The sequence below is a fragment of the Streptomyces sp. NPDC048461 genome, from assembly GCF_055587105.1.
This window is the reverse complement of the sequence record NZ_JBVJGW010000036.1, coordinates 1-55,462: the sequence shown is the minus strand read 5'-3', so window position 1 is coordinate 55,462 and position 55,462 is coordinate 1. Positions and strand designations below refer to the sequence as shown.

Here is a 55,462-nt window from a genome sequence, read left to right as displayed (position 1 = left end):
GCGTTCCCCCAGGTCATGGCCGCAATCCGCGTCGCGAGGCCGCAAGGAAGGCCCCGAACCCGCCCCGTCGTCGTGCTGGCCGACAAGGCCTATTCGTCCCGCGCGATCCGCGAACACCTGCGCCGCCGCAGGATCCGGGCCGTGATCCCGCAGCCTGCCGACCAGATCGCCAACCGCAGGCGACTCGGCAGAAAAGGCGGCCGTCAGCCGGCCTTCGACCGCGAGGTCTACAAGCAGCGGAACACCGTCGAACGCTGCATCAACAAGCTCAAGCAGTGGCGCGGCTTGGCCACTCGATACGACAAGACCGCGACCACCTACCAGGCGGCCCTCCACCTCGCGGCCATCCACATCTGGGCCGCGAGGTGATCGCTAAGAAACGGCCTAGATGTGTTGTCCCGGGACGTTGGTGACACGCGTGCTGGGTTCTTGAAATGGGTGAGGGCCTCCGGGTTCGGTGTGGATTGCGACATCTCCACCGAAGACAGGAGGCCCTCGTGGTCCACCGTAACGCCCCGCTGACCGAGACCGGACGACTCCGCCTGGCCCGCTGTGTCGTGGACGACGGCTGGCCCGTGCGGCGGGCCGCGGAACGCTTCCAGGTCAGCCACACCACCGCCGCCCGCTGGGCTTCCCGCTACCGCACCCTGGGCATCGCCGGAATGAGTGACCGGACCAGCCGCCCCCACCACCAGCCGGGCAGGACCCCGGCCGCAGTGGAGGACCACGTCCTGCGACTACGGCGCGAGCACCGCATCGGGCCTCTGCGGCTCGCCGCCCGCTGCGGCATCGCCCCCTCCACCGCCCACCGCATCCTGACCCGCCACGGCCTGCCGCCCCTGGCCGCACTGGACCGGGCCACCGGCGAACCGGTACGCCGCTATGAACGGGCCCGGCCGGGCGAACTCGTCCACATCGACGTGAAGAAACTGGGCCGGATTCCCGACGGCGGCGGCCACAAAGTCCTCGGACGGGCGGCCGGCAGCCCGAACAAGGACCGCCGCAACGGTGCCGGCTGGGCCTACCTCCACACCGCCCTCGACGACCACACCCGCCTCGCCTACACCGAAGACCTCCCCGACGAGACCGCCCCCACCTGCGCCGCCTTCCTGCGGCGGGCCACCGCCTGGTTCGCCGAACGAGGCATCACCGTCGAACGCGTCCTGACCGACAACGCCTGGGCCTACAGCAAGAACACCTGGCGCCAGACCTGCCGTGACCTGGGCATCAGCCCACGATGGACCAGGCCCTGGCGCCCGCAGACCAACGGCAAGGTCGAACGCTTCCACCGCACCCTCCTCGACGAGTGGGCCTACCACCAGCCCTACCTCAGACCGGCAACGCCAGGAAGCCTTCACCCACTGGATCGACTGGTACAACTACCACCGACCCCACACCGGCATCCACGGCCAAACACCCGCCAGCCGCGTCACCAACCTGTCCGAACAACACACCTAGATCCAGTTGGCCATGCCGTGCCAGCCGGCCTCCGGGGCCTGGCGCAGCTCCTCCCAGCGGCCGTGCAGGAAGCCGCCCTGCTCCCAGGAGGTGGTCCACGCGGCGTGCAGCCGGGCGAGGTTGGTGCCGGGGTCCTTGTCCGGGGCGATGGTCGGCGGCTGGGCCGCCTGGTCGAGCAGTTCGGGGTGTTCGGGTGCTGCTGGCCGTTGACGTTCTTGTCGACGGGTCGGGCGCTCCCCTGATCGGGGCCGTGTGACGGGTGGTGGTGTGCAGACCGGACGGCCTGGCCCGCATCCGACCGCGAGGGGTTCGGGTGTGAGGCAGGTGGTCCGGAGCGGGGCGGTCAGAGGCCGCGGGCGTGGGCGAGGTCGGCGGCCTGGTCGAGCATCCGCATCGGCACCCGGCCGCTGGAGAAACCGTCGTTGAAGGACGGCACGGAGTCGATTCCGGTGAACTTGCGGCGGATCGCGTCCAGGAGTACGGCGGCAGCGCTGTCTTCAAGGCCGCTGTCGCTGCGGGCTTGGGCGTGGATTGCGCCGTACAGGCAGCGGGCACCGTCCTCGTCGACCAGGGCGCCGGAGCACCAGCCGCCGGTGAGCAGCCGGTGATGCGCGCGCTGAAGGAGCGCCGCGACCGGGGTCGGGTACGGAGTCGGGGGCTGGAGCGTCGGGGTGAGCGGGAGGGTGACGACGTCGCCCAGGTCGACCGGCTCGGTGGGGATGTGCGCGGTGTTGACCTCGTAGGCGACGGCGGCTTCCTCCAGCCGGATGGTCATCGCCGCGTCTGTGGCGGCCATGCGGGCCTCCAGCGACAGTTCGGCTGGCGGCGCGATGGTGCGGGCCGGTATGGGCGGGGCGTGGGTGGGGTGGGGCATCGGGGCTCCTCGGAAGGCGTCGGAGGTGCAGGGGCGGCGGCCGTCGACGCCGGCGGCCGGGCGGTGTCAGAAGGTGGAGATCCAGCCGGTGACGCCGCTGATCGCGTTGGTGATGAAGGGCGCGGCACCGGTGGAGGCGAGGAAGAAGCCGAAGGCGGCGCAGGCCAGGGCGTGCCAGAGGCGTACGGAGCCGCCTCGGATGAGGACGACCACGACGGTGGCGAGCAGGACGGCGACGGAGATCGATACGGCCACGAGCGGTGTGTCCTTCCAGGTGTGAGCAGGGCCCGGCCGGGATGCGGCCGGGCCCTGCGGGATGTGTGGGGTGGGGTCAGACGCCGGAGAGGTTCTTGATGGCCTCCAGCGCCTGGCGGGGGGAGGTGACCGCGTCGCGGCGCGCGGCGGGCTTCCCGCCACCGCGCGGCTTGCCGCCGCCCCTCTTCGGCTTGTCCTCCCCATCCTCGTCATCGGGCTCGGGCCCGAACTCGCCGGGCCGGGGCGGCTCGGTCCAGTCGAACCACAGGTCCCTCGCCTCGAGCTCGCGGATCTCGTAGGCGGTGAGGCTGGCGACGATGTCGGGGAAGTAGTCGTCGAGGCTGTTCTTGAAGTCCATGAACAGCGTGCGCAGGACCTCAGGTTGCTTGGCTTCGACGATCCACCCGGCGCCGCCGGTGTTGGAGTCGGCGGGCGGCTCGGGCTCGCCGGCCATCACCCGCTCGATCCGGCCCGCTTCAGCAGGGGAGAAGGAGCGGGGGAGCGGCTCGGGGGTGTTGTCGGAGGAGATGCCGAGGGTCTTGAACATCTCGGCGACCTTCTTCGGCGCGACCTTCAGGACGACGGGGATGCAGTTCTCGCGTAGGTTCTCGCACAGCAGCTGCGTGAATCCGTCCTGCACGTAGATGGACTGGCCGGCCACCTTGAGGCCGATGCCGTACTTGCGGCCTTTGACCGACACCTTCTCGGCGAGGTCCATGATCTCCGCGCCGTAGTCGCCGTTGCGGGCGGCGGAGAGGAACTCATCGAGGTAGGCGGACAGCATCCGGTAGGGGCAGCCCGGCAGTTTGGGGTCCCAGTCGTAGACCCGTCCGTCGTCCCACGGCGTCTCGCCGCGGATCTCCATCAGCGCGTCCAGGGTGCGCAGGAGCCGGAGCATGTAGAGCGCGCCGACGCCGTAGCGGTCGGTGTACTCGCCTAGCTTGGCGGCCTTCTCGTCCCGGGCTTCCGCCGCCAGCCAGACCACCGCGCCGAACAGGGCGTCGCCGGCGACGTGCAGGCCCATGAGCTGGGTCTTGCCGCCGCCTGACGGGGCGACGAACAGGCCGTGGGCGGCGCCCCGGTCGGTGTAGACGCGGTTGCGGGCGGGCTGGCCGTTGCCGAGGTAGCCGGTCACCCACCGGCCGTCCTTGTCCGGGGTGAGCAGTTCGTTGGTCGCGGGGAAGATCTGGGCGAGCGGGCTGGAGTCCCAAAGGGAGACCAGGACCTGGTTGCCGTCGACGGTGACGAACAGCCGGCCTTCGTCGTACTTGGTCTTCAGTGCGGCGGCCAGGGTGTGCTGGTTGACGCGCGGCTCGCCCATTTCGTCGGGGACCTGGGCGATGTAGTGGGTGACCTTCCGCTCGTGGTCTCGGATCTTCTTGATGAACTGCGAGCCGGGCAGGGGCCCACCGGCGATGCGGTCGACCCACCACTCGTGGGTGGTAGGGGCCTTGCGGCGGCGCTCGGTCAGGTCGGGGGTGACGTGGACTTCCTTCCAGCCGGGTCCGCCCTCACGCCCGTACTGCCGGACCACGTCCTCGATCCGGACGTCGGCGACCTCGACACCGAACGCGGCGGCGACCGCTTCCTGGGTGAGGCTGGAGATCGGCCGTCCTGCCTCGGAGGCGCGCAGCAGCAGGGACAGGTCGTTGGGCATGCCCGCGTGCGGGGTGGCCGTGACGACGATGGTGCGGCCGGGCAGGCCGTGGGCCTCCCACAGCCAGCGGACCTGGCGGGTGAAGGCGTCGGCGCCGTCGTCAGGCTGCGCGAGGGACGGGTCGGGGGCGGCCTGCATCTGCGATACGGGGGCCGGGGCGGCGAGTGCGGGACGGTGACGGCGGCGGGTGTGCCGGGAGAAGGGCATCACCAGCAGGCCGGCCGTCGCCCAGCCGGCGGCGAGGATGCCGTCCAGGCACCACGGGCCCCAGCCGATCGTGTTTTGCGCAGCAATGTCGACGGCGGCCGCGAGGACCAGCGGCGACCAGCGCAGGATCTTACGTCCCGCACCGGGCTGGTCGCTCTTGACTGCCAGGAGCCAGCCGCCGACGCCAGCCGCGCCCGCCAGCTGCACGACCGTGTTGACGGGGCTGTTGGCGAAGAGGTTCGGGGCCGCGGCGAGGACCGGGGCGGTCAGGGTGTAGAGAGTGCGCTCCAGGGCGACGCTGCGCGGCACGGACACGGGGTTTCTCCTCCGGGATTGGCGATGGGCGGCCTCTCCGTCGTGGAGGGGCCGCCCATCAGGGTTTCGGTGAGCTGGTCAGTGGGCGAAGAAGCCCGGCTTGGGGGTGCGTTCCTTGCGGCTGGAGCGGATGTCGTCCAGGCCCTCGTACAGCCGCGCGTGCGAACACCGAGCGTTGTGGGCGAGAGAGGACACCTCTGCGGCGCACTCGCCCAACTTGCGGGCCTCGACGGCGGCGCCGCCCAGAGCCACGGATACCTGACTCGTCATCTCGATGAACTTGCGGTCGAGTTCAGCGTTCGCGATGTCCACGGCCAGGCCCTCAGCGCGGGTGGCGTTGGCACGCATGCTGCGCTGCAGCGTTTCAAGGTCGACGGCTGCCGCGTCGACTGCCTGGGCAAGCGCCTTGAGCTTCTGCTGGACAGTTTTGTAGCGGTTGTCACCGGCCGCCGGCACGACCACGCCACTGGGGCGGGGCACGAGGTTGCTGCTCATTGACGGATTTCCTTCCTAATCGTGGTGGGCAGCTGCCGAAGCGTGGGCAAGGCCCGCCTCGTCCATGGCCCTGACGTCCTCGCCGTAGGTGCGGGCGACAGCGACGGCGACGAGCTTGGCGGCCTCGGAGGCGATCTCGCACTCCGTCGCGCATCGCTCGGCTTGCGCCTTCATACGGTCCGCGCCATCGGCGAGCTCAGTGATCAGTTCAGTGACCGTGTAGGTCACGGCGTACATGAGGACTAGGTCATCAGCCATGTCCCGCAGAGCGTCCGCAACCTTGCCTACGGCGGCGGCGAGCTGCTCGGCGGCTTCTTTGTCGAGGCCGGCGGTGACTGCGATGTTCGCCATCTCCATCAGGTACTCGGCGAAGGTGATGTCCGTGCGGTGTTGCGCAACCAAGCTGCCCTGCGTGGACGGCCTGCTGGCCTGTGCGCTGCTCACGCTGCTCCCTTCCGTGCTGGTGGGTCGGCTGGTGCCGGGACGTTCGGTGCGCGGCTCCGGGGCGGGCGGCAGGCTCTTGACTCCGGACGTCACTGCGGCCGGGCCGTCGAGGACGATGTCCGCGTCGACGATGGCGTCCCCGGCATCGGCTTCGGGGGGGCGTGGCGGGCGGCTGGGGTGATCGGGCCACTCCACCGTCGGCGTGGGCGGCGGCCCGAATCGGCCCTCCGAGGTCCGCCGTCCGCGTCGGCCTTCACGGCCAGGACGACCGGCACCCCGGGTTCGGCCCCGCCGTCCGGTCCGGTCTGAGCCGTCGGAACGGCGCCGGACCCGACGGAACCGGCGGCGCTTTTTCGAGCCGTCAGACGGCTCGTCACCCGGCTTGGACTCCTTGCCGGATGCATCGCGTGCCGGGTCAGCCTTTCCGTCGCCAGGGGCGCCGTCGGTGCTGTTCTTGGGGTCCTTCTTGGTCTTGTTGTCGGCGTCCGTGCCGGTGCCCTTGTCGTCGGCGCCTTTCGCCTTGTCGTCTTTGGTTTTGTCGTCCTTGGTCTTGTCCTTGGTCAGGTTCACCTTCTCCGTGCCTGCCGTCTTGGCGTCAGCGGCGGCCTTCGCGTCGGTGCGGCGCTTGTCCCAGCGGCGCTGTGTTTCCTCGCCGATGGCCTTGCCCAGCGTGGTGCGGCCCGTATCGGCCGACGCCGCGGCTTCCCGTTTCGCCTTCCGTGCCGCCTTCTTCGCCCGGCGGTCCTGCCATTCCTGCTGCCGGTTGGCGCGCGCCTGGTCCCGGTTCTTGCTCCGGTCGGCGACGCCGGCGGTGTGGCCGGCGCTGCGGCGTTCCTGGCGTTCGGCCTGTCGGGTGGAGGCGCGATCGGCGCGGCGGCGGGCCCGCTCCGCATGTGTGTTGGACGCCGGACTGTGGTGTTGGCCCCGGCCGCTGTCGCTTTTGTGGCTGCCGCTCCTGCCGGAGCCTCCAGAACCGCTGTGGGAGCCCTTCGACCCCCCGCCCGACCCGGCGTGGCCCGAACCGGGAGAACGGCCACCAGAGGACCGGTCAGGGCCTTTCGCGCCACCCTTGCCACTCCCGGGCGCCCCGGCCCCCGAACGCCCGGCGCCTCCCCCGGAGTTCGAGCCGCGCGACCCAGGCCCCTTCAAACCGGGCCCCTTCAACGCTGGCCCCGAGCTGTTTCGGGACCCGCCGCCACCGCTGCTGCCCCCGCCGCCCGGGGACCCGCCACCACCGCCGGCCTTCGAGCGCCCCTTGTCCGCTCCGAGCCCGGAGCTGCGGGACTTCATACGGTCGGCGTCCGCCTTTCCGCGTGCCGCCGCCTTGTCGCCCTTCGCTTTCATCATCGCGGTATGGACCTTTCCGTTCCGCTCCATCATCGCGACTTCCTGCGCCGTGCGACCCTCCAGCAGCGCGGCCTTCCGCGCTATTTCAGCCTCACGGAAAGGCGCTTCACTTTCATGATTGGCCCGCGTCATTTCAAGGCGGAGTTCCAACCAGTCACCGAGACGATCGGCGAGAGAACGAGGCTGAACGTATTCCCCTACCTCATATTCACCTTCCTCTTCCGCGCAGTGCGGCGGGGCGAATCCGTCCGAGCGTAATGCCGTGGCCGGGTCTGGCGCGGCCGGAATTGCCGGAAGTTCCATCGTGGTTTCTTCCGGGGACTCCGGCGGCGCGGCGGGAATGTCTTCGGGCGGCGGAATGGTGTCGGCGAAGTCGGGGATCGGCGGCGGAGCGTACGAGGGTTCACCGCTCCAGGGGCCACGGAGCAGAATCCCGTTCGGGTCGTCCACGTCGGACACGATGCACCTCCTTCCAGAGGGCTTGACAGCGGGTGGGGTCTCGTGTGCACGCGTGTGCACGTGCACGTGTGCACGCATTACGCGAGACGAAGGCCCCGCCAGAGTCCGGCGGGGCCTTCGTTGATGGGGTGTTCAGCGGCGCGGGTCGTGGTGCTCCAGCACCTGGTCCGCGTACTGCATGAGGTGGTTCCAGAGTCTCGGATCGCCCTCGGCCCGCTTGTCGATCGCGAGCTTGAAGAGGCGGCAGACGCTCGTGAAACCGCGGATGACGTCGGCTCGGCCGGCCCTGACGTCCTGGGTGATTCGGGTTCGGGTCACGCGGAGCCAGAATTCCATCCGGCCCAGCTCGCCGCGACTTTCGATTGCCCTGCGCTCTTCGCCCTGCAGCCAGCTATTGCGCCCCCGAATGGAGCGTTCCGTGCTGCTGAGGGGGCGCGTCACGCCGACTCCCTGTTACCCATGTCGTAAATCGACGTGGGGCCACCAAAGCCGGAATTCCGGATGGGCGCACTCTGCTGAGGCGGATTCTGCGGGGCGGCCTGGAGCGGCGGGGCGTTCTTGCGCTGCTTTTCCAGCTCCTTTTCCTTCCTTTTCTTGGCGGTATTCGAGACCGCCTCGTCGTGGGCGCGGCGCTTGAATGCGCTCTTCTCCAGTCCCTTGGTGACGCCCTCGACGTGCTTGAGCACGTCCTTGAGGGCCCTTTCGACGGGTTGCGCGCGCATCCAGGCGTCGAACCAGCGGTCGCCCTGGACGTGGGTGTCGCGGCAGTGGACGCGGGTCTCCAGGGCCAGGGCCTCCAGGTTCCTGCCGATGTCCAGCAGGACCCGCTGAACGTCGGCCAGGTACCGGGCGGTCGCCTCCGGGTTCTTCGCCACATCGCGCAGGGGTGCGTGATTCGGGTCGTTGCTGTGCATGCGGAAGACCTCCTGGTTTCGGGGTGGGGAGGAGATGTTCTTGGTCCCCGAGGCTGTAAGCGGGGTGGGGTGGTGGTGCTCGGGTGGTGCCTGGCCCGCTGTCCCCGCGGGGCGGGGTGCGGGCGAGCGGCCTGCCGGCCGTGGCCGTCACCGGACCGCGCTTAGGTGGGCGAGCGCGGTCCGGGGGCGACCATGTGCGGCAGGGCGGTCCGGTCAGCGGTCCGTGTGCTGCTTGAGGGCGACGGCGATCTGTCCTGCGCGGTCCGTGGCGATGGTGCCGCCCTCGGTCCGGACCGCTTTGGCGATGTTGGTCCGGTTCAGCGGCTCGTTCGCGGTCCGGAGCCGGTCCAGTGCGGTCCGCTCCAGGTCCGTAAGCGTGATGACTGTGAGGTCCGGACCGCCGTCCTCGCTACGGTCCGGACCGTCGACCTCGTCCGGTGCTTCCTGGTTGGCCGGTCCGGTGCGGTCCGGCTCCTGCGGTCCGGGGTCGGCGTCGGCGGTGCGGACCGTCACCCCGCGCGCGGCCGATGCGCCCTGGGCGGCGGGCACGGTCCGGGGACCCCGGTCCGGACCGTGGCCGGTCAGCAGGTCAGCGCCCTGCGGTCTGGCCGGACCGGCCTCCAGCGCGGGCGGCGGTCCGCCGGTCCGGTCCGTGGCTCCAGCGGTCCGGACCGGACCATGGACCGTGTGACGCTCAGCCGGACCGGACCGGACCGGATACCCGCCAGGCTGGACCGGGCGGACCTGAACCAGGCTTTCCATCGGTCCGGGCCGGTCCGTTCGGGTCAGGGTGAGGACCGTGGGGATGGCCGCCGGACCGTGATCGTCGGCCCGGACTCGGGGGACAACGACCCGGTGCAGAGCCAGACCGGTCCGGGACACTTCTCGGTCCGCGAGCTCCGCAGCCGCTGCAGTCCAGGCCCGATCCAGCGTGGTCAGGCGCGGGTCGGTGATCGCGAGGGACCAGGCGGTGAAAGAGTGGACCGGGTAGCGGAACCAGCGAACCGCCCCGATCGACGGGCGGGCCTTGGCGACCCTGCCGTCCTCACGGAGCTTGCGGCGGTGAATCAGGGAGGCGTACAGCTCCCACAGCACCATCCCCACGATGCTCATGGCGGCGAACGCCACCGCCTTCGGGGTGAAGTGCCAGTAGGTGATCTGCTCCGTCCAGATCTCCGCTTTCGCGTCCCAGACCCGGCTGCCGGGCACCGGCTCACCGGAGGCGTGCCAGAAGTTCATGGCCGCGGCGCCCAGAGCGAAGATCCACGTGCTGACGCGGTAGAGGGTTCCGGCGTCGCCGCCCTGGCGGGCCTGGTGGTACATCCAGCCCACGAACGCCGTCGACAGCTCCCACGCGGCGGCGAACAAGATCGTAAAGGGGACGACCCAGCCGAGGATGTCCTCGGCAAACCCGGCCTGGCCCGTCCAGGCGACGGCCATCGGAGCGGTGATCGGACCGATCACCATCAGGCGCTCCGCGTTGACCTTCACGAACTGCTTCACGCGGTCGGTCACGGCCGGCTTCCCGGCGCGGTCCGCGGCCCGCCGCTCCCGGGCCTTCGTCCTGCGGGCCTCCTTCGCATCCCTGCGCTCCTCACCAGCCTGGCGCTTGAGGCGCTTGCGCTCCAGGGCCTGCTCGGTGCGGTCAGTGGCGCGCTTCATCCGGGCAGCAGCGTCGGCCACCAAGTCATCGGCGGCCTTCAACGTGACCTGCGCGTCCGCTTCCCGCAGCCTCGCCTGAGCCAGCGCCTGCCCGGCCTCCTCAAGGTCCGCGTCCCGCTTGGTACGGGCGCCCGCCAGGATGCGGTCAGCCTCCTCACGGGCGGTGCGGGTCAGCCGCTCGGCGTCCTCGGCCGCCGTCGCCCGCAGCCGTCCAATGTCCTCCTTGGCCAGCGTCCGAGCACGAGCCGCATCCACACGGGACGCCTCCCGCTCGCGGGCAGCGTCCTCACGCAGCTCGGCAGTCTCCTTCTCCGCCCCGGCCTTCACCTTCGCGGCCTGGGCGTCCGCGCGCTCACGCAGCCGGTCGGCCTCGCCCCGCGCCTGCTCCAAAAGCTGTTCGGCATCGGCGGTGGAGCGGGTCCGGGTCTCCGTCGCGGTGCGCTCCGCGCCGGCCACCAACTCGGTGCGGGCGCTCTCCGCGTCAGCAAGGGCCTTCGCGGCCAGGGTACGGACCTGCTCCGCTTCTACGGCTGCTGCGGAGGCAGTCTCCTCCGCCTGCCAGCGGGCACCGGCGAGCAGCTGCTCGGCAGCCGTATTGGCGGCGGCAAGGACCTGGTCGGCCTCGCCGGCCGCCGTCGCCGTGACGGCGTCGGCCTCGCGGCACGCGTCGGCGAGCAGCTGCTCCGCCGCCTGTTCGGCGGCGACCCTGAGCTGGTCGACATCGGCAGCCGCCGTGGTCGCGGCCGCCGCACGGACCTGGCCGGCGTCCATTGCGGCGACGGCCAAGAGGCGGACGTGCTCCGCGATGGCGGCCTCGGTGATCGAGGCCGCCTCGGTGCGCGCGCCGTCCAGCAGCTCGGTGGCGAGCACCAGGCCGTCGGCGAGGATCCGCGCGACGTCGTCGGCGGCCTGGTCCCGGAGGTCGGCGGCGCGGTCGGCAGCGTCGGCCACGACCGGGTCTGCCTCCTCGAACATCAACGGCACCGTCTCCTCGGGAGCGGCGGCCTGGGCGGGGATGGAGGCCGGCGTCGTCGTCGCCTTGGCGCGCCCGGCGCCTCGGGGCTTCGTGGTCGTCGCGGGCTGGCGCCGACGGCGGGTGGCGGGCTTGGTGGCCACGGGGTGTCCTCTCTTCCGGGCGCCTCCGTTCAAGAGGTCACCGTGGATCTACGGCGGTGGGTAGGGTCGTGGCCAGGCCCTCCGGGACCCCGGCAGCTCTAATGCCGGGGACTCGGAGGGCCGTTGTCCTGGGGCGATCAGCGCCGGGCAGGCAGCGTGCTGCTGTCCTGCGCGAGGTGCTGGCGCACCCAGGCGACGGCGGCCGGGGTCATCGCCCCGGTGTCCGGCTCGCTCAGCGGCGCGGTGTCGATGTCGCGCATCGCGTCGGCCGCCAAAAGCAGCCGCAAGTAGTCGGGGTCGATCCCGGCACGGGCGCGGTTACCGCTCAGCTCCAACAGGTCGTAGAGGAGCTTGCCGCTGTGGACGTTCGTCCAGGACCGCACCACCCGGCCGACGAACGTGTGGCCGGGCAGACCGAGCCAGAAGCGTTCGACGTCGCGGAATAGGACCAGGTCGCCCTTGCGGTAGCGAATCTTCGGCTGAACGCTCTGCGTCTGCGACTGCTGTGCCATGGGTTCTCCTCGTATCGCGTTCACCAGCGCGCGGCTGGCGGATCCGGCCTGTTCCGCTCCCAGTCACCGCCCGTCCCGGCCACCGGGGTGCGGCGGTCGGTGCGGGCGGATCAGGCAGCCGTCAGGCCGTGACCGCGGCGAGGGGGCGGCGCGGGGCGATGATCTGGCCGTCGGGCAGCAGCTCGCCGGTGTCGTCGAAGAGCAGCAGGCCGTTGCACAACAGGCTCCAGCCCTGCTCCGGGTGGGCCGCTACGACCTGCGCGGCCTCACGGTCCGGGCTGGCGGCTGACGGGCATTTCGGGGTGTGCGTGCACAGCGAGTCCGGCATCCGAGAGGCGCCGGTCGGGGTCGTCGCGGTATCGAGCTGGTCGCTGCTTTCCATGGGGCTCTCCTACGGGAAGGAATGCGGTCCCGGGATTTTCCCGGGCTGGAGACGTGCGAAAGGGCCCGCGGCCCGTCGTACGGACAGCCGTTGTGCGGCGGTGCCGCGAGGCGGGCAGGAACTTGCCCGCGGTTCCCGTGTGACGGGAGTCAGGCGGTGCGCTTGCAGGCCGCGCGGCGCCTCATCCGGCGGCGGTCGTCCTCGTCGGTGCCGCCCCACACGCCGTGCTCCTGGCCGCTCTCCAGCGCCCACTGGAGGCAGCGCCCCATGACCGGGCAAGGACGGCAGACGGCCTTGGCTTCCTCGATCTGGAGCAGTGCCGGGCCGGTGTTGCCGATCGGGAAGAACAGCTCCGGCTCCTCGTTCCGACAGGCGGAGTCGGCCCCCCAGTCGGTGTTGACCGACAGGTCGGCGGAGGGCGCGTAGGTCATGCGTACGATGGAGCGGTTCATCAGGGCCTCCCAGAAGGTCCGTGCAAGAGACAGCCCCCGGGGTACATCCCTGGGGGCTGTTCGCATGTCTGCGGCCGGACGGCCGGAGCGGGGTGAGCTCCCGACGCTCTCCGCCGGCCCCGCCTGTGTGAGCGCGGGGACGACGGGCAATGCCGGGTTCAGCTGCGTCGCTTCGCGGACTGCCGAGCCAGGTAGGCGTCCTGGGCCTTGGCGAACGCCTTGTGGAGCGGCGCGCCGCTCTCACAGTCCCGGCCGTACTGGCAGGGCTGGCAGGCGCGTCGATGAAGGGTGGAAGCGCTGAACGCCGTCATGTAGAGGACGTACAGCGGGTCGGCCTTCGGCCCGGTCATCGGCCGCTGCCCTGAGACGACTGCCGGTTCTGCTCGGCAACCTTCCGCGACAGCTCGGCGTGCTCATCTTCGGTCAGGCTGGTGATCATCACTGACCTCCCCGCGCCCTGCGCAGCGCTTCGTCCATATCCGGGTCCGAGTCGGTCGGGTGCTGTGAAATCCTGTGATCCATCAGGTCCTCCACGAAGGGTCCTGGACAGCCCCGGGGGGTCTCAATTCACCGGGGCTGTCGCCATTTCGGCTGTTCCTACGAGCAGCCACGGCCCCAGCCGCCCCCGTCTACGGGGCGGCCGGGGCCGTGGTCGTTCTTCGCGGTGAGCGGGTCAGGCGGCCGACGTGGCCGCGACATTCCGGGCGGCGTACTGCCTGCCCAGCTCGGCCTGCCGCCGGCCGTAACGCTCCAGGTGCTCCGGCTCCCGCGGGAGCTCGGAGCCATCAGCCGGACGCCCCCCGTCCGGGAATTCCTTCCGGGCGGCGTCGGTCTTGCCGACCTGTACCTGGACCGCCTTCCAGTCGGCCATTCGGCCGGCCGGGGTGCGCTCGGCGCGGGCCCGTAAGGTCAGGTCGGTCGCCGGGCTGAATGCCTTGGGCAGCACCGTGGTGGCCTGACGGCTGGCGGCCTCGGTAACGCCGTCGGCCAGAGCCTCGTGCCACTGGTCGGGGGTGATGTCGAACCAAATGCGCTGGCCGCTACCGGGGCAGCGGGGCGCGCGGCCCGGCTCGGCGCGACGGTGGCGGGGCCGGCCACTGTGCGGCTCGGCCCTGTGGGCGATGACCATGCGGTCCCGAATGGGCCGCCAGGCGGTGCAGTCGGGGCAGACGATGGCGCGCTTTTCGCCGTCGCGCAGGTTGATGAGGTTGGGGGCGAACGCGGCTCGCCCAAAGCGGGGCCCGGCCGTTGTGCTTCATGGGTTCCTCCACAAGTCGTTGCGTTCTCTGCCCGCCAGGGCCTCACGAAGGGGCCATGGCGGACAGGCAGCGCAACTGCTGTCAGGCTGCGCCCACATCAAGCCGACCAGGGACCTCGTGGTACGTCTCCCGGCACCCACCCTCCGGTGAGCGGCCACAGAACTCGATGCGGTGCTGCGCTATGCGGTTATGGGCTGTGCTCCCGGCCGCTTCCGGCCTGGGGTGTGGAAGCGATGAAGCTGCCACGACAGCTGTTCAAGACGTGTTGGCAGAACTACCCTATGTAAGGGCTAGCCCTTATTTAATAATGAGGCTAGCCCTAACGGTTGTCAATGGGAGATAGCCTTTAGATGGACGCCATCGACCGGAGGGAGGCAGAAGTGCGCGGATACCGCGATCTCGCCGAGCTGCTTCGGCAGCAGATCACCAGCGGCGAGCACCCGGAGGGGAGCACCCTGCCGCGGATCGTCGACCTGATCGACGTGCACGGCCTCTCTCGACAGACCGTCCGTGATGCCATCAAGGAACTGGCGGACGAGGGACTCGTCGTGACGATGGGAAAAGGCGGCACGGTCGTCCGCAACCGGACCCGGGTCAAGATCCCACTCAACCGGTACTCCCCTGTGCTCCGTCCAGCAGGAACCAAGGGGCCTTGGGAAACCACCTGCGCGGAGCAAGGTCTCGACGGGCGCATGAAGGTTGTGGGTGTCGCCCGGCACCACGCGACAGCAGAACTTGCGGCGCTGCTTGATGTGCTGAGTGGCAGTGATCTCGTCCACCGCCGACGCCACGCCATGCTGGGTGAGAACGATGTCGTACAGCTCCAAGATGCGTGGTACCCAGGCGACCTTGTGGACCAGACCGAGTTGGCCGGTTCTGCGAAGCTCGTCGGTGGGGTTTTCGGCGCACTCGTAGCCGCTGGCCACTCACCCAGCTCAGTCAGCGAGCGGGTGCAGTCCAGAATGCCGACCGCTGCCGAAGCCTCGCAGCTGAAGATCAGCGGCAAGGTGCCCGTGATAGCGGTTACCCGCGTCACTAAAAACGCGGAAGGACGGGTGTTGGAAGTGCTGCAATCCACTGCACCTGCCGATCGCGTTGAGCTGATGTATGACGACCTGCCCCTCGAGTGACCGAGTTGCGGCTTCTGCGGCTGAATCACGGCCCCACCTTCCTGCGATCGGGTGTGCGAACTTAGTGATCACTAGGGTGGGATGAGGGAGCATGACCAGACGAGGTCCGGCGGCGGACCGGTCCTGGACCAGTCCCGGACATGAGGCGGACCGCTACCGGACCAGAGCCTTTGCTCTGCTGACTCGGCGTCGCTTACGACTGACACTGAGGGCGCAGAGCACGATTTCGTGACTCGGGGAGGACCGGTGGCCGGCAGCGCCAGTCAGGGAGATCCACGGACGAGACTGGAGTACTTGTTGCGGCAGATGCCGCGCACGTACGACGAGATCGTCGGGGACTTCGAGGATCTCGCTACGCGGCTGGGGGAGAGCGTCACGCTCAGCACCCGGCATCTGCGTCGGCTGGCCAGCGGGGAGCGGGAGAGCACCACCCCAGTCACGCGCCGTGTTCTGCAAAACATGTTCGGCATGCCGCTGGAAGAGCTTCTCGCGCCCTGGACGGGTGCTTTACCAGCGGTTGACGAGCCCACGGGGCTGATCCTGGTGACAGGACGGCCCACTGCGGACAGGGAGCTGATCGAGATGGCTGCAAAGCGAGCCAGGAGCTTCGCCTTCACGGCGGGTCAGACCGACCTCACGGCCGACGTGATGGAGCAGGTGCATGCGGACGTCCAGAATCTGGCGACGGACTATCCGCAGCGGTCGCTGTCGGAACTGCTGCCGGACCTCATCACGACCCAGGACACGATTTACACGCTGCTGGAACAGCAGCGGCGCCCCGCTCAGGCCCGGGACCTGTACTTCCTCGCCGGAGTCACCGGCGGCCTGCTCGCGAAGGCGTCCCACGACCTCGCCGACCCGCATGCCGCGCTCACTCAGGCTCGGACCGCGTTCGTGTGCGCGGACCAGGCGGACCACAACGGGCTGCGGTCCTGGATCCGCGGGATCCAGTCGTTGGTCTCGTACTGGGCCGGCCGGACTCGGGAGTCAGTGCGCTACGCCCAATCCGGCGCGGAATTCGCGGCGGTCAACACGGCGAGCGTGTGGCTGCCGATGAACGAGGCGAGGGCCCATGCAGCGCTCGGCAACGCGAACGCAGCCCGCGCCGCGATCGAACGTGCGGAGCGCGCCTGGGACCTCGTCCAGGAGGACGAGGTCGACGAACTCGGCGGTCTCTGCCTCTTCGGCAGGACCCGGCAGATCTACTACGCGGCCGAGGCCCTGTCATGGCTGCCCTCGCAGAGCAGCCTGGCGAACGACTACGCGACCCGCGCAGTCACGGCCTACGAGGACAGCACCTCTCCCGAATGGGCCTTCGGCGACCAGGCCGGGGCTCGCAGCGCGCTCGCCATCACGCGGATTCAGATGGGCGAGCTGGAAGGTGCCACCGAGGCAGTGGCGCCGGTTCTCAGCCTCGCTCCCGAGCAGCGCATTAACGGGATCGTCAATGCGACCCAGCGCGTGCACCGCGCTCTGCGCGATTCTCCGCTCGCCGAGGATGCGTCGAGTCTGCAGGAACAGATCGAGTCGTTCACCCGTACCCAGCTCAAGTCCCTGCCCCGCTAGGAGCCTCCGTTGTCGTACCCGATCCACCTCGTCGGCGACCAGGTCGCGCTCCGGGAGTTCTCTCCGGGTGATGTCAACGACGTCCTGGCCATCATTGGCGACGATCAGGTCACCAGCTGGCTGTCCTTCGACAGCCGCTCCAGGGCCGAGGCCGTCGCCATGGTCGAAGGCGCGGTGGCCCGGGCCCAGGTGAAACCCCGTACCGAGTACTACTTGGCTGTGACGCCTAAGGGCGAGAACCGCGTCGTGGGCTTCGCTCGGATCGCGTTCGCCGGCGCCCGGGCCGGCAAGTTGGGCTACGCGGTCGCCGCGCAAGAGTGGGGCCGCGGGTACGCCACGGATGCCGCTCATTGCCTGACCTCATACGCATTCGCCGAGCTCGGACTGCACCGCGTCAGCGCAGCCATCGGTCCGTCGAACCTGGCCTCGATCGCCCTCGTCGAGAAACTTGGTTTCCAGAAGGAGGGCGTCCTTCGCGACCACGTGCACACGAACGGGGGCTGGCGGGACAGCGTGTTGTACTCCGTGCTGGAGCACGAATGGCGCCCGTAGCTACCGTCCCGAAGCTGCCTGAGACCCGGAGTACGCCTGTTCCCCTGCCACAGCTTCGGATCGGAGTACGTCGATACAACAGCCGCGAATTTGTTCGGATTTCGGGGCGCGAAGGGCCTCTACCTGGGCGTTCCCACGTCAGGAGCGGAGCGGTTGTCAGGGGGAGCGAGCCGTGATTGGTGTCTCGTGCGGCAACACGCTGCTCCTCGGTACCCAAGATCACCGATGTCGTGTATCTTTTTACCGATCATTCTCAACGGTGGAGGTTCCGATGTCTGATCCGCTGAGGCGAATCGACGCCCTGGTGGAGGAGGACAACTCCCTCCCCACGCTCCAAGTTCGGCAGCAGCTTCGGCTTGCCGCCGGCCTCACCCAGGCCGAAGTCGCTGAGGCCATCGGCGTCAAGCGGCTGGCTGTCGCACGGTGGGAGGCGGGGGCCACGCAGCCGCACCGAGAGAATCGCCGCGCGTACGCACATCTCCTTCGGAGACTGGCCGCAAAGTATCCGGACGCCGCCATCGAGGGAGCGCCCCGTGAGCCATAACTTCGCGGTCCCGGTCGATTTCGGGGTCGACGCCGCCGCCTTCGTTATCGAGGAGGTCGGGATGACTTAGGTCATCGGCCGCGCGCGCCAAGCGGACTAACCTCCCGCTGGCCTCGCGCGGCCCGTCTCCGACCGGGCATAACCCGAGTCGGTCGCTCAGATCCCAGTTAGAGCTGGGCCCTGAGCCGCGGCCTATCAAGCCGCCCATCTACACCTGGCCCCTTATCAGGGCCATTCACACAGCACCACCGGCCACTAACCACGGCCACCACAGCCAGATCAGCAACTCGCATCAGCCGCGGTGCCCCCACCACAGGGGCCACGCGGTTCAGCAACACCGGGAGGGACGGAGAGATCTCCCCCACCCGATCGGCGCCCGCCCTCTTCTCACGAAGGGGGCGGCCCTGACACATCCAAGGAAGGTCGGTCCAGCCCAAGGGGCTCTGGCCCGTCCAGCGATATGGAAGGCAGGTCGTTCTCATAGTGCCTGAAGTGATGCCCGCCTGTCAGCTTGACCTTGTCCGTTTCACCCCGTTTCAGGCCCGGCGATTGTTCCGTGTGACGGGATCGGCGTACGGTTCCTCCCGCTTTTTGCTGTTTGCACAGGAAGAGGCTCTTCCGGTAGGAAGCTACAAGAGCAGCGGTTTCGGGATGGTCTCGCCGGGCCAGGTCGTGGCGTCGGTCGCCCGGCTCGTGCAGCCGCTCGCGAAGGTCATCCACAACTGGGCTGGCGGGAGCGTCCGCGAGGGCGGCTTCCCCTGTGGCGGGACGGGTTCCAAGATTTCTACCCGCCGTGCGGGAGCGCCGGGGGGCATCGGCACTCGCCGGCCTCTGTCCCCAGGCCGCCCGGTGCAGGGTCGGCTGATGGATCACGAAACAGCTCCAGACGGAGGTGTCCGCTTTGGCGTCTACACCTGCCCGATGGCTACTCAGACGGTGTTCGACAGTTCGGCTTTTGCGGTGTTCACCGCTCCTTTCGGGGCGGTGGGCCGGTGAGCGGCGTGGCTGTCCCGGCCGCTGCTTTGATCCCCGCTCAGCGGTCGTCCATGTCGTCTGTGGCGGCCAATGCTGTCCAGACGGTGCGTCGGCAGCGGGTGCGGGTGCCGATGCGGCTGGTGTCGTCGGCGTTCTATGCGGACGTCGCGCTGTCGGTGTACGTGAAGGTGAAGGCGCTGGCGGCGCGTCCGGAGGGCTGCACGGCGAGGTCGGCGACGATCGCCTCGTATCTGGGGTTGTCGGTGGCGTCGGTGGAGCGGGGGATGACACAGCTGTCCCGTCGCGGGCCGGACGGGGTCGTGGAGCTGCGGTCGCACCGTCGGACCCTGTCGGGCGGCAAGGGTGAGTCTGCGCTGCGGTCGGTGCGGCCGATGACGCGGACGGAGGGATTCGTGTGGCTGCCGGTGGCTGTTTCGGAGGACCTCACGCCGAGGCAGTTACGGGCGTACGCGGTGATCGCGTTCGCTGAGCAGATGGGCATCGCGCTGACCGAGCAGGAGCTGGCGGGATACCTGCGCCACCACTCGGGGAAGAAGGCCGGCCTGCCCATCACGGCGGCGGCGGCCGGTGAGGTCGTCGACGGAGTAGAGGCGGCGCGATGGGTGACGGTGCAGCGGCGCGCCGGCTTGCAGGGCCGTCACCGCTACATCGCCCACGAACTCGCCCCCAGAGCCGTCGTGAACGTCGGCGAGCCGGTCGCGGACTCGGCGCCGGAGGAGGCTCGGGAGGGCACGGAGCAGCCTATGGAAGGTGTGGCTGCCGGGGCGGCATGTCCGTTGGTTGGTGAGGGATCGGGTGTGCGGGTTGGTGAGGGATCCCTCGCGAATAAGGAATCACCTAGGACTGACTCACCTGATGACGAGGGTGCACTCATCTCACCCGCCGTAGGCGAGGTACGGGTAGTTGAGGGCGCTGAGGTTGTGGAAAACCCGGCTGACGCGCAGGCGCGTCCGGAAAGCGAGGGTGGTGTCGCGCTGCGCGCGGGTGAGATCAGCCAGCCCTCCTCGAAGCCGAACGGCGCAAAGCGCAGCAGCAGGAGCACGGGGTCGTCCCGGCCGTCGTACACCGGACCTCAGCTGGCCATGAGCGCTGAAATCTACGCCGTGTTGCAGCCAGTCCACGTGCTGCTGAGGCGTGTAACCCACGACTTCGTCGTCCGGCAGATCGCCCGTGAGGTGGGCAGGCAGCTGCGCGAGGGCACCGCTCGCGACCGCCTACAGCATCGGCTGACGACCCGTCTGGCCAAGGTGGGACTGTCCGAGATCCGTGACCCGAGCCGGTGGCTGCTCGGGGTGGCCCTGCCCCACTGGGGCTGCGGCTACCAGGACTGCGAGGCCGGAATCATCTGGCGGACCGGCGCCGCCTGCGAGCTGTGCGCCGAGACCCTCCAGGACCGGTACGCCGCCCGCCAGCGCAAGCAGCGCCTGGAGCAGGGCCTGTGCCCCCAGCACGGCATTCGACCCGGCCCGTCCGGGCACTGCTCCGACTGCGAACTGGAGACCGTCATCCGGCGCCCGACGCAGGCCCCAATGGCCCGGCAGCCCACCTGCCCACAGCGCTCCTCGTGCGGCGGGTGCGGATGCGTGATCTTCCTGACTGGCCGGGCCGTCGACACCCGTCTGTGCAGACTCTGCCGCGAGGAGGCCGACGCCCTGACCGCCCTCGAGCCCACAGCTCCCGCTGCACCGTCGCAGCCGGGAACGTGCTCCGGCCTCGACAACAACACGCCCTGCACCCGCAGGGCCCTGCCAACCCGCGGCGTCTGCCTCACCCACCGCTCCCGCGAGCTCGCTGGGGAGGTGACGTGATGAGCCAGACTCCCCCGCCGAGCCGTTTGGACCTGGCCCGCGTCGCACTGCAGGCGGCCCGAGAAGCCAGGAAGTGTGAGGGTGCCGTGGTGACGTCGGCGGCGTGGCAACAGTTATGCCGGCTCGGACCGGACCTCGGGGGAACGGGGCTTCCCCGGCGTCACCTGGTCCGGGTCGAAGTTGGTGCCGGCCGAGCGGCTTGTGCCCGCGGCTGCTACACGGCCGATGGTAGGCAAGTCCCGCGCCTGCGGGGATGGACCCAAGACCTCGCCGTGCGTGGGTCAGCTGCTGACTGACATCATCAATCTGCTCCCCCTCCTCACTGCACGCACCGAACTCGCCTCACCGGGTGCCTCTTTCACCCGTCTCAGAACGGCCGCAGCGCGGGTCCATCCCACAGGCGCATGGAGCGGGCGGTGACGTCGCTCGGTCTCACGGTCGGCGTGGGTCCATCCCCGCAGGCGCGCGGAGCAGTGGCCGTCGCGCGGCTCGTCTACCGATTACGGGGGTCCATCCCCGCAGGCCGCGGGGAGCAGGGAGAAGGCGCCGTCCAGCACGTCACCAAGCAGGGTCCATCCCCGCAGGGGCGGGGAGCAGCGGAGCAGCGCAGCATTTGCACGGCCCCGTGCTCGACGTCGGGTCCATCCCCGCAGGCGCGGGGAGCAGGGCCTCGCGCGACCCGTCTCGCTCAGGTCCCAGGGTCCATCCCCGCAGGCGCGGGGAGCAGCAACGTCTGACCCACTCCCCAGCCGGGGAGCGGCTGCTCCCCGCGCACGCCGGGATGGTCCCTTGGCGGCGGCGGTGGCGGCGTCGTTGCGCTGCCGCTGGATGAGCGTGGACTTCACCCTGCCAGCGTCGTCCTGACGGAGCCTCGCCGGACGTGGCGGCCCTGCGTCGGGCGGCCGCCCGGCGCAGGGGCGGGCCCGGTGAACACCATCGGCAGAGCCGTTGGCTATGTGGCTCAATCGCGGGGCCTGGTTGGTCGCTCCTGTTACCACCGGCGGCGGGTCTGGTGCCGGTCCAGTCTCTGGCGAACGCTGTCCGGGCGGAGCCAGCCCAGGCCAGCTCGCTGGAGGCGTGTGAGCAACTCCTCGAAGGTCTCGCTGTCGTGGTGCTGGTCCAAGTAGGGCTGTGCGCGTTCGTCCCAGTCGGTTGGTTCCCGCACAGCCAGTTCCCAGTCGATTTCCCAGACCCGGAGTGTTCCGTCCCAGCTGAGCGAGACCGCGCGGGTGCTGTCCTCGCAGACGCGCACCCGTTGCAGCGCAGTGTGCCCTTCCAGGACATGGACGCATTGACCGGTGGTGACGTCCCAGATGCGGACTGCCTCGTCCATACCTGCTGAGAAGGCGAACCGGCCGTCAGCGGTGAGGTCGACGCTGAGCACGGGACTGGTGTGGCCGACCATGAGTCGCAGGCACCTTCCGGTGGCCAGGTCCCAGTATCGGACTGACGCGTCCCAACCTCCGGTTACTGCGAAGTGGCCGTCGGCGCTCACCTGTACGGTGTCGACACGGTCAGCGGAGTCCTTGAGGCGGCGGTAGCGCCGGCGGTTACCTGTCCAGAAGATGACGCCCGAGTACTGCAGGGCGGCCATGACAACGCGGCTGTCCGCGCTCACACTGACCGCGTTGACCTGTTCCAGCACGCGTTGGGGCGGGCCCTCGGTGTAGCGCTCGATGCGGGTCGGCCCGCGGAACGTGCGCAGTTCACGGCCCTCAGCAAGATCCCACAGACGGAGCACCCCGTCGCCGTGTTCGACCAGAGCAGTGCGGCCCGCGCGATCGATGGCGACCGACACGCGGCTTGAGCAGGGTTTGCCCAGGTCGCGTACCCGGGCGTCGGCCCGCAGGTCCCACAGCCGGATGTTGCGGGAGGCATCACCCACGACCGCGTAAGCCGCGTCGACTGTCATGGCGAGGACGCTGACGTTGTCACCGCTACTGGGGGGCGAGGTGTAGGTCTGGGCGGCCCGGCCGGTGTCGAGGTCCCACAGGATCATGGTGTGCTCGGGCGTGGTGGACAGGGCGCGCCGCCCGTCCCCGCTTACCGCGATGTCCGGATTCCAGAGGCTGGTCTCTCCCGGGAGGGTGATGGTCCTGGCCGGCCAGATGGCCTTGAGGCCGACTCGCTCGGCGCCGGCCATAAGTTGGCGCCATGCAGATACGACGGAGGCGTCCCGTTCATGGCCCGGAAGGGTGCGGGCTTCGGACAGGCTGGTCAGGGCCTGAGCGAGATCCCCTTCGGCGACTGCGGATTCGCTGGCTGCGAGAAGGGTTCGCAGCCGGTCATCGAGCTGCTGCACACGGGTGTGCGATCGGGGGCGGCAGATGCGCAGCGGCGCTTGGTAGCCCCTCGGCAGCCCCCAGGACCTGACAGTGTCGTTGTTACTGACTGAGTGTGCCCGTCGCCCACCCAGGTCGATCCGGACGGGCATACACAAAGCCTCGTTGGCGAACAGCAGCCGGGCACGTTCGTCACGGTGGCCGTCGAAGGTTCGCAGACAGCGGCCGTCCGTCGTGTCCCACAGTCGCATCTCGCCGTCGGGGTGAGCGGTCAGTACCAGTTCGTCGTGCAGCCAGAGCTCCTCGACCGCGCCGCCCAGCACATGCCGGCACTCTCCGGTGTCCAGGTCCCACACGCGCAGGGCGTCGTGCCCGCCGGTGACAGCCGTGCGGGCGTTGTTGTCGATTCCTACCGCGTTCAACCGGTCGAGACCGGTGAGGATCCGCTCGTATCGTCCAGCGCGTAGGTCCCATACCTGGAGAGTGCGATCGTCCCCTCCGGAGGCGAGGAGCGATCCGTCGGCGGAAAACGCGAGCGAGTGGACAGCGTCGGAGTGCCCTGTGAGTTCGTACAAGAGCTCACCTGAGGCGACGTCCCACACCAGCACCCGGCTCCTCCAGGAATCTGGGGTGGCGGCGGCCGCGCCCGCCAGCAGCGAGTTGCCCGGACCGAACCGGAGCGCAGTCATGCGTCCCTGGTGCTCCATCAGCACGCGGTCGCGGCGCCCGCTTTCGACATTCCACACCCGCACGGCGGTCTGCGTCCCCCAGGCGGCGAGTCGCCCGTCGTCGCCGAGATCCAGAGCCGTGACAACCTCCCTGGCTTCTATGACCTGGGGGTCCTGGGAGGGCAGGTGGAAGACGTGCAGCGGGAATCGGTCGGGCGGCCGACCGTACCCGAACAGGTAGGTTCGGATGTTGCGCGGAACCGAGGCACGGATCACGCGGGCGGTCATGGCACCCCGGCCGTCGGTGCTGATGGCGGCGGCCGTGGCCCGCTCCTCGCGGTACTCCTCCCGCGTCCGCGCACCCCTGCGGGTCAGGACGTGTTCCTCCAGACAGTCTCCGAGTTCCCCTGCCTCAGCCCGCCTCAGGACCTCACTCACCTCCGGTCCGCCGCCGGCGGCAGCGGCCGCCTCCCGCAGGAGGGGAAGCGCGGCGTCCAGGTCGCCCCGCTCCAGGTGGAGTTGGCCCAGCAGGTAGGCGCCCTCCCAGCGGTCGGGGGCTCCGGCGCGGGCGACGGACATGGTCGCCACCGCCGTCTCGTCGCTGATCTCGGCGCGGCGCCAGCGCAGGGTGAGTGAGTTGAACGTGGCTTCGAGGTGAGAAGGATCGATTCCCAGCGCCTCCTGCAGGGTCCGCTCGGCATGCGTGTCGTCACCGAGGTCGAGTCGGGACAAGGCGTAATTGTTCAGCTCATCAGCGCGCAGGGCAGCCTCGGCAGGTGCCATTCTTGGATACGGACCGACTGTCTGTTCGTAGAGGTCGCGCAGCTCCTCGGCGATCTCGGCCATAGTGCCGGGGCGCTGCGACGGCTCCTGGTGCAGGCAGCGCTTCAAGAGCCGGGTAAGGCGTTCCGGCATGACGGCAGCGTGGTGCTCGGCCAGCGCCATGGGCGCGTTGGGTTCACCCCAGGTGGTCGCTCCGGTGAACGTCTCCAGGATGGTCACCGCGTAGCTCCACACATCGGTGCGACGGCCCAGCGGTCGGCCCGCCACCTGCTCCGGGGACGCGTACGCGGGGGTGTAGCCCCCCGCGGTGACCGAGATGCTGACGCCCCCGCGACCGTGCCCTTCGGTGGCGCCCTCCTCGACTGCCAAGATCGCCCGGGACTTTGACAGGCCGAAGTCGGTCACTTTGGCCGTGCCGTCGGCATCGAGCAGGACGTTGGCCGGTTTGACGTCCTGGTGCACGACGCCGCGTCGGTGCGCGTGCTCTAGCCCCCACGCCACTTGGATCGCCAGATCCAACCGGAAGCCGAGCGCCTCCTGCGGCGCCATGCCGCGCAGTCGGCCGTGGTCCAGCAGGTCGCGCAGGCTGCCGCCAGCGGCGTACTCGGCGAAGATCCGCGGAATGCCGTCGACCGTGCGCACGTAGAAGCAACTGCACAGGTGGGGGTGCAGGCCCAGGGAGATCCACGTCTTGGCCTCGGCCACGAACTGCTCCCGGCCGGCCGGGTGCCGGAACAGGGCTGGCCGCGGGCTCTTAACGGCCAAGTCGATGTCCCAGTCCAGGTGCCGTACCCGGTAGACCAGGCCCATCCCCCCATGCGCATGCACGCGGGTCACCCGGTAAAGGCCCTCGACCTCGTCACCGATCCGCCAAGTCGCCCCCGTCACCCTGCGAACTCTAGTAGCATCACAGAGTGTCATTCCACTATTACTTATACATCAGTGACAGCAAAATCGACATGCTACTGCCGCAGATCGACCCGGCCTACACCACCAAACGCGGATCCGAAGTCGGGGTGAGCCTGTCGGTGCTGTCGTTCAAGAAGACTGCCGAGCAGCCCGGGCACAACCGCACCGCCCGGCTGGAGCGAGTCCTGCGGCACCTGCAGGACCACGGCGACATCGGTTCCATCGATCATCCGGGGCAATTCTTCGGGGGACTGCTCCCGGTGCAGTGGGGCCGCTTTCCCGGAGCCGCCTCGATGGTGTTCGCAGGCGGCCGCACAGACCAGACGATGATCGCGCTCGGGGGGTCAGGCCGGCACCTCCTCGGAGCTGTACCGAACATCGACCAAGCCGACCCCGCGTGGTCGCACCTACCTCCCCTGCTCGACGGACTTGCCTCCGACTTGGAAGACGAGATCCTCGTGGAGGCCGCCGAACAGCCCGGCGACCACCTCGACCGCGGGGACCAGACCGCGTTGGCCACCGTCCGTCAGGCAGTCGAGAGGCTCAACGGGCCGGCCCAGAACGTCGAATTTGTCGCCAAACGCCTCCTGCACGGCACATTGGAGGGCCAACCGGTACTCCTCGGCTCGCCCTTGTACCTCGCCCTCATCGACTGAGCCGTCCAACCTCATGGCGGCACCGCGGCGTCGGTGGGCGCGCTGTACGTAACAACGAAGCTCCTGGTAGACCGATTCTCAACCAAGGTCGCCCGCGTCCGCCACCAGCTGTGCGTGCTTGTCTACCCGTCGTCGATCCATCTATCCAGTCGCACACTAGGGTTCCTGACCGGGCAACTGGCTGCTCGGCAGCGAGAGATCGGCACGCAATGGCGACGTCTGCCCGTCAGCCGTCAGGCCCAGCTCGCTCTGGCCCATCTGCGACGCGGTGATACTTACGCCCAGCTCGCTGCGGGGTTCGGCATCGGCATCGCGACCGCCCGGCGCTGCACGAAGCGATCGAGGTACTGGCCGCCATGGCACCGACCCTGGCCGATGTGATGACGAAGGCACACACGAAAGCACCACTGCGGCGCGAACCGGATCACCGACTTCGTCAAGACCGTCGTCGCCCTTCACCACGCCTCAACGTTAGGTTGGAAAATGCTCAGTGTGGGCTTCGTCATGTGCAGGACCGGAGAATGCGACTCGATGAGCTGCCTGTATGCGACCCAGGCCGAAACAGCAGCCCGGCTGTAAAGCGACACGACTTGCGGGGGACGCGGCCTCTGCGGAAACAAACTTATTGACCAGCTTGCGCATGTCCCCGAGCGCGTTCGGCGTGATGATGGGGGTGGCTGGGGCCAGCAGCCTGGCCGGGGCGCTCCTCGCCCCGCGCATAGCGTCCCGTATCGGCATCGGACCGACGATCGGCTTCGCTGTCAGTCCGCTGGCCCAAGAACCCCCTCCTGCTCACCGGACCCGGCCCTACCTGGCAGATCGTCCTCACGGCGGCCCTGGCCGCACCGCGCGGGCGCGGGCGGAGGCCGAGCGCCGGCGCGAGGAGGAGGACCGCCGGCTCCTCGACTCACGGCAACGAAACGAGGACTCCCTGCTGGGGTCCCGCCTCGACGAGGAGGAGGAAGCGGCCGGCATCGTGGCGGCTGAGCGACGCGGAGGAACGCCGCTTGCGGCTCCAGCAGATCACCCGGCGCATGGTCCGCCGGGTCCTTGCCGTCGCCGAGCGCAAGCGCCGGGCCGCGGGCACGGCGCCCCCGCTGCACGTGTCGATCCCGCAGCAGCCCACCGACAGCACCCGGCACGCCCAGCCGTGCGCCTGCCCGGCTCCGCGCCTGCACGCCTTATTCCCCGAGGGGCCCGAGGCGGTCGAGCCGTGCGAGGAAACCACCCCGGCGTCAGCGTTCCTGACCGCCCGGTGCAATAGCTGCGGCGGCCGGTACGACGGCCCATGGCGCAGGATCCCGGCTGGCCTTGCGGGGCGGTAGTCGGCCGGGTCCGGCACCTGTGCGTCACCGCTTGCTCCAGGGCCCTGTCTCCACGAACTCGGCAAGGACGATTCTGGTCACCGGGTTCTCGTGGCAGTGGCCATCGTGCAGCCGCCCTGGGATTTGAATGGTCAGTAGCGCCTGCAGGGGCTTCGCTACCGATCGCGAGCCTCGCGCGTCACGGATCAGTCACAGCCCACCCATCCCGGTCCCAGCGCCGACACCATAACGTGATGCGCACACACCACACCCTCATCTTCCTCGCAGCCGCAGGCCTCCTCGCCCTCACCGGCTGCTCGAGGCCGTCACCAGCGAACCCAAGCCCGACGACAAGGCCGCCGCCTCGCCGTCCGCATCGCAGTCGAGCATCGCCCCCGAGGCGGCCAGCTCCGCAGCCGCAGCCGCCGGCATCCCGCCCAGCCCGGCCCCCGCGCAGCGCGCCATCTACCTCGCCGCGCTCAACAAGATCGACCCCGAGATCGTCAACGGCAAGGACGACAAGGCCATCAGCCGCGGGCTGAGCCAGTGCCAGTCCATGAAGGACGAGAAGGACCCGACCAAGCGTGTCGAGTCCACGAACCGGCGTTTCATTGGCCCCAACCATCCGGACGGCTTCGGCCCCACCAAGGCCGCCTTCATCCTCGCCGCCGTACAGACCAACCTCTGCCCTACGTACTGACGGAGCCCCGCCCCCTCGCTGAGTCTGGCGTCCGCCCTGTCCGCCCGCCTGCGCTTCTGGCGCTACGCGAGGGAGGCGGCGCGCCGGATCTCCGCCCCCTGGCGGTCGAGGACGTGCTGGCGGATGGTGAGATCCTTGCGTCGGAGGGCCGGGCAGCGAGAGAGGGCCGCCGTCTCTAGCGGAAGCGGCGGCCCGGTGGGCGGCACCAGGCACGACCGTCGTGACCCTAACGGGTGAGGCGGGGGCCACGATGGCCGCGTCCCGCGTGGATCCGGATATCGCGTACGCGGTGGAGCGGCAGATCGCCGTGATGCGCGAGCTCGGCCAGCGGTCGTGTGCAAGAAGCTCGCCAGCGAGCAGCCGACGCTGTTTCACAGCGCCGTCCCCACACGGCGCCGCGAATTCGCTGCCACTGTGCGGCCCTGCGCCGGGCCAGAGCCGAACGTTCAGGGTCCGGGGCCACGTTCACCCTTCCGCAGGGCGGTCCGCTCCGGTCCACGGCGTGACTGGCGGCGAGGATGCGTCGTGCATCAGCTTTGACCGCCGCGGGATCACGCGGGCCTGGCGCGTACGGCGGTGGGGCGGGTCTTGAGTGGATGGTCCGCCCCACCTGTTGTCACGCTGGTGGGACCAGCATCTGTTCGGTGCCGAGGCTGTTGGTGCGGGTGCCTCGGTACACGGTGGTTTCGGCGTCGCTCCAGCGGATGACGAGGTCGTTGGTGAGGCCGTCACCGGTGTAGTTGCCGGTGGTCATGACGACGCTGTGGGTCCAGGTTTTGTTGGGGCGGACGATCGTGGAGTCGACCGCGACCCAGTCGAGGTCGCCTTCGGCGTCAGCCTGCGCGAGTAGAGTGGTGAAGACCTTCTCCCAGGTCCCGTCCGTGGCCCACTTCCGCAGCCGGTTGCGGGCTCCCCTCCACGACCCGAAGTGCTCGGGCAGGTCCATCCACGGTGTCCCGGTCCGGTACTTGAACGCGATCGCGTCGATCACCTGCCGGTAATCACGCCACCGCCCACCCCGCTTCGATGTCCGCTCCGGCAGCAACGGCTCAATCCGCGCCCACTGCGCGTCAGCCAACGACACACATCAACCCACGATCAGATGATCCGAAGGAAACGCCCTAAACCGCTTCGGGTGGGATTTCTGGTTCTGATGGCGCCGGATGTGACCCCATCTCTAGGCTCGAACAACAAGAGGGTCCGGCTGTCTGGCTGGCCCAGGACGATCTGGTGCAGGAGAACTACGTGCTCTACGGCAAGCTGGTACGGGACCGAATTCCTCAGATCATCCGCGCAGACGGATTCGAGCCGGAGGTCTACGTGGCCGACCCGGCCGAATACCGCCGGCGCCTCCGCGAGAAGCTCAAGGAAGAAGTCGCGGAATACATGGAGGCGGATGAGACCGACGCCCCCGAGGAGCTCGCGGACGTCCTGGAAGTCGTCTCCGCCCTCGCCGCTGACCTCGGCGTGGATCCCGCTCAGCTGGAGAAGCTCCGGGCGTCCAAGGCCGAGCAGCGGGGCGGATTCGCGGAACGCATCGTCTGGACCGGCAACCGCTGACTTACGGCGCCGGTCCGGCGCCCCTTACAGTTCGGGCTTGGCCAGTACGACGTGGCTGACCCCGGGCAGCTGCAGCGCGGCCGTCCCGGCCGCAGGTACGAGGCCGGCGTGACGGGCGAGCGTGGTGGTCTCCACCACGCTGATGCCGCGTTGGAACGTCCCCTTGCCCTCGCTCGACCAGTAGCCGTCGTGGTGGGCCGTCCAGCTCCCGCCGGCAGCGGCCTTCGCGATCTCCTCTGGGGAACGGGTGACGACCACCAGGTGCCCGCCGGGCCGGACGAACGCGGCCGCGTCCTGCAGCGCGCGGATGCGCGCCCCTGGGTCGGGCAGCACGTTGAGGACGAACATCTGGGTCACCAGGTCGTATCCCTCCCTGCCCGGGCGGGGCCATCCGAACCCCTCGTGCGGGTCGTAGCCGTCCGCGTCGAGCCCGGCAGCCCGGTAGTGGGCGACGTCGGCCCCGCGGCCGCAGCCGTGATCGAGCACGGTACGGACACCAAGCGGGCCGGTCAGGTGAGCGGTGACCTCACGGGCCGCCGGTGAGGGTGATTGGCGGCTCATCGCGGTCTTGTGCGGTTGGTACGCGCGAGCGCCCCCGCCTGCGCCGGCTGGCTGCTCGCCCGTCAAGTCGCTGATCGAGAAAAGGACATCGTCCGGCTCGGCGGTCTCCAGGGTGAGCGGGAGGTCGAGCAGGAGCGCGGAGTGGTCGGTGAATGCCTCAGGGCCCGTCCGGACCTCGTGACGGGCGGAGACCGGTACTCCGGCGGCGAGGTGGTCACTCAGCAGGGCCAGGTCGCATCGGAATCGGCTGAGCTTGCCGGTGAAGATCCGCTCGAACGTGAACGCGGCCTCCGCTTCCCCGCCTGGGCTGGTGGTGTCGACGAGCCATCCGCTCTGGAGCAGGTTCTCAAGCGCCTTCCGCTCGGTGTCCGCAGTGAACCCGCTGATCTCCCCGTCGTACAGCCCGTCCTCGGGCCTCGGCGCCAGGTTGAAGTCGCCGCAGATCAGCAGGGGCCGCCCGCCTTCGGCCGCGACCAGCGTCGCGAGTTCGTCGAGCTGCGTGGTGCGCGCTGCGCTGGTGTAGGCGTCGAGGTGAACCTGCAGGACGGTGAGCCAGCCCAGCTCGATCCGCTGCGCCCACGTGGCCGGGGCGGAGACGGCTGGGGTGGCGATATCCTCACGGACCCAGGCGGCGAGGTGCCCGCCCCCGCCTGCAAAGACGTACCCGGGCAGCAGCGGCGGGCGCCTGTCGGCCGGTTTGTACGGCTCCTGCGCGACGATGACGCCGACCTCGTGGGTACGTAGCCACGCGGCGAACTTGGACCTGGCGCCGTCCGCACCGAGCCGCTTGTTGAGGTTGATCGAGGCGAGCAGCATCAGGAGTGCCCTTCGGCGGACGGGGTGGTCACAGCGGGATCGGCCGGCCGGAGGCGGCTTCCTCGCGGAAGGCCTCCCACAGCATGTTCAGCGGGTGTGAGGCGTCGTAGGTGTCTCGCTCGCCCTTGCGCGCGAAGACGCCGGAGACGAGTTGGAGCATGGGGTCGAAGTCGTCGGCGAACTCGACCAGGCGGAAGCCCTCACCGCCGGGCAGCCGGCCCGCGACGGCGGCCTCGCCGATGGAGCGGGCGCAGAGCATGCAGCCGCGGGTCATCTCGGAGCGCAGCAGTGCCAGTCCGTAATAGATGTCGTCGATCTCCGCGACGACCTGTAGGTGGGTGCGGAAGTCGGGGCCGTACCAGCGTTCGACGAAGTCGGCGATCACGCCTCGGGAGGGGATGACCAGCGGCAGGTTCCGCAGCCGCTCGACGCCGACCTGCCGGGCGGGCAGTTCCCGGACCGTCAGGTTGGTCAGCAGGGCCAGGCCCTCACGGTGCCATTCCAGGAAGTCGTACTCGGGGGCGAGCGGACCGTCGCCGACCGTGGCGGCCAGCCCCCCGCACAGCAGGTCCACCTGGTTGGAGTCCAGGCGCTGGCGGAAGTCCCGGGTTCGGACGTGGACGACCCGGAGCTCCACTTCCCGCGCCATCAGCTCGGGCTCAACCCGCTCCCACACTCGGGCCAGGAACGGCAACGTGAACTCCGTGGTCCCCACGGTCAGGGTGGAGCCGAGCCGGCGCCGGGAGTTCGCGATGCCCTGGAGCCAGGCCGAGAACGTGGACCGTATCCGGTCTACGAGCTCGAGCCCTGTCGGGGTGAACAGGAGATCACGGCCGCGGCCCTGCTTGACGACCACCAGTTCGCCGGTCAGGGCCTGGAAGTTGCGGTTGAGGATGTCGAGCTGCTTCTGCACGCTCGACTGCTCCCGCCCCAGCAGGCGGGCCGCCGCGAGGGCCGTGCCCTCCTCGTGGACGACGACGAGCGTGCGCATCTGGTCCCATGTCAGGTCCAGCAGGTCCGGTGAGCAGGCCAGCAGATCACCCCGGAACCCCTCGGGACCTGGCACTTTGAGCGGGCCCGGTGGTAACAACGGCAAGCGCTTCCCCTCCCCTGGGTGCTACTCCACCAGCTTGCACTGTCCGAGCGGCCAGGAGTAGTGGACTTCACCGCATTTCACGTCAGGAAAACCTTTAAATGTTCGGGTGGACATGGAGACATGGCGAGCTATCCACGGGAACATTTCCTCAGTCGCCTTCGTTCTGGCGACGGTCACCACACCGATGCCTGAATTCCGGGGGTGAGTCATGCTTTCAGCCGCGTCCATTGAGGACTTCATCAGCAGCGGCGCCGTGACGTGGAACGGCGAACTGCGCGGGGACGGCCTGCTCTTGAAGCTCGGCGGGCCAATCCAGCCGCTCGTCTCGCCGGACACGGTCGTCGACCTGGCCAACCAGGCCAGCATCGACACCCTGTACGGGCCGCAGATCACCGACTGGACTACGTATGAACTGGCGCCGGGCCAGATGATCCTGGCCCCGACGTCCGAGCCGGTCTCCCTCGGCCCGGACGTCACGGGGATGATCGGCGGCCTGAGTCACCTGGCCCGTGTCGGCCTGGCCGTCCACGTCACCAGCCCGTTTGTCATGCCGGGTTGGGCCGGCCACCTGACCCTCGAACTCGTCAACCAGAGTCCGGCCACCGTGCGCCTGCACCACGACATGCCGCTGGCCCGCCTCGTACTTCAGCTCCGCGGCGGCGGCCACTCAGCGGCCGCCCACCCGTACTACGGCGAGTCCAACGCCCTGCAGAGCCGCTACGCCGACGAGCTCGCCGGCCTGAACCAGAGGTGATCCTGATGGATGACTGCCAGTTCTGCACCGAGTTCACCGAGCGCGCGCCCAAGACCCGCGTCATCACCGAGACCACCGACGGCTGGGTCCTGCTGCCCACCGTTGGCTGCATCACCGAGGGCTACACCCTCTTCATGCCGCTGGAGCACCTCGACGCCGCCGCGGACGTCGCCCCCGACGACCTCCCGCAGGTCGCGGCCAACCTGGAGTCGATGCGGGCCCTGATCCAGGACGGCTACGGGCCCACCATCGTCGCGGAGCACGGGCCGCGGAACTGCGAGCTCGGTGCGTCCTGCTGCAGCCACGCCCACCTCCACCTCATCCCCGTGCCTGACCCGGACGGCATCCTGGCCGCGTACGAGAAGGTGGGCGGCCAGGGCCGTCGTCTGTCCTCGCTCGTCGACCTGCCGGCAGCCGCCGAGACCTCATACCTCTACCTCTCGCTCCGTCCGGACGAGCACTACTACTGGCCGGCCGACGGCCGCTTCGCCCGCCAGTTCGTCCGCCGCGTCGTCGCCGACGCGTACGGCATCGGAGAGCAGTACGACTGGCGCGACCACCCCTTCACCGAGACCCGCAACAGGACCTACGACACCATCACCGCGGCCATCCAGGCCACCGCGACCGCCTGACGAAGGAGGACACCGTGGCGATGCCCTTGCCCCGGCCGCTGCACAGCCTGAGCGTCGAGGAACTCACGGCGGCCGCGAAGAACCGGCGTTGGCCAAAGTGGCAGACCATGGCCCTGCTGCACTCCCTGGACCTCCCCACGCTCAACGCGTCCTTCTTACGGCCCGGCCAGAGCGCCGCCGAGATACGCGCCGCCGCCCACGCGCTCGCCAGCGCCGTCGGTACCGAGCGGCTGATGATCCGCTCCGACGGCGGCGTCGAGAAGAAGCAGTACTACCGCGGGGGCAACACCTTCCCCATCGGCGAGATCGCGCAGCGCGCACAGCCCCTGCTCGCCGACGGGCGCGCGGTCATACTGGCCGGCCCAACCAACCGCTTCACCAACCGCCTCACCGTCATGGCGCGCATGGACCGTCCGGGACCCGGCGTCCGCGGCACCTTCACCCTTGAAGGCCTCGGCCCCGGCTACGACGTCGCCGACATGACCCGCGGCGAACTCCCCCCGCAGATCACCGCACAGCTCGACGACGTCGACTGGGACAACTTCGCCAAGCCCCGCTGGAACGAGTGGACGTTCACCGGCGACCGCTGCCCCGGCGGCGAAGACGCCCGCCGCCGCCGGCGCCTGGAGCGCCTTGCCGCCCAGACCCTGGCCGACGGCGGCCAACTCGCCGGAGACCGCCGGCCCGAGCACGCCGAGGCCTGGCTCCGCGAACGCGGATACCTCGAGCTCTTCCGGACCCAGGACCCGCGCCCGGCCATGATGCGGCGCGCGCCCAAACTCTTCGAGGACGCCTTCATACTCGCGCGGGCCCAGCCGAACCGGAACTGGCGGTGCCTGGCCACAGCGTTCTCCGTCTTCGCCGAGCCCCGCACCGTGTACTGGGACCTCGTCGACGGCGAACGCAAGTACGCCGCGGCCGCGCCGGCCGCCGCCCGGGCCAAGAAGGAGGCAGCGTGACCAGCCAGCCGATCTACCTCGACCACCAGGCCACCACCCCGCTCGACCCCCGCGCTCTTGACGCGATGATGCCGTACCTCACCACCGCGTACGGCAACCCCAACAGCGTGCACTCGCACGGGAGGGAGGCGGCCAAGGCCGTGGCCACCGCCCGCCGCCGCGTCGCCCACCTCATCGGCGCGAAGAACCCCGTGGAGGTCGTCTTCACCTCCGGCGCCACCGAGGCCAACCACCTCGCCATCGTTGGCGGCGCGCTCACCAAACGCGCCCACGGCGGCCACATCGTCACCACCGCCATCGAGCACAAGGCCGTCCTCGCCGCCATCCAGCGCCTCGTCGACCACCACGGCTACACGTCCACCCGGGTGGGCGTCGACAAGCACGGGCGCGTCCACCCCGACGACATCGCCGCCGTCCTCACCCCGAACACCGTGCTCGTCTCCGTCATGCACGCGAACAACGAGATCGGCACCCTCCAGCGGATCGCCGCCATCGCCGAGCGCACCGCCCACCGCGGGATCCTCCTGCACACCGATGCCGCTCAGAGCGCCGGATACGGCCTCTTCGACGCCGACGAACTCGGCGTCGACCTCGCCTCCCTCTCCGCCCACAAGCTGTACGGCCCCAAGGGCATCGGTGCCCTCTACGTACGCGGCGGAACCCGCCTCACCGCGCAGCAGACCGGAGGCGGCCAAGAGCGCGGACTACGAGCCGGCACCCTCAATGTCCCTGGCATCGTCGGCTTCGGCGCCGCCGCCCACCTCATCACCAGCGACGGCGCCTCAACCTCCACGCAGATGCGCGCCCTGCGCGACCGCCTCCAGGACCAGCTCCTGGACGCGATCCCCGGTGCCACCGTCAACGGGCACCCCACACGCCGGCTCCCCGGCGCACTCAGCCTCACGCTCCCGGACGCCGAAGCCGCCGACCTCCTCGATCGCCTCCCCGACATCGCCGCAGCCACCGGATCCGCTTGCAACACCGGCACCAGCGACCCCTCTCATGTCCTCACCGCCATCGGCCTCACCCGGACCCAGGCACGCCGAACTCTGCGCCTCGGGATCGGCCGCACCTCCACCGTCGCCGAAGTCGACCGCGCCGCTGCGTCAATCGCACAGGCTGCCGCCAGGCACCGGCCGGTTCGTACCGGCGTCGCCTGAACAAAATTGCCGAGTCGTGTGTCGGTCGAGGCAATGTGGACTGCCCATGCGAACAGGACTACGGGTTCTCAGCAGATGCGGACACCGCCCTTCCGATCCGGGGCCCAACCAGGCGTTCTGCCAGGTCCAGCGGGTACCAGGCCGCGCCGGTCACCTCGGATTCCTGGATTCGTCCGACCTCGGCTCCCTCCGTCGCGAAGGCATAGCCGATGTCCAGGTGAGAGTGGTCTGGCTCGTCCTTCGCGGGCCTGGCCGGCACCTGGCCGAACTCGACGTATGCGGGCAGCATCGAGACCGGGAGGACCTGTCCAGGGTCGATGCCGGTCTCCTCGGCAAGCTCCCGCAGGGCCGCGCCGAGCAGCGTGGTATCGGTCGGTTCAAGATGTCCGCCTGGCTGCAATGTGAGTCCGTATGCGCGGTGCTCGATCAGCAGGACCTCTGCCCAGCCCCGTACCAGGAGCGCGCCAGCGGTCACGTGCATCGGGAAGGTCCGCCGCGAGGCAAACCCGTGGCCTTCGTCGAGAAGGCGCAGCGGTTCGGCCAGCTGTTCGGCCTCGTGCGGGTGGCGCTCCAGGTAGGCGGCGAGCACGTCCGCGATCTCGGAATCAGTGATCGCCACAGGTCTCCACCTCCCCTTCGATACGAAGGGGAGGTCGGCCGCGACTGGCCGCGCGAAGGAGGCCGCCAGGCATGTGCACAGTCAGCTCCACAGGGGTCCGTGGCGTACGGGGAGCCCCGCACTCTACAAGTGGGCCCGGCCCGATCGGCCCCAACGCGCTCGCGCCCTTGAGACCCTCGGCGATTCGGCCAACCCCCCTTAGTGGCAGAGGCGTTGCGGGGAGCGGGTCGGTGTAGCTCCCACGATCCGACAGGCGCTCCATTGCGGGGTTTCATGGCCGACCGAAACACATGTGTTCGAAAAACCAGCGGCTGTCGTTGAGCTTCCGACAGCATCCCAACGGCGATCCAGGGGGACCCGATGACCACATCCGGGCTGCACAGCGAACCGGCCGACACACCGCCCCCGCCGCCGCCGGCGGAGATCACCTACAGCGGGCAGTACTCCGTCAATCCGCTCGCCGAGGTCTCCTTCCGGCAGATGTGCGCGACGCTCCCCTCCGTCCTGGCCCGGATCTGCCGCCTGTCGTGGCAGACCGACCGGCAGGCCGTCCGGCTCCTGATCGGGTGCCAGGTCATCACGGGCGTATCGGCCGCGGTGCTGCTGGCCGCCACCGCCCGCGCGATGGGGCCCGTACTCGGCTCCGGAAGTCCCGGTGACCGTCTCCACGGCGCCTTGCCCGCGCTGCTCGTGGTCGCGCTCGCCGCCACGATGAACCGTGTCTCGGGGGCCGTGGCCACCTACGCCGAGCGGCGGATCACTCCCCGGCTGACCTCGGAGACGGACAGCGCCCTGGTCGAGGCGGTCTGCCGGGTCGAGGCCGCGGCCTATGCCGGGGACGGCTTCTCCGACCGGCAGGAGGCGGCCGAGATGGGGGTGGTCCGTACCCACGTGATGGTCACCGACGCGCAGCGGTTCATGTCCTCGCTGATCCGCCTGGTCACCGCCGGCAGCGTCCTGTCCCTGCTGAACGTGATGATGCTGCCCCTGTTGCTCCTCGCCGTGCTGCCTGCAGGTATCGGCGCCGTGCTGACCGCCCGCGTCGACTACGAGATCCACTACTCCAACATCTCCGACAGGAACGTGCGCGGGATGATGCGCTGGTGGGCCACGGCGTCCCAGTACGGCGATGAGGTCCGCGCCAACAGCATGACCGACTACCTCGTCTACTGGTACCGGGCCCTATCCGACCGGTGCGACCAGCGGAACCTGGCGGCCGCGCCCCGAACCCTGCGGATCTCCCTGCTTTCCGCGCTGGCCGGCGGCGTGTTCCTTCTGGCGACCTGGGGCGCGCTCGCCTGGCTCGCGGTGACCGGCCGGATCGAACCGGCCATCGCCGCCACGGCCGTCATCGCCGTCCAGACCGCACTCGCCGCCCTCTCCCAGGTCGTCATCAACGGCGCCGCGGTCTTCCACACCAGTCTCTACCTCACCGACATGCAGGCCTTCCTCGACGAGGCCGCCGCACGCACTCCCCAGCGCGGACCGCATGAGATCACCGGCCCGGTCGAGGAGATCCGGCTCGACGAGGTCGTCTACCAGTACCCGGGCAAGGACCGACCCGCGGTGGACGGGGTCTCCCTCACCCTGGAGCGCGGGCAGATCCTCGCGATCGTCGGAGCGAACGGCTCGGGGAAGTCGACCCTGTTGCGACTGCTCACGGGGATCTACCTGAGCGACAAGGGCAAGGTCACCTGGAACGGACGCGACCTCGCCGCCACCGCCCCGGACACCGTCTGGCGGCGCACCGGCCTGGTCCCGCAGGACTTCGCCAAGTGGCCACTGCGGGTGCGCGAGAACATCACCCTCGGACAGCCACGCACCCACGATGACGGCGCCGTGTGGGAGGCCATCGACGCGGTCGGCCTGCGCGAAGCCATTGAAGAGCTCCCCGACGGCCTGGACAGCCTCCAGGCCCGTGACATCTGGGGTGGCGTCGAGTTCTCCGGCGGGCAGTTTCAGCGCGAGGCGTGCGCTCGGGCGCTGTACCGCAAGCCCGACCTGTTGATCTTGGACGAGCCGACTTCTCAGATGGACCCTCGCGGTGAGCACCTGATCTTCGAGCAGATCAAGGCCATCGCCGCCGACCGGATCACCATCATGGTCACCCACCGCCTGGAGAACACGAAGATCGCGGACCACATCGTCGTGATGGAAGACGGCCGGATCTCCGAGCAGGGCCGCTTCGACGATCTTGTCCATGGCGGCGGGACCTTTGCGGAGCTCCTGGCACTCTCCCAGGACCGCTGACCACGTCGCCCGCCCCTGCGGCCCGCGCGAAGCGGCGGGCCGCACATCCCCGAGGGAGAAACCCGTGCCGGATGTCCACACCGCGGCCGAGGGGCGCGGCCGGCGTACGCCCGCCTCGTCCATGGAGGGAAGCGCAGCGTGAAGCAGACAGCGAAGACCCCGCCCGCGTCGCTGCTTCGCTGGGCGGAGGAACGGATCGGGGCCGTCTCGGCGGTACGTGACGCCTCGCACGACTGGGACCGCTCCCGGGTGCGGGAGCTGGAGAGCATCGGCGGGGTCTCCTGGTCCCTGAAGGTCTCGCCCAGCGAGAAGTTCTACAAGCGGGAGAGCCGGGCGTACCGTCAGGTCGTTCCTGCCCTGGGGCACACCCGGGCACCGCAGCTCGTCGACAGTCAGGCCCAGGACCTGGTCATGCTGCTCACCGCAGTCCCCGGCGCGCCGGCGAAGGAGCTCGGCCTGGAAATCGTCGAGTGGCGGGCGGTGCACCAGCAGGCGGGAGTGCTGTGTGCCCGGCTCTACGAGGCCGGGGATCTCGAGTCCGCCGATCGGGGCGAGGCCGAAGCCTCCCTGGACGTCGCTGCAGACGGAGCGGAGAAGTACCTCGCTCGCGCCGGGGACCGGCTGACCGAGGACGAGCGGCAGCTGATCCGGGACCACGCTGCCCGGCTTCGCCGCGTCGGCCCCGTTCCCGTCGGCTACATCCATGGCGACAACCAGCCCAGGAACTGGATGGTGTCCGAGGGTGTGCTCGCGCTCATCGACTTCGAACGCGCCAGGCCGGCGGCCCGTGTGCAGGACTTCGTCATCCTCGCGGCCACCCAGTGGGCCGACCATTCGGACCGCGAGAAGGCGTTCCTCCGAGGGTACGGGCGGTCGCTCACCGACGCCGAGCGTCAGGCTCTGCGCTGCCTGACCGCGCTGGACGCGGTCAACTGCATGGCCTGGGGACCGGACAACGGAGACGAGCTCGTCACGGCCCGGGGTCGACGGACCCTGGACCGCCTCATGAGGGAGGACCGCCCGTGAGCGCCGTACACCGAAGCATCGGCAATGTCATGGTCCTGCTCCAGCGCCCCGGCGACGGCTGGGTCCTGACCGTGCGGCACCGGGAGACGTCGTGGCACTCCCCCGGGATGCTGACCGTGGTCGGGGGTCGCCTGGAGGAAGACGAGTTCCTCGACGAGGGTGCGGCGCGCGAGCTCGCCGAGGAAGTCGGCATCCACCTCGCCCCGGACCGGCTGCGGTTTTGCCAGCTGCCCCACTTCCACGCGGCGGACGGCGAGCGGGTGATCGGCGCCGTCTTCACGGTGCGGGAATGGGAGGGCACCCCGTACAACCGCGAGCCGCAGACGCACAGCGAACTGGTGTGGGTCGATCCTGCTGCTCCGCCGCCCGACTGCCATCCGTTCACGCACCAGGTCCTGACCCACTTCGCCACTGGCCAGCTGTACGCGAACGTCATCGCCCCACAGCTGCCGGGTGGTGAGAGCGGGTGACGACCTCGACCCAGCCGGCCACGTTCCGGAAGCGCGTCTCCCCGGACCTGCGGCGTCTCGTCGGCAGCGAGTGCGCGAGCCTGTCAGGCTCGGCGGTCAGCACCGTCGCCCTCCCCACCCTGGCCGTGCTCGACCTGGGCGCCTCCACGACCCAGGTCGCGCTGCTCGCCTTCCTCGGCCAGCTCCCGAACGCCATCGTGGCGCTCCCGGCCGGCGCGTTCTCGGACCGGCACGCCAAGCGCCCCCTGATGATCGCCGCGGACCTCACCGCTGCCGCAGCCCTCGTGACCATTCCGGCCGCCGCCTTCGCCGGGATGCTCGGCATCGGCCAGCTCTACGCGGTCGCCTTCGTCCTGGGCATCGCCAAGGTCGTGCACAGTTCGGCGTCCATCAGCTATCTGCCTGTCCTCGTCAAGGCTGACCTGCTGCACTATGCGAACTCGCGGCTGGGCGCGGCCTCGTCGGTGGCCGACAGCGCGGGCAGCAACGTGGGCGCCGCGCTGGTCGGCGCCGTCGGCGCCGCCCGCTCGATCCTCGCCGACGTCCTGTCCTACCTCGTCTCCGCATTCCTCGTGTGGCGCATCCGCACCCCCGAGCCGGCTTCCGCGCCCGCCGAGGGCCGCGGCAGCCTCGCGCAGGACATCGGTGAGGGGCTGCGCTACGTGGCCGGGCAGCCCACCATCCGTACGGTGATCGCTGCCCTGTCCACGCTGAGCTTCGACCTGGCGATCATGAACACGTACTGGTCGTACTACCTGCTGACCAGCTTGCGCATGTCCCCGAGCGCGTTCGGCGTGATGATGGGGGTGGGTGGGGCCGGCAGCCTGGCCGGGGCGCTCCTCGCCCCGCGCATTTCCTCCCGTATCGGCATCGGGCTGACGATCGTCATCGGCTTCACTGTCAGCCCGCTGGCTCAAATCCCCCTCCTGCTCGCCGGAACCGGCCTCGCCTGGCAGATCGTCCTCACAGTGGCGCTGGCCGCACAGTTGTTCTGGGCAACGGCCTCCGGGACGAGTCAGAGGTCCCTGAGACAGACCTTGTGCGAGCCACGCTTCCAGGGCCGCATGCAGGCCGCGAGCACCACGCTCACCGCCGGAGCCCGACCCGTCGCCGCCGCGGTCGCCGGCGCCCTGGTCCTCTTCCTGGGCGTACGCGTCACCCTCGCCGTCGGCGCGGTCCTCCAGACCGTCCCCGTGGTCCTCCTGCTCCTCTCCCCCGTCCGCGAGCTGCGGGACATGCCTGTCCCGCTCTCGCGGACCGCCGTGCCGCCCGCCCGTGAAGGAGCATCGTGAACGCCGACTACTGGGAGGCGCTGTGGGCCGGCGGCCGGCGGTACCGGCACCTGGACGGTGCCGAAACACGCCTGACGGACGAGCGCCTCGGCGCCGGCCGTGGGCGCCCGGCCCTCGACATCGGCTGCGGCGACGGCTCCCTGGCCCGCCACCTCCACCACGAACGTGGATACCGCACCACCGGCATCGACATCTCCCCCACAGCCGTGGAACTCGCCGCCTCCCACGACACACGGCCCGGCTCAGGGCCGGCATGGCGGTGCGCAGATATCACCAACGGCGACCTCACGACCCTGCCGGATCCCGCGTACGCGGTCATCACCTGCCGTCTGGTCTACCGGTGGATGGACGACAAGCGGGCCTTCCTCAGCCGCGTCCGCCACCTCCTCGCACCCGGAGGCCTCTTCTGGGCAGTCACCGAAATCGCGGGCCGCCGCAAGGCCACCGACCCCCTCCACAGCCTCGGAATCAGCCCCGCCGAGACCGAACTCCTCACCTCCGGTTGGTCCAGCGTCCAGACCGCCGACCTCGACGTGCTCCGCTGCTTCGCCCTGCGCCCCTGAACTCGTGCCCTGCTTCCTGAAGGAGGACTTGTTGACCGCCGAGAAGGACACCCTCGCAATCTGGAACACCTACGGGACACACCAAATCGCCCGCGGAATCGAGCTGCCCGAACTGGAGCAGTGGAACTGGGGAATCGAGGGCGCCGGACCCGGAATCGAGGTCCTCGGCGACGTGACGGGACTGCGGGTCCTCGACCTCGGCAGCGGTCTCGGACGGCATGCCGCCCGACTGGCCGTCGGAGGCGCCGACGTCACCGCCGTGGACGCCTCCCCCGCACAGCACGAGCGTGCGCTCGCCCGATACCCGCAGACTCCGGGCCTGCGCCTGATGTGCGCGGATGCCGTGGATCACCTACAGGACTCAGATCCGTACGACCTGATCTACTCCGTCTGCTCGGTCCTGTACCTGGACCCCGCCCGGCTCCTGCCCGCCCTCGCGAACGCCCTTCGGCCCGGCGGGCGCCTGCTCTTCTCCGCGCTGCACACGAACTCCGCCGGGGTCGGCCCCGCTACCCAGGTAGCTGCGCGGCCCGAGATCCTGCGGCTGCCCGGCACCACCGACGACCACCCCGTGAACATGTGGACGCTGACTCCGCAGCTCTGGGAGGACCTCCTCGGCGAGCGCGGCCTCATCATGGAGTCGGTCACCGCGATCGACTCCCCGCAGCCGGACAGCACGGTCTCCTACCGGCTGTATTCTGCCCGTCGCCCCGAGCGGGTACCGAGCCGCCCACGCAGCAGCGCGCCACCGGTACCGACGGCAGCGCTGGGCGTCGGTGTGATCGTCCACAGCCCGCAGGGCGTCCTGCTCGGGCTGCACCGCCGCGGAGCCTGGGAGCTCGCCGGCGGAACCATGGAGCCAGGCGAAAGCCTTGCCGAGGCCGCTATCCGTGAACTCCACGAGGAGGCCGGCATCGTGGCCGACCCCGATGCCATACACGTGCTGGGCACCCTCCTGGACCGGGTGGGCGACGTCGTCCGGATCACAGCCCCCTCCTCGTCACCCGCTGGACCGGCACCCCCCACCAGCGCGCGAAAGCCCTGGAGTCCTGGAGGTTCTGGCCCAACGACGCACTGCCCCAGCCGCTCTTCGTGCCCAGCGCCCAGTGCCTGACGGCCTGGGACCCCACCCTCCCCCTCGACCACCCGCCCGCCCACTTCCAGCCCTACGCACCACCCGGCCAGCCCTGGAACTAACCCGACCGCGCCACACAGGCCCGCGTGAGCCGGGGCCTTCGCAACCCGCAAGACGACCCTCACCCCTTGGGAGTGCCATGCCCTCATACACGCTCCACCCCCATACGCCGCGCATCCACCGCGCTTCGCCAGCCAGGCGGCACGCCCGCCAAGCAGCCCTGGGCCTCCAGCCAGTGGAGCAGTCTCAGACGAAGGAATCGGCATGATCGACGGCTGGACCACGGTCTCGTCGAACGTCCAATACACGGGAGTCCGGGTGGTGGTGCGCCGGGACTCCGTCCGGCGCACCGACCAGAGCATGGGGACGTACGAGTACACCGACTCCGCCGACGGCGTTCGCGTCGTGGCCCTCGACGACCGCGGCCGGATAGCCCTGGTGGAGGAGAACGTCTACGTCTGCGGACAACGGCTGCTGATGTGCCCCGGCGGCGGATGCCAGCCCGGCGAAGATCCACTGCCGGCCGCACGCCGAGAACTCGCTGAGGAAGCCGGCATCCACGCCTCCGAGGTCGAGCTGCTGACGAGGATGTGGCGTATGCCTGCCGGCGCGCGTACCCGCGAGCACCTGTACCTCGCCCGGGGCCTCAGCATCGGCGAGCACCACCGGGATCCGAGCGAGGCCGACATGGAGCTGCGCTGGGTCACGTTGGACGAAGCGGTAGCGATGTGCGGCGACGGCCGGATCACCGAGGCCGGCACCCTCGCGGCGATCTTGCTGACCGCGCAGCGCACCACCGCCGGGTCCGCTGCCCCGCCCAACGCAGCCACCGGCAAGGGCTCGGTACCAAGCCCGTAACCGCCCACCACCCCGTCCCCCCACACCGACTCCTCTGTCTGGAGACACCCGTGACGCAACCTAAGCCCTCCCTCCTCGCCGTCTTCGCACACCCCGACGACGAAGCGCTCCTCGCCGGCGGCGTCCTCGCAGAGCACGCCGCCGCGGGCGCGGCGACCGCCGTGGTCACCGCCACCTGGGCCGCCGACACGCACCGAGCCGCCGAACTCGCCGATGCCCTCGCGATCCTGGGGGCCGGGAAACCTCGGATGCTCGGCTACGCCGACGCCCGCGTTCCCGAGTCCGCGCCCGGCCGGCCCCGCCTGTGCGAAGCACCCCTCGATGAGGTGGTCGGGCAGATCGTCGGCCACATCCGTGAGCTGCGGCCGGACATCGTGATCACCCACGACCAGTACGGCCAGCTGACCGGCCACCCCGACCACCTGCACACCCACCGCGTCACCCAGCTCGCCGTTCACGCCGCCGGTCTCCCCCACCTCTACCCCGAGGCAGGCGAACCCTGGACGCCAGGCGCCCTGTACCTGGCAACCCACCCGCAGTCGGGTGTCGGCGACCTCGGCCCGCTTCTCGCGCGCGTCGGCAAGACGGTCCGGAGCGTCCCCGACGACCAGGTCACCGTGAGCGTCGATGTGGGACCCGTTGCCGCGACGAAGTGGAGGGCCATCCTCGCGCACCGGAGCCAGGTCGAAGGCCAGCGTGCCCTGCCCGCTCTTCTTTCTGGCGTTCCGGACGACGTCCGGCAACGGATCCTGGCCAACGAGTGGTACACCCGCCTGGACACCAGTGCCCTGGCCGGCCCCGTGCAGGGGTCCCTCACACCGCAACCGCCGTACCCGGCCGTGTGGGACACCATCGGCATGCTCGGCGAACTGTTCACCGGCCTGGACACCGAGCGGGGGATGACCCCGGAGCAGCAGTGGACGCTACAGGTCCTCAAGCTCACCGAAGAGGTCGGCGAATCCGCGCAGGCCGTGGTCGGCGCCTGGGGGACGAACCCTCGCAAGGCGCAGGGTTCCTGGCTGCATGTCCAGGAGGAAGTCGCGGACACCGCGATCACCAGCATGGTCACGCTGTACCGGATGCTCGGCGCCCAGGCATCCGGGTTCCTCGCCGAGGTGCTCGCCCAGAAGTCCGCAAGGTTCAAGGAGCTGTGATGCGGAGATTCATGAGGCCAGAGCGGCTGCGGGGTGGATCGCAGTCGCGCCCGAGGGCGCCCCTTCACCTGCTTCGGCGCCGGATCGGGCAGCAACGGCGCGATGAACGGCCACAGTTCATCCGGCACGATCCATGGCCGCGAGTGCCGCAGGAGCTGTGCTTCGGATCCGGCAGGACCTGCTGGCGGCGCCCGGCGGCATGGAACGACGCCGGCGTCTGGGACCGACTGCACCTGGTGCTGCTGAAAAACTGCGGGTCGCGAAGAAGCCGGACTGGTCGAGGGCGGTGATCGACTCCTGCCATGTCCGGGCCGCTCGACGGGGCCCAAAAGCGGTCCCAGCCCGGTCGACCGCGCGCGTCCGGGCAGCAAGCACCACCTCATCGGACCAAGATCACCCGTGTCTGCCAGGAGCTTCTCCTGCTTGTCCACCCCCTCGTTGTGCCCATCCCGCACGCTCTGGGCCGCCTGTTCAGGGCGCGTCGGAGAAGCACACTCGCACTGCGAGGAGGTCACCCGATGAATCCAGATCGGCGATCACCGGGAAGAAGCCATCTCCCCAGCTCGTCATTGCGCACAGCACACGGGCATCACCGAGGGCCACCGATCCGGCCTGGACTTGCGAAGCACGTACCTCGCGCATGATCTGCCAGTGATGGGAGTGCGGCCGGAAGTCCACCGCCATGCGCCGTCCAGTCTCGTCCTTCCATCTCAACAGAGCACGTGCTCTGTCCCTGGCCTCCGAGACGGGGAGGTCAGTCCACCCGCGAACACCTTCCTCGCCGACCGTGCCCAGTTCGGGTGCGGCAAACGTCGCGGCCGCTTCATCTGCCGCGGCACCCCAGAACGCCACATCGGCCAAGCCGTCCACCGGCTCATCGTGCTGCCAGAGGCCCAGGGCTTCGACATCGCCGAAAAGCACACGTGCCCAGTCCACGCCGATCTCACCCAAGGAAACCGATGACGCCACCCGGCCCTCACTCATCCGGATCGAGATCTCGGACCAGCGTTCTCCAACACCGTCGCCGTAGTCGACCCGTCTAGCCAGCACGGGCAGGCGCCGACTTCGGGGTACCCCACCCACTGCAACGACGGGCACCCCGAAGATCAAAAAGCCGCCACCGCCCTCTTCGCCGGTCCGGCGGGCCCTGCGGGCGTGCGCCTCCCTGACCGGCAGGGCCTCCAGCCGGGCAGCAAGACCGGCAGATCGGCAATGTCCATCGAACGTCGCCTCGAATTCGGCGGCTTTCGAGGCCGGGATGTCATGAAGTCTGGAGCCTGGCTGACGGTCGAAGCTCCGAACGGCTTCTGAGGCGTCCGGCCCGCTGACGACGTAGTCGACAGCGCCCGTTACGTCGGCGGCCATTGCGGCGTCTTCAATACCCAAGGAAGCCGGATCGATGTCCGCCGGCGACTGGTCCCCGCTCCACAGCCCCAGGTAGCCACCGTCAATGAGTACCAGGGTGCCGGACGGGCAACTGACGGCCCCCAGCTCGAACATGTCTTCCATGGCGCGCGAGTCTACGACCGCCCGGCAATCCGTCCGCAGGCGGACGGCCCGGCAGTGCGGCATGACCGTCTTCCGCTGCGCCAACTGTCAGCAGTCCGTGACCGGCGAAATGGTGCCGAGGGAACCAGCGTTGTACCCGCAACTGCCCGCCCCCGAGGAGAAGCTCGCCGCCCCAAGAGGCTGTCAACACTGGTGTTACGGGTCCGGCGGGTCCGGCGACAGGTCGTGCATGCATTCGGACACCACCCCAAAGTCTTGAAACTAACTCTTGAATCAATGATTTGAGTTGCTATCTTGAATGCATGCCCACTTACCGCATGATCCTGAACGTCCACACCGAGGCCACCAGCCCGAGCGAGGTCGCAGCCGAGTTCCTTGCCGCAACCGAGGACGCCGACATCTCATTCGACATCGTCGAGACCCTCGACGCCGAGAACGCCCAGTGACCAAGCCCCGCCTCCTCCCGACAGGCTTCTGCTGGTGCGGATGCGGGAAAGAGATCGGTCTTGGGAAGTTCTTCGCCCAAGGCCACGACAAGATCGCCGAAGCGGCGTACATGGCCGTCCATCACGAAGCGTCCGTCGCCAGGCTCCTCTCTGACACGGACTTCGCCCCCGGTGGCCGGGAGACCATCCGAGAAGCAGCTCTCGAGCGGGGCGGCTGGAAACTCTGCCCCCAAGGCTGCGGGTACGCCGGGGCCCCGGCCAGCATCAACAACCACGTCAACCGACACCACAAGGGCTGACTACGGCAGGTACCGAGTACGGAATCGCGTCCATGTCCGACCCCGACGACATCGAGCCGCTGGGCCGGCTGAACCGCCCGACCGCTAATGCGGTCGTCGCGGACAGCCGTGCCGCGTGGCCAGACGTCTACCTCGTCCAACGCACCGGCAACACCTGGGCACCCACCACCGAGACCGAAGAGGGCTGACCATGACCGGCATCTACGACGACGGCGCCGCCTACGGCCCAGACCCCGACGCCCAGCCCCCGCAGGACACCCCCACCGACCCGATCTACAACGACGGCGCCCAGTACGGGCCCACCACAGACCAGTGAGGCCCGCGACCTAAGCGTCCTACCGCGAACACGGTACGGCGAAGGCATCCCGTCCGGCAGTGACTGGGAACTACTGAGCAGGAGGCATGAAGGCTCCCCGCCCGGCACGAAGCCAGGAAGAGTCGCGGCGTTGCTCAGAGCTGAGCATCCTGCGGGCGCAGGCTCGACGCTTTCCGGGTACAGCGGCTCCCGCGTGGTAGCACATGCGCGTTGGCGGACATCGGAGGCGCCCGGTCACAGAGCTGTCCCGGCCTGCGCACAACGCGGTCTCCCCCGTGACTCGGAACCCGGCTCGCTACCCTTCACTACGACCAGCACTGCCCACTCACGTCCAAGCGAGGAGCTCACCGTGGCACGGTCTACCGGCGGCATTGGGGTGCTCTTCCTCCCCAGCGAGGACACCGTGGGGATGGGCGCCGCACAAAGCTCTGCGACCAGCCCGTACCGGGAGCTCGGCATCAGAAGTGAGCGCCACGTCAGGCCGGCCGTGACTGCGGAGATGCTGCCGCAGCTCATTCCCTACACCCCGCCGCTGGCCCGAGACTCCGAACGCTGCCTGTGTGGGGCGTCTGGCCGCACGTGTGAGGAGTCCATGTGCAGGCCCTGCCGAGAACTCGCTGTAGCCACCCACGGTCAGCGCCTCACCCGGCTCCTCAGCACCATCCGCTACGACCACCGCGGCGTCCGTCTGAGCTGGACTGAAGCCGGCGGATGCGCCTCTGCCTTCACGCCCCGGGTCGACTTCCTGATGCCCGATGTCCACAACCCCGATGGCCCGCCTCACCTGTTCCGAGGGTTCGCCTACTGGGAAGATGACCAGCTCATCGCAGCGTGCGCGAAGGGAGCTCGCGACGGCGAGATCCTGGCGCTGGCCCTGGCGATGGCCCACTACGCTCTTGCCACCCTGGCCATTCACGAGGTCGATGAGTGGTACAGCTACCGCTCTGCCCAGGTGTACCCGCCTCACCGGCCCGACCCGTACATCCCACAGGACGAGGACCGGGGGCCCGACGGCAACGGCGCCGTCGTCCTGTGGCTCGCGTACGGGAACGCGGCCCACAAAGCAGCCGGCCAGCCCAATCGAGATACGTCCAGACCAGCACGTCACCTTCCCCTGGATAGGGACGACCTGGCGAACATGCCGGGCCAAACCCTGCACATTGACATCGAAGGCATACGCGTAACTCCGCCTGGCAGCAGCGTTCCTACGATCAACACCTGGTCAGCACCCCGTGAAGGAGAAGACCTCATCGGCGCATCCCTGCGAGACGTGCACAACACGCTGGTGATGTCCGAGCTCGCGGTAGTCGCCGACAACCTGACCTTCGCTGGCCGCCGCGTCCTCGCTCCCACACCCGTCACAGCGCCGCACGCCTTCATTCCATGGGACGCCTACCTTACGTACGACGGCTGACAGCTCCCGTACAGAACACCCTGAGGAAGCGGGGTGGCCTGCCCTGCATCGATGCTTGGTCACCCCGGTCTCGGCCCTGGCCCATATCGCCCGGGCCGAAGTCCGTCAGAGCAATGGCTCGTCCGGCCAGGGACTGTAAAAGGGCGTGTCAGCGATCTTGTGTAAGTCGCCTGGTGTCATTGGATGCTGAGCCGGTCCTCGAAGAAGAGTGAGAACTGGTTCAGTGCCTCTTTCCAGTGTGCGGCGACGTGGTTCGCGTCGCGCGCTTTCGGGTTGATCTGCTCGCGGACCGCGAGGTAGAGGACCTTCAATGCGGCCTGCTCCGAGGGGAAATGGCCACGGTTCCGGGTGGCCTTGCGGAGCCGCGCGTTCATGGATTCGACCATGTTCGTGGAGTAGACCACGGTCCTTATGGCCGGCGGGAATGCCAGGTAGGGCGTGAACTCCGGCCAGGCCGACCGCCAGGTCCGCACGATCGCCGGATAGCGTTCGCCCAGCTCAGAGGCCTCGAAAGCATCGAGGGCCTGCTCGGCCGCCGCCTCGGTCGGGGCTGTGTAGACGGCCTTCAGGGCCGGGACCAGCTTCGGGTGGTCCCGCGACGAGGAGAGCCTGAGCGAGGCTCTCGTCAGGTGGATCACGCAGGTCTGGACGGTGGCCTTCGGCCAGGTCGCGGTGACCGCGTCCGGCAGGCCCTTCAACCCGTCACAGACCACGATGCAGACGTCCTCGATACCCCGATTGCGCAGCTCGGAGAGGACCGCCATCCAGGTGGTGGCTCCCTCCCCCTCGGAGCCGACCCACAGACCGAGGACGTCTTTGCGGCCGTCCATGTCGACGCCCACGGCCAGATAGACCGGCTTCGAGGTCACCGCACCCGAGCGAATTTTCACCCACAACGCGTCGATGTAGATGATCGGCCAGACCGGGTCGAGGGGCCGGTTCTGCCAGGTCACGAGCTCGTCGATCACGGCGTCGGTGACCTTGCTGATCAGGTCCGGGCTGACCTCGACGCCATAGATCTGGGCGAGGTGGGAGCGGATGTCGCGCACGCTCATCCCGCGGGCGTAGAGCGAGAGGATCCGGTCGTTCAACCCGGCGAGGCGGCGGGCGTTCTTCGGGACCAGCCTCGGTTCGAAGTCGCCGTTTCGGTCGCGCGGAATCGCCAGCGTGACGGCGCCGGCATCGGTCAGGACCGTCTTCGGCGAGGTTCCGTTGCGGGAGTTCCCCGACCCGTGACCTGCAAGATCTCCGCGTTCGTAGCCGAGGTGTTCGCTCATCTCGGCTTCCAGGGCCCGCTCCAGAACGGCCTTGGTGATCTCGGTCAGGAGTCCGCCCTCACCGAGAAGGGCCGCCCCGGAGGCGTCAGCTTTGTCGAGCAGCCGCTCGACCACCTCGTCGACCGTCTTGTCGCCGGCCACGGACGCGGCCGCTTCGTTTTTGTCTGCCATGACTCGTCCGATCCGCCTGGCCCACAGGCCCGAGGCCGAGCCCCGGGCCAGGCTCCCACATCACGGACTTACACGATCTTTCAGACACGCTCCGGCGGGGGGCTTAGGGGTGCTGGCCGGGGCTGAGGAGGGTGATGGGAAACTGACCGGATGGATATCCGTCGCAGGAACAACGTCACCGTCACCGGCCGTGCGGACGGGCCGGTGCTCCTGCTTGCGCACGGGTTCGGCTGCGACCAGAACATGTGGCGCCTGGTCGTCCCGACCCTGGCCGAGGACTTCCGGGTGGTGCTCTTCGACTACGTGGGGTCCGGCCAGTCGGCGCCCGCAGCCTGGAACGAGGAGCGTTACAGCTCGCTGGAGGGCTACGCGCGGGACGTGCTGGAGGTGTGCGAGGAGCTGGACCTGCGGGACGTGACGTTCGTGGGGCATTCGGTCAGTGCCATGGTCGGGGTGCTCGCAGCCGCGAAGGCACCGCAGCGGTTCGCGCGGCTGGTGATGGTCGCTCCCTCTCCCCGCTACATCGACGAGGACGGGTACCGGGGCGGGTTCAGCGAGGACGACATCGACGAGCTGCTGGAGTCGCTCGAGTCGAACTATTTGGGCTGGTCGGCGGCCATGGCCCCGGTGATCATGGGCAACGCGGACCGGCCGGAGCTCGGCGAGGAGCTGACGACGTCGTTCTGCGCGACCGACCCGGACATGGCGCGGGTCTTCGCGCGTACGACGTTCCTGTCCGACAGCCGCGGGGACCTGGGGTCGGTCGCGGTGCCGACGCTCGTCGTGGAGTGCAAGCAGGATGTGATCGCCCCGCGCGAGGTCGGCGCCTACGTCCACGCGGCGATTCCCGGCAGCCGGCTGGTCACGCTGGAGGCGACGGGCCACTGCCCGCAGCTGAGCGCGCCGCAGGCGACCGCTGCGGCGATCACCGGCTTCGTCGGGACGCGCCGTTGATGTGCCGCACCGGGCAGGTGCCCGAGCCCGGCGAGGGGGACGTGAACTCCACGGATGCGGTGTTCACCGCGCTGCTGGAGGGCAGTGCGGAGGAGCTGTACGAGCAGGCGCCGTGCGGGTACCTGTCGACGCTGATGGACGGCACCATCGCGAAGATCAACACCACGCTGCTGGAGTGGCTGGGCCTGGAGCGGTCCGGGGTAGTGGGGCAGATGCGGTTCACCGATCTCCTGACCGTGGGCGGCAAGCTGTACCACGAGACGCACTTCGCGCCGATGATGCAGATGAAGGGCGAGATCAGCGGTGTCGCCCTGGACCTCAAGGCCGCGGGCCGCAAGCGGATCCCGGTCCTGGTGACCTCCCGGGTGAAGACCAGCCAGGACGGCGAGCCGCTGCTGATCCGCACCACCGTCTTCGACGCCCGCGACCGCCGCGCCTACGAGGCCGAGCTGCTGCGCGGCCGCCAGGCCGCCGAGGAAGCCCGCCGTGAGGCCGAGGCGGCCCGGCATCAGGCGGAGGAGGCGCGCCGGCAGGCCGAGGCCGACCGTGAGCGTCTCCAGGAGGCCTTGGCCGTCCTCCAGCAGAACCTGCTGCCCCTCGCGCTGCCCGAGGTCCCGGGGCTGGAAGCCGCCTCGTACTACCACACGGCCTCGCCGGACCTGCTCGGCGGAGACTTCTACGACCTGTTCCCCCTGGATGCCGGCCGGTGGGCGTTCTTCCTCGGCGACGTGTGCGGCAAGGGCCCCAAGGCCGCCGCGGTCACCTCGCTGACCCGCTACACCCTGCGCGCCGCAGCTCTCCACGATCCCGACCCCGTCACCGTGCTGACCACCCTGAACACCGTCCTCCACGAGCGGTACCGCAGGGGCGACACCCGCTACTGCACCGCAATCTTCGGCGTCCTGGAAACCGGCGACAGCCACGTCGGTGTGCATCTGGCCTCCGGCGGGCACCCCTCCGCGCTGATCCAGCGCGCCGACGGCACCGCCGACTACCTCCCCACCCCCGGCGGAATGCTCATCGGCGTCCTGCCCCAGGTCCGGTTCACCGCCGCCCGCACCCGCCTGCTGCCCGGCGACACCCTGCTCCTCTACACCGACGGCCTCACCGAAGCCCGCACCGGACCCGAACGCGAGCTCTACGGCGAAGACGCCCTGCGCGCCTTCACCGCCGACCAGCCCCCGGCCGGCCCCCAAGCCCTGATCACCGCCCTGACCGGACTCCTCACCGGGTTCGGCGACGGACTCGACGACGACACCGCCCTCCTCGCCCTCGGCGTACCCGCCCCGCTTCCCACCACTGGAAACAACCCGACATGAGCCCGCTGACGATCACCTCCCGAGACGCCGCAACCGGTCCCGTACTGGAGATCACCGGTGACCTCGACTACGCAACCGCACCCGACCTCCGCACCACGGTCGAGGAACTGACCCTGCTACCCGGGCAGCTGCTGGTCGTAGACCTGGCCGACCTGGAATTCTGCGACTCCAGCGGCATCAGCACCCTCCTGGCCGCCCTGAACCTGGCCACCGAACAACACAGCGACATGGCCCTGGCCTCAGTACCGGAAAACAGCCTCCGCATCCTGCGCATCGTCGGCCTGGACCGGGTCTTCACCATCTACACGAACGCCGCGGCGGCCACCGGGTCCCGATCCACAGCCTGCTGACCCCTCCAGGGCTAGCCGTACGGCAGGCCGTGGCGGACGATGCCCGCGGCGGAGGGGCGGGGCTGACGGCATGAGCAGGGCCAGGACCACGGACACGCCCCGGAAGACCCGGATGGACGGATTCCCCGAAGCGCACCCCTTCTACAACGAACAGACGCTCCTCCTGGACACCCTGAGGGCGGCCGGGCGGGCACGGCTTCTACAGGGCGCGTGCCGCGTCGATGCCCTCGGCCGTGGGAAGCACGGCGCGGACCTGGGTGAGGTCCAGGAGTCGGCCCAGCCGTGGGGGCACGGGGCCGGCCAGGGCCAGGCGGCCGGTGCGCAGGATGCAGATCATCAGGTTGAGCATGGAGGAGTCGGCGAAGTCGACCCCGGTGACGTCCAGGACGATCCGCCGTACGCCGGGAGCGTCCACGGCATCCGTACAGGCCTGGCCGAGAGGGCCCAGGGTGTCCTGGTCGAAGTCCCCCACGCAGACGATGACGCGGACACCGTCCTCGTCGGGTAGGACTCTGACCTGCTGCTCCACCTGTGCACTCCCCAGAATCTTCCTACGGTGCCGCACCCGCGGCACCGCCACCAGCGGACAACATACCGACGCGGACAACACAGGTTGTCGGCAGTCAAACATTCAAGCGCTCCCCGCCCGGAACCAGGCGGAGCGGGGCCGACTTGGCACGGAGCAGGAGCGGGGCGGAGCGGCGCCATCACCCTCCGAACCGTACGTATCGCGTACGGATGGCGTACGGATGGCGTACGGGACTGCTGCGCGGGCGGGTTTGTGTGAGAGGTGGAGTCCGGCGGCGGCAGCATCGGCCGGACGTTGGCACGCCGCCGGGCCCGGAGCCAGTGTGGCTTACTCCCGAGCCTGGCCACAGGGGAGGAGCATGGGGAAGGTGACCAGGAAGAACACCCCGCGGTGCTCGCACTGCGCGGCCCCGCTCCCACCAGAGGCAAGGACATCGCGCCGGTACTGCGACACCACGTGCCGGACGGCGGCGTGGCGGCAGTGGAGGGCTCGGCGGGCGCAGCTCGACGTGGGAGGCGAAGCACTGCGCGCCCTGCTGGAGGGGCGCCGCCATCCCTGGCCGCAGTTCGAATGCCCCGAGTGCCAGTCGACGTGGTACTCCAGCGACACCCCGTTCGGGAGGCGGAAGCGCTCCGACAGCCGTTACTGCTCGCCGCGCTGCCGCACCCGGGCATGGCGGCGGCGGAAGGCTTCCCGTTCAGCAGGCGTCACCGGGTGACGCCTTCCGGTGACGCTCACCAGGGTGCTGCGGCGGTGTGCAGCGTGTGGGAAGGGTGGGGCGGCCCGGCGGTACTGCCCCCGTCGAAGCGGGCACCGGGCCTGACCTACACACCCATGTCGGTGCAGGCTGGAGCCGACCCTATCCGCAGGCTGGACGGCCGCTCACCGGCAGGTGGGTCTGACGCCTGGACGTGAGCACTGCGGAACGCGGTGCGGCGGCCAGTCCGGCCCGGGGGGGTAGGCGGGAGGGGCGTACGGCCAGGCGCCAGGCCGGAGGAGCGGTTCCCGGAGGCTCGGGGGGAGACCTCCGGAACGGGCGTTCCCGCCCCACCCAACGAGCCACCGCGCGTCCGGGCACGGGCGCCCGCCCGGCGGTCGTCTCTGTCCCGCCCCGTGACGGACAGAGACGACGCCGCCGGGCGAACGGGCCCCGGCACGCGGGGCGCCCGGGGACCGCAGGGGTGTGCATTCCCTGCCCCTTCAACGACCGCGGCAGGCGCCCGGTACCGGTCGCCCGTGTCGATGGCGGGCGTCAGGTCGCATTGACCGCAGTTCTTTCCCAGCGCTGGGAAGCTTTCACGGTTCGCCGGCGTGGTCTGCGCCCGACCGGCGGGGGGGTACCGCTGCTACGGGGAGGCGGTCAGGCTTGCCCCTTCCCGGGCCTGCGCCAGCTCCGCGCAGCGGATGCCTCCGCCGGGGTGCCACTCCATCACCGGTGACGCCGCCGCCCCGTGCTCCGCGCACCAGGAGGCGGGGACGATCCCGCCGCACGCGTGCCGGGCGCACGGGCACCCCTCCCCCGGGGCGTACGGCAGGCCGTGCCGGACGATGCCCGCGGCCGAGTCGGCGCGGCCCCGCACGCGGGCCGGCCACGACAGCTCGATGTACGCCCCGCCCGCCGAGTCGGCCCGGTCACTCACCCGCACGTCACCCGTCACCGCGACCGCTCCGCCCCCGGGACGGCCAGCCGGCGCACGGTCATCCCCCACGCCGCACCGGAGGCATCGGTCAGGGTGTCCGCGTCGGCCGGCTCCACCCACCCGGACACCCGGTCCGTCCCTGCGACGTCGTCTGCCAGGCGCAGTTCCGGGTCGGCCAGGCGGACGCGGACCTCGGCTCCCGCGGCGGTCGCGGACAGGACGGCGGTGGGGAGCGTGTGGGTGCCTTCTGACAGGTGATCTTGACCATTTGCCATTGAACTTTGATCAGTGATCCCGATATCAGCACAACGGACATGGCTGGCCCCATCAAGGCCGGATTTCCGACACCACCCCCGACACAGACTCGCCGCGTGGGGGGGCTCGTACCTGCAAGAACCGTGCGCGCGGCCGAGGAGTGACCTTCGGCCAGGCGCGACGGCATCGCGCCAGCGGACCCGGACGATGTCACTGTCCTTGCGCCAGGTCCGGGCGTCTCGGAGCGAATCAACCAGCGGGTGGGCTGTTCGTCGGGCTACTGAGGATTTCGGGTTGTCGTCGGGTGGTGACGGTTCATGATCCCTGCGCTATGCAGGTGGTATGCGTTATCCGGAGGGTGGGGGCCTGACC

The 55,462-nt window shown here is 69.6% G+C and carries 52 protein-coding genes and 3 pseudogenes; 32 read left to right on the top strand and 23 right to left on the bottom strand.

Annotated features, from left to right (window positions below; translation table 11 throughout):
* Both ACZ6S8_RS36140 and ACZ6S8_RS36135 read left to right on the top strand, forming a co-directional pair.
* Nucleotides 1–369 (top strand): transposase (locus ACZ6S8_RS36140; protein WP_469462205.1); only part of this gene is annotated, 369 nt, incomplete at its 5' end.
* 128 nt (nucleotides 370–497) lie between these two features.
* A pseudogene (locus ACZ6S8_RS36135) lies at nucleotides 498–1,458 on the top strand (IS481 family transposase).
* A gap of 343 nt (nucleotides 1,459–1,801) precedes the next feature.
* Here the strand turns inward: ACZ6S8_RS36135 and ACZ6S8_RS36130 are convergent.
* The 13 genes from ACZ6S8_RS36130 to ACZ6S8_RS36070 all read right to left on the bottom strand — a co-directional run bounded on the left by ACZ6S8_RS36130 (nucleotide 1,802) and on the right by ACZ6S8_RS36070 (nucleotide 13,678).
* Nucleotides 1,802–2,332: a DUF6197 family protein gene (locus ACZ6S8_RS36130; RefSeq protein ID WP_469462204.1), complete on the bottom strand. Its 531-nt coding sequence runs from the start codon at nucleotides 2,330–2,332 to the stop codon at nucleotides 1,802–1,804.
* Nucleotides 2,333–2,398: 66 nt separating this feature from the next.
* A complete protein-coding gene (locus ACZ6S8_RS36125; RefSeq protein ID WP_469462203.1) occupies nucleotides 2,399–2,587 on the bottom strand; it encodes a hypothetical protein in 189 nt (62 codons plus the stop codon).
* A 76-nt stretch (nucleotides 2,588–2,663) separates the two neighbouring features.
* Nucleotides 2,664–4,766, bottom strand: a complete 2,103-nt coding sequence (locus tag ACZ6S8_RS36120) for a chromosome segregation protein ParM (RefSeq protein ID WP_469462202.1) — start codon at nucleotides 4,764–4,766, stop codon at nucleotides 2,664–2,666.
* Nucleotides 4,767–4,844: 78 nt separating this feature from the next.
* Complete coding sequence (locus tag ACZ6S8_RS36115) at nucleotides 4,845–5,261, bottom strand: conjugal transfer protein TraB (RefSeq protein WP_469462201.1); 417 nt, start codon at nucleotides 5,259–5,261, stop codon at nucleotides 4,845–4,847.
* A gap of 15 nt (nucleotides 5,262–5,276) precedes the next feature.
* Entirely contained in the window at nucleotides 5,277–7,511 is a 2,235-nt protein-coding gene (locus tag ACZ6S8_RS36110; RefSeq protein WP_469462200.1) for an ATP/GTP-binding protein, read from the bottom strand.
* A gap of 132 nt (nucleotides 7,512–7,643) precedes the next feature.
* Nucleotides 7,644–7,829, bottom strand: coding sequence for a hypothetical protein (locus tag ACZ6S8_RS36105; RefSeq protein ID WP_469462199.1), 186 nt, complete (start codon nucleotides 7,827–7,829; stop codon nucleotides 7,644–7,646).
* Nucleotides 7,830–7,948: 119 nt separating this feature from the next.
* Nucleotides 7,949–8,425 carry a hypothetical protein gene (locus ACZ6S8_RS36100; protein WP_469462197.1) on the bottom strand — a complete coding sequence of 159 codons (477 nt, stop codon included), beginning with the start codon at nucleotides 8,423–8,425 and terminating at the stop codon, nucleotides 7,949–7,951.
* Nucleotides 8,426–8,638: 213 nt separating this feature from the next.
* The gene (locus ACZ6S8_RS36095; RefSeq protein ID WP_469462196.1) at nucleotides 8,639–11,203 is read right to left on the bottom strand and encodes a hypothetical protein; all 2,565 of its coding nucleotides are present in this window, start codon (nucleotides 11,201–11,203) and stop codon (nucleotides 8,639–8,641) included.
* Between the two features lie 137 nt (nucleotides 11,204–11,340).
* A complete protein-coding gene (locus ACZ6S8_RS36090) occupies nucleotides 11,341–11,715 on the bottom strand; it encodes a hypothetical protein (protein ID WP_469462195.1) in 375 nt (124 codons plus the stop codon).
* Between the two features lie 121 nt (nucleotides 11,716–11,836).
* Complete coding sequence (locus ACZ6S8_RS36085; protein ID WP_469462209.1) at nucleotides 11,837–12,031, bottom strand: DUF5999 family protein; 195 nt, start codon at nucleotides 12,029–12,031, stop codon at nucleotides 11,837–11,839.
* Between the two features lie 215 nt (nucleotides 12,032–12,246).
* Nucleotides 12,247–12,528, bottom strand: coding sequence for a WhiB family transcriptional regulator (locus ACZ6S8_RS36080; protein ID WP_469462208.1), 282 nt, complete (start codon nucleotides 12,526–12,528; stop codon nucleotides 12,247–12,249).
* Nucleotides 12,529–12,707: 179 nt separating this feature from the next.
* A complete protein-coding gene (locus tag ACZ6S8_RS36075; RefSeq protein ID WP_469462194.1) occupies nucleotides 12,708–12,899 on the bottom strand; it encodes a hypothetical protein in 192 nt (63 codons plus the stop codon).
* Nucleotides 12,900–13,222: 323 nt separating this feature from the next.
* Nucleotides 13,223–13,678 (bottom strand): hypothetical protein, encoded by a 456-nt coding sequence (locus tag ACZ6S8_RS36070; RefSeq protein ID WP_469462193.1) that lies wholly within the window; start codon nucleotides 13,676–13,678, stop codon nucleotides 13,223–13,225.
* 480 nt (nucleotides 13,679–14,158) lie between these two features.
* On the opposite strand from ACZ6S8_RS36070, the gene ACZ6S8_RS36065 reads away from it, so the two are divergent.
* From ACZ6S8_RS36065 to ACZ6S8_RS36040, 6 genes are all read left to right on the top strand, one after another.
* Nucleotides 14,159–14,938 carry a GntR family transcriptional regulator gene (locus tag ACZ6S8_RS36065; protein ID WP_469462191.1) on the top strand — a complete coding sequence of 260 codons (780 nt, stop codon included), beginning with the start codon at nucleotides 14,159–14,161 and terminating at the stop codon, nucleotides 14,936–14,938.
* Between the two features lie 294 nt (nucleotides 14,939–15,232).
* Nucleotides 15,233–16,504, top strand: a complete 1,272-nt coding sequence (locus tag ACZ6S8_RS36060) for a hypothetical protein (RefSeq protein ID WP_469462189.1) — start codon at nucleotides 15,233–15,235, stop codon at nucleotides 16,502–16,504.
* A 9-nt stretch (nucleotides 16,505–16,513) separates the two neighbouring features.
* On the top strand, nucleotides 16,514–17,056 hold the full coding sequence (locus tag ACZ6S8_RS36055) for a GNAT family N-acetyltransferase (RefSeq protein WP_469462188.1): 543 nt from the start codon (nucleotides 16,514–16,516) through the stop codon (nucleotides 17,054–17,056).
* 271 nt (nucleotides 17,057–17,327) lie between these two features.
* Nucleotides 17,328–17,600 (top strand): helix-turn-helix transcriptional regulator, encoded by a 273-nt coding sequence (locus ACZ6S8_RS36050; RefSeq protein ID WP_469462187.1) that lies wholly within the window; start codon nucleotides 17,328–17,330, stop codon nucleotides 17,598–17,600.
* A 483-nt stretch (nucleotides 17,601–18,083) separates the two neighbouring features.
* Complete coding sequence (locus ACZ6S8_RS36045) at nucleotides 18,084–18,596, top strand: hypothetical protein (protein ID WP_469462185.1); 513 nt, start codon at nucleotides 18,084–18,086, stop codon at nucleotides 18,594–18,596.
* Nucleotides 18,597–18,646: 50 nt separating this feature from the next.
* Complete coding sequence (locus ACZ6S8_RS36040) at nucleotides 18,647–20,404, top strand: hypothetical protein (protein WP_469462184.1); 1,758 nt, start codon at nucleotides 18,647–18,649, stop codon at nucleotides 20,402–20,404.
* A 991-nt stretch (nucleotides 20,405–21,395) separates the two neighbouring features.
* Here the strand turns inward: ACZ6S8_RS36040 and ACZ6S8_RS36035 are convergent.
* On the bottom strand, nucleotides 21,396–25,025 hold the full coding sequence (locus ACZ6S8_RS36035) for a protein kinase domain-containing protein (RefSeq protein ID WP_469462183.1): 3,630 nt from the start codon (nucleotides 25,023–25,025) through the stop codon (nucleotides 21,396–21,398).
* A 26-nt stretch (nucleotides 25,026–25,051) separates the two neighbouring features.
* Here ACZ6S8_RS36035 and ACZ6S8_RS36030 point away from each other — a divergent pair, with 26 nt between their 5' ends.
* The 3 genes and pseudogenes from ACZ6S8_RS36030 to ACZ6S8_RS36020 all read left to right on the top strand — a co-directional run bounded on the left by ACZ6S8_RS36030 (nucleotide 25,052) and on the right by ACZ6S8_RS36020 (nucleotide 27,706).
* Complete coding sequence (locus tag ACZ6S8_RS36030; RefSeq protein ID WP_469462182.1) at nucleotides 25,052–25,702, top strand: DUF7019 family protein; 651 nt, start codon at nucleotides 25,052–25,054, stop codon at nucleotides 25,700–25,702.
* Between the two features lie 114 nt (nucleotides 25,703–25,816).
* Nucleotides 25,817–26,106 (top strand): annotated as a pseudogene (locus ACZ6S8_RS36025) (transposase family protein); the annotation flags it as partial.
* Between the two features lie 1,213 nt (nucleotides 26,107–27,319).
* The gene (locus ACZ6S8_RS36020; RefSeq protein WP_469462207.1) at nucleotides 27,320–27,706 is read left to right on the top strand and encodes a DUF732 domain-containing protein; all 387 of its coding nucleotides are present in this window, start codon (nucleotides 27,320–27,322) and stop codon (nucleotides 27,704–27,706) included.
* A 616-nt stretch (nucleotides 27,707–28,322) separates the two neighbouring features.
* Here ACZ6S8_RS36020 and ACZ6S8_RS36015 read toward each other — a convergent pair.
* Complete coding sequence (locus ACZ6S8_RS36015) at nucleotides 28,323–28,790, bottom strand: transposase (RefSeq protein ID WP_469462179.1); 468 nt, start codon at nucleotides 28,788–28,790, stop codon at nucleotides 28,323–28,325.
* Between the two features lie 146 nt (nucleotides 28,791–28,936).
* On the opposite strand from ACZ6S8_RS36015, the gene ACZ6S8_RS36010 reads away from it, so the two are divergent.
* Nucleotides 28,937–29,266 (top strand): nucleoside triphosphate pyrophosphohydrolase, encoded by a 330-nt coding sequence (locus ACZ6S8_RS36010; protein ID WP_469462178.1) that lies wholly within the window; start codon nucleotides 28,937–28,939, stop codon nucleotides 29,264–29,266.
* Between the two features lie 24 nt (nucleotides 29,267–29,290).
* Here ACZ6S8_RS36010 and ACZ6S8_RS36005 read toward each other — a convergent pair whose 3' ends face one another.
* Both ACZ6S8_RS36005 and ACZ6S8_RS36000 read right to left on the bottom strand, forming a co-directional pair.
* Nucleotides 29,291–30,643, bottom strand: coding sequence for an endonuclease/exonuclease/phosphatase family protein (locus ACZ6S8_RS36005; RefSeq protein WP_469462176.1), 1,353 nt, complete (start codon nucleotides 30,641–30,643; stop codon nucleotides 29,291–29,293).
* 28 nt (nucleotides 30,644–30,671) lie between these two features.
* Nucleotides 30,672–31,709, bottom strand: a complete 1,038-nt coding sequence (locus ACZ6S8_RS36000) for a LysR family transcriptional regulator (RefSeq protein ID WP_469462174.1) — start codon at nucleotides 31,707–31,709, stop codon at nucleotides 30,672–30,674.
* 238 nt (nucleotides 31,710–31,947) lie between these two features.
* Between ACZ6S8_RS36000 and ACZ6S8_RS35995 the strand changes: the two genes are divergently transcribed.
* Genes ACZ6S8_RS35995 through ACZ6S8_RS35980 form a run of 4 tightly spaced genes read left to right on the top strand, consistent with a single transcriptional unit; the run spans nucleotide 31,948 to nucleotide 35,244 of the window.
* The gene (locus ACZ6S8_RS35995) at nucleotides 31,948–32,493 is read left to right on the top strand and encodes a dCTP deaminase (RefSeq protein WP_469462173.1); all 546 of its coding nucleotides are present in this window, start codon (nucleotides 31,948–31,950) and stop codon (nucleotides 32,491–32,493) included.
* A gap of 5 nt (nucleotides 32,494–32,498) precedes the next feature.
* A complete protein-coding gene (locus tag ACZ6S8_RS35990; protein ID WP_469462172.1) occupies nucleotides 32,499–33,125 on the top strand; it encodes a hypothetical protein in 627 nt (208 codons plus the stop codon).
* A gap of 20 nt (nucleotides 33,126–33,145) precedes the next feature.
* The gene (locus tag ACZ6S8_RS35985; protein ID WP_469462206.1) at nucleotides 33,146–34,084 is read left to right on the top strand and encodes a hypothetical protein; all 939 of its coding nucleotides are present in this window, start codon (nucleotides 33,146–33,148) and stop codon (nucleotides 34,082–34,084) included.
* On the top strand, nucleotides 34,081–35,244 hold the full coding sequence (locus tag ACZ6S8_RS35980) for a cysteine desulfurase family protein (RefSeq protein WP_469462170.1): 1,164 nt from the start codon (nucleotides 34,081–34,083) through the stop codon (nucleotides 35,242–35,244). Before ACZ6S8_RS35985 ends, ACZ6S8_RS35980 begins: the two co-directional genes overlap by 4 nt.
* Nucleotides 35,245–35,302: 58 nt before the next feature.
* Here the strand turns inward: ACZ6S8_RS35980 and ACZ6S8_RS35975 are convergent, their stop codons facing one another.
* Nucleotides 35,303–35,863, bottom strand: coding sequence for an NUDIX hydrolase (locus ACZ6S8_RS35975; protein WP_469462168.1), 561 nt, complete (start codon nucleotides 35,861–35,863; stop codon nucleotides 35,303–35,305).
* A 360-nt stretch (nucleotides 35,864–36,223) separates the two neighbouring features.
* On the opposite strand from ACZ6S8_RS35975, the gene ACZ6S8_RS35970 reads away from it, so the two are divergent.
* The 8 genes and pseudogenes from ACZ6S8_RS35970 to ACZ6S8_RS35935 all read left to right on the top strand — a co-directional run.
* The gene (locus tag ACZ6S8_RS35970; RefSeq protein ID WP_469462167.1) at nucleotides 36,224–38,113 is read left to right on the top strand and encodes an ATP-binding cassette domain-containing protein; all 1,890 of its coding nucleotides are present in this window, start codon (nucleotides 36,224–36,226) and stop codon (nucleotides 38,111–38,113) included.
* Nucleotides 38,114–38,251: 138 nt separating this feature from the next.
* Nucleotides 38,252–39,139 (top strand): phosphotransferase enzyme family protein, encoded by an 888-nt coding sequence (locus ACZ6S8_RS35965; protein WP_469462165.1) that lies wholly within the window; start codon nucleotides 38,252–38,254, stop codon nucleotides 39,137–39,139.
* Nucleotides 39,136–39,609: an NUDIX domain-containing protein gene (locus ACZ6S8_RS35960; RefSeq protein ID WP_469462164.1), complete on the top strand. Its 474-nt coding sequence runs from the start codon at nucleotides 39,136–39,138 to the stop codon at nucleotides 39,607–39,609. The genes ACZ6S8_RS35965 and ACZ6S8_RS35960 overlap by 4 nt, the downstream gene beginning before the upstream one ends.
* A complete protein-coding gene (locus ACZ6S8_RS35955) occupies nucleotides 39,606–40,901 on the top strand; it encodes an MFS transporter (protein ID WP_469462163.1) in 1,296 nt (431 codons plus the stop codon). The genes ACZ6S8_RS35960 and ACZ6S8_RS35955 overlap by 4 nt, the downstream gene beginning before the upstream one ends.
* Entirely contained in the window at nucleotides 40,898–41,464 is a 567-nt protein-coding gene (locus ACZ6S8_RS35950) for a class I SAM-dependent methyltransferase (RefSeq protein ID WP_469462162.1), read from the top strand. The genes ACZ6S8_RS35955 and ACZ6S8_RS35950 overlap by 4 nt, the downstream gene beginning before the upstream one ends.
* 31 nt (nucleotides 41,465–41,495) lie before the next feature.
* A complete protein-coding gene (locus ACZ6S8_RS35945; protein WP_469462161.1) occupies nucleotides 41,496–42,578 on the top strand; it encodes an NUDIX domain-containing protein in 1,083 nt (360 codons plus the stop codon).
* 285 nt (nucleotides 42,579–42,863) lie between these two features.
* Complete coding sequence (locus ACZ6S8_RS35940) at nucleotides 42,864–43,457, top strand: NUDIX domain-containing protein (protein ID WP_469462160.1); 594 nt, start codon at nucleotides 42,864–42,866, stop codon at nucleotides 43,455–43,457.
* Nucleotides 43,458–43,495: 38 nt separating this feature from the next.
* Nucleotides 43,496–44,254: pseudogene (locus tag ACZ6S8_RS35935) on the top strand (PIG-L deacetylase family protein); the annotation flags it as partial.
* A gap of 828 nt (nucleotides 44,255–45,082) precedes the next feature.
* Here the strand turns inward: ACZ6S8_RS35935 and ACZ6S8_RS35930 are convergent.
* Nucleotides 45,083–46,120: a hypothetical protein gene (locus ACZ6S8_RS35930; protein WP_469462159.1), complete on the bottom strand. Its 1,038-nt coding sequence runs from the start codon at nucleotides 46,118–46,120 to the stop codon at nucleotides 45,083–45,085.
* Nucleotides 46,121–46,422: 302 nt separating this feature from the next.
* On the opposite strand from ACZ6S8_RS35930, the gene ACZ6S8_RS35925 reads away from it, so the two are divergent.
* From ACZ6S8_RS35925 to ACZ6S8_RS35905, 5 genes are all read left to right on the top strand, one after another.
* On the top strand, nucleotides 46,423–46,566 hold the full coding sequence (locus ACZ6S8_RS35925) for a hypothetical protein (RefSeq protein ID WP_469462158.1): 144 nt from the start codon (nucleotides 46,423–46,425) through the stop codon (nucleotides 46,564–46,566).
* The gene (locus tag ACZ6S8_RS35920; RefSeq protein ID WP_469462156.1) at nucleotides 46,563–46,865 is read left to right on the top strand and encodes a hypothetical protein; all 303 of its coding nucleotides are present in this window, start codon (nucleotides 46,563–46,565) and stop codon (nucleotides 46,863–46,865) included. Before ACZ6S8_RS35925 ends, ACZ6S8_RS35920 begins: the two co-directional genes overlap by 4 nt.
* Nucleotides 46,866–46,897: 32 nt before the next feature.
* Nucleotides 46,898–47,053 (top strand): hypothetical protein, encoded by a 156-nt coding sequence (locus tag ACZ6S8_RS35915; protein WP_469462155.1) that lies wholly within the window; start codon nucleotides 46,898–46,900, stop codon nucleotides 47,051–47,053.
* Between the two features lie 2 nt (nucleotides 47,054–47,055).
* Nucleotides 47,056–47,181, top strand: a complete 126-nt coding sequence (locus tag ACZ6S8_RS35910; protein ID WP_469462153.1) for a hypothetical protein — start codon at nucleotides 47,056–47,058, stop codon at nucleotides 47,179–47,181.
* A 349-nt stretch (nucleotides 47,182–47,530) separates the two neighbouring features.
* Nucleotides 47,531–48,595, top strand: coding sequence for a hypothetical protein (locus ACZ6S8_RS35905; RefSeq protein ID WP_469462152.1), 1,065 nt, complete (start codon nucleotides 47,531–47,533; stop codon nucleotides 48,593–48,595).
* A 176-nt stretch (nucleotides 48,596–48,771) separates the two neighbouring features.
* On the opposite strand, the gene ACZ6S8_RS35900 is transcribed toward ACZ6S8_RS35905, so the two are convergent.
* Entirely contained in the window at nucleotides 48,772–50,043 is a 1,272-nt protein-coding gene (locus ACZ6S8_RS35900) for an IS256 family transposase (RefSeq protein ID WP_469462151.1), read from the bottom strand.
* 150 nt (nucleotides 50,044–50,193) lie between these two features.
* On the opposite strand from ACZ6S8_RS35900, the gene ACZ6S8_RS35895 reads away from it, so the two are divergent.
* Genes ACZ6S8_RS35895 through ACZ6S8_RS35885 form a run of 3 tightly spaced genes read left to right on the top strand, consistent with a single transcriptional unit; the run spans nucleotide 50,194 to nucleotide 52,666 of the window.
* Entirely contained in the window at nucleotides 50,194–50,997 is an 804-nt protein-coding gene (locus tag ACZ6S8_RS35895; protein WP_469462149.1) for an alpha/beta fold hydrolase, read from the top strand.
* Nucleotides 50,997–52,316, top strand: a complete 1,320-nt coding sequence (locus ACZ6S8_RS35890; protein WP_469462148.1) for a PP2C family protein-serine/threonine phosphatase — start codon at nucleotides 50,997–50,999, stop codon at nucleotides 52,314–52,316. The genes ACZ6S8_RS35895 and ACZ6S8_RS35890 overlap by 1 nt, the downstream gene beginning before the upstream one ends.
* A complete protein-coding gene (locus ACZ6S8_RS35885; RefSeq protein WP_469462146.1) occupies nucleotides 52,313–52,666 on the top strand; it encodes an STAS domain-containing protein in 354 nt (117 codons plus the stop codon). The genes ACZ6S8_RS35890 and ACZ6S8_RS35885 overlap by 4 nt, the downstream gene beginning before the upstream one ends.
* Before the next feature lie 199 nt (nucleotides 52,667–52,865).
* Here the strand turns inward: ACZ6S8_RS35885 and ACZ6S8_RS35880 are convergent, their stop codons facing one another.
* The 3 genes from ACZ6S8_RS35880 to ACZ6S8_RS35870 form a co-directional block, all read right to left on the bottom strand.
* Nucleotides 52,866–53,195, bottom strand: coding sequence for an STAS domain-containing protein (locus tag ACZ6S8_RS35880; RefSeq protein ID WP_469462145.1), 330 nt, complete (start codon nucleotides 53,193–53,195; stop codon nucleotides 52,866–52,868).
* 1,346 nt (nucleotides 53,196–54,541) lie between these two features.
* The gene (locus ACZ6S8_RS35875; RefSeq protein WP_469462144.1) at nucleotides 54,542–54,853 is read right to left on the bottom strand and encodes a hypothetical protein; all 312 of its coding nucleotides are present in this window, start codon (nucleotides 54,851–54,853) and stop codon (nucleotides 54,542–54,544) included.
* Nucleotides 54,850–55,110: a hypothetical protein gene (locus ACZ6S8_RS35870; RefSeq protein ID WP_469462142.1), complete on the bottom strand. Its 261-nt coding sequence runs from the start codon at nucleotides 55,108–55,110 to the stop codon at nucleotides 54,850–54,852. Before ACZ6S8_RS35870 ends, ACZ6S8_RS35875 begins: the two co-directional genes overlap by 4 nt.
* Between the last annotated feature and the right edge of the window lie 352 nt (nucleotides 55,111–55,462).

What these genes read in the sequence shown, in the direction of transcription:
- ACZ6S8_RS35990 (WP_469462172.1), top strand. Translation starts at nt 32,499, where the DNA reads ATGGATGACTGCCAGTTCTGCACCGAGTTCACCGAGCGCGCGCCCAAG.
- ACZ6S8_RS35925 (WP_469462158.1), top strand. Translation starts at nt 46,423, where the DNA reads ATGCCCACTTACCGCATGATCCTGAACGTCCACACCGAGGCCACCAGC.
- ACZ6S8_RS35895 (WP_469462149.1), top strand. Translation starts at nt 50,194, where the DNA reads ATGGATATCCGTCGCAGGAACAACGTCACCGTCACCGGCCGTGCGGAC.
- ACZ6S8_RS36130 (WP_469462204.1), bottom strand. Translation starts at nt 2,332, where the DNA reads ATGCCCCACCCCACCCACGCCCCGCCCATACCGGCCCGCACCATCGCG.
- ACZ6S8_RS36115 (WP_469462201.1), bottom strand. Translation starts at nt 5,261, where the DNA reads ATGAGCAGCAACCTCGTGCCCCGCCCCAGTGGCGTGGTCGTGCCGGCG.
- ACZ6S8_RS35890 (WP_469462148.1), top strand. Translation starts at nt 50,997, where the DNA reads ATGTGCCGCACCGGGCAGGTGCCCGAGCCCGGCGAGGGGGACGTGAAC.
- ACZ6S8_RS36065 (WP_469462191.1), top strand. Translation starts at nt 14,159, where the DNA reads ATGGACGCCATCGACCGGAGGGAGGCAGAAGTGCGCGGATACCGCGAT.
- ACZ6S8_RS35915 (WP_469462155.1), top strand. Translation starts at nt 46,898, where the DNA reads ATGTCCGACCCCGACGACATCGAGCCGCTGGGCCGGCTGAACCGCCCG.
- ACZ6S8_RS36075 (WP_469462194.1), bottom strand. Translation starts at nt 12,899, where the DNA reads ATGACCGGGCCGAAGGCCGACCCGCTGTACGTCCTCTACATGACGGCG.
- ACZ6S8_RS35885 (WP_469462146.1), top strand. Translation starts at nt 52,313, where the DNA reads ATGAGCCCGCTGACGATCACCTCCCGAGACGCCGCAACCGGTCCCGTA.
- ACZ6S8_RS36005 (WP_469462176.1), bottom strand. Translation starts at nt 30,643, where the DNA reads ATGCTGCTCGCCTCGATCAACCTCAACAAGCGGCTCGGTGCGGACGGC.
- ACZ6S8_RS36090 (WP_469462195.1), bottom strand. Translation starts at nt 11,715, where the DNA reads ATGGCACAGCAGTCGCAGACGCAGAGCGTTCAGCCGAAGATTCGCTAC.
- ACZ6S8_RS36100 (WP_469462197.1), bottom strand. Translation starts at nt 8,425, where the DNA reads ATGCACAGCAACGACCCGAATCACGCACCCCTGCGCGATGTGGCGAAG.
- ACZ6S8_RS36080 (WP_469462208.1), bottom strand. Translation starts at nt 12,528, where the DNA reads ATGACCTACGCGCCCTCCGCCGACCTGTCGGTCAACACCGACTGGGGG.
- ACZ6S8_RS35940 (WP_469462160.1), top strand. Translation starts at nt 42,864, where the DNA reads ATGATCGACGGCTGGACCACGGTCTCGTCGAACGTCCAATACACGGGA.
- ACZ6S8_RS35900 (WP_469462151.1), bottom strand. Translation starts at nt 50,043, where the DNA reads ATGGCAGACAAAAACGAAGCGGCCGCGTCCGTGGCCGGCGACAAGACG.
- ACZ6S8_RS36040 (WP_469462184.1), top strand. Translation starts at nt 18,647, where the DNA reads ATGTCGTCTGTGGCGGCCAATGCTGTCCAGACGGTGCGTCGGCAGCGG.
- ACZ6S8_RS36050 (WP_469462187.1), top strand. Translation starts at nt 17,328, where the DNA reads ATGTCTGATCCGCTGAGGCGAATCGACGCCCTGGTGGAGGAGGACAAC.
- ACZ6S8_RS35870 (WP_469462142.1), bottom strand. Translation starts at nt 55,110, where the DNA reads ATGGCAAATGGTCAAGATCACCTGTCAGAAGGCACCCACACGCTCCCC.
- ACZ6S8_RS36070 (WP_469462193.1), bottom strand. Translation starts at nt 13,678, where the DNA reads ATGGTCATCGCCCACAGGGCCGAGCCGCACAGTGGCCGGCCCCGCCAC.
- ACZ6S8_RS35985 (WP_469462206.1), top strand. Translation starts at nt 33,146, where the DNA reads ATGCCCTTGCCCCGGCCGCTGCACAGCCTGAGCGTCGAGGAACTCACG.
- ACZ6S8_RS35970 (WP_469462167.1), top strand. Translation starts at nt 36,224, where the DNA reads ATGACCACATCCGGGCTGCACAGCGAACCGGCCGACACACCGCCCCCG.
- ACZ6S8_RS35910 (WP_469462153.1), top strand. Translation starts at nt 47,056, where the DNA reads ATGACCGGCATCTACGACGACGGCGCCGCCTACGGCCCAGACCCCGAC.
- ACZ6S8_RS35930 (WP_469462159.1), bottom strand. Translation starts at nt 46,120, where the DNA reads ATGGAAGACATGTTCGAGCTGGGGGCCGTCAGTTGCCCGTCCGGCACC.
- ACZ6S8_RS35995 (WP_469462173.1), top strand. Translation starts at nt 31,948, where the DNA reads ATGCTTTCAGCCGCGTCCATTGAGGACTTCATCAGCAGCGGCGCCGTG.